This is a genomic window from Sporocytophaga sp. (genome assembly GCF_017745095.1).
Classification (GTDB): Bacteria; Bacteroidota; Bacteroidia; order Cytophagales; family Cytophagaceae; genus Sporocytophaga.
Genome location: NZ_JAGHZZ010000005.1, coordinates 57,672 through 115,342, shown reverse-complemented (window position 1 = coordinate 115,342; position 57,671 = coordinate 57,672). Strand labels below are relative to the sequence as shown.

Genomic DNA, 57,671 nt, shown 5'->3' with positions numbered 1-57,671 from the left:
TCATTACCCTATACCACAACAACTGATTTCAAACTAAACTCATTGACTGTAGCGGTTAAATTGTATAGTGCTTGTAGTGCGACCGATGAGTTTAGTTTTAAAGTAGCTGCTGGTGGTAGTTATTCTCAATGGTATTATGCTAAATGTTCCGAATTGAAACCAACAAGTGATAATACTATCTTCCTTGTAACAATTCCTGTGATGAAAACAGCCTCAGAACAAGGAATTACGGCAGGTGCAGGATCTGGAACAATAAGAGTAATTACAACGGATGGAACAGAAAAAACTGGAAGCAAACAAGTTAGCGGTTTTGAATGGTTTAATAATGCTGCGCCTATATCACCTACTTATACTATAGGAGGGACTACTACTTTAAATTATGGAACTGCAGCTAAGACTATATCTGGCCAAACGAATAAAGTACCAGGTATTTTTGATTTAAACATTACAACCCTTTGTCCTACAGAAACAGTTACAATTACTCCTAATTCAGCAGGTTGCTGTGTACCTGCCAATGTAAACCAACCCTCTGTCAAGAGTAGTACAGGTTCCAATATTGTTACTTCAATTCCACCCAATATTACATTGTCTACACCACTGCAGACTGGATTTTACTACAAATGGTATAAAGATGGCCTTCCTTTGGGAGCATCTTTTGAAGGCGCGGGAAAGAACTCCATAACAGTTTCAGCATTTGGGAAATATACTGTAGAGGTGGCAGAAAGCAGTACCCATATCTCCAAAACAAGTTGTATAAAAAGCGACCAAATGTGGATTCAAAAAAGAATATTATTTGCTGAGGCTGATAAAACCTCCCCTGTTTGTCTTGGCGAGACTGTAAACCTGCTTGCAAAGGGTGCTACAGGTCCAGTTAACTGGGGACCACCGGGAACTAATCTTAGCAGTACAACTTCTCCTACTCCTACATTCAGCCCTACCGCTACCGGAACTTACAAGATTCCTGTTGTAGGAGAGGTTCCGGTGGGAAACCAAATTATAAACGGTGATTTTGAATTGGGGAATGTTCAGGTAAATCCAAGCACTTATTACATATATAAAGATCCATCCGGAGCTACTTCAATTACAGTAAATTACGCTATCGGATACCCGGCACGAAAAGGTCTTACGATAGGCGTGGGAAACTACACGATAAATAATTACGTCTTTTGGCCAGGTTTTCAGGCATGGTTGCCAATTGAAGACCACACTACAGGTACAGGAAAGTTTTTGTATGTTGATTCCAAAGAAGGACCTATACCTGGCCAAAACAAATACCTTTGGAGTCAGGATGTGATAGTAGAACCAAACACAAACTATGAATTTGCTGCCTGGGTTACCAATTTTAATGCTGAAGGCGACATAAATTATGTTATTCCTCCTGGAGTAACAGGAATAAATAATAATGCAACCAATGTTGCAAATAATCCATTGCCTCAAATAATGCTATATATTAACGATGTTCCTGCATTTGCATCTACTCCTGTCTTAAGTGCAACTGTCGGTTTATGGCAAAAAATCAGTACTGTCTGGAATTCAGGACCTAACAGTGGAAGTGTCAAACTTAAACTTTCAGAAATATACCAGGGAAGTGCAACAGGAGGACATGATTTTGCTCTAGACGACATATCATTCGGGGCTCCAGGCACTCAGAAAGATACAATTACTATCACAATCAAGGACTGTTTTGATATATCTGCAACAGTAAGTGCTTGTAGCGGAGATTCGGTAACGTTAAATGCAACGACAAACGGAATATTCCAGTACTGGAGAAATACAACGTTGGGCACACCCGGAACTACTAATGCTATTAAGAGCCCAACAAATATTATCACAAAGGCAAAATCGGAAACTGCCAAAAGTACACAGTTTACAGCTTCTGCGAAATTCATTTTCAGCAACCAAATTGTAAATGGTGATTTTTCTCAGGGAAATACAGGTTTTTCAACAACCTATACTGCTGCCAATGCAACTTCAGCAATGAATCCGGGTAATTATGCTGTAGGACCAGTACCAACTACTTCTCCTGTATTTTACAAGAGCGTCAACGACCATACTACCGGTACAGCAACCCCGAATTATTTTATGGGTGATTCAAGGTATGATGCCACTAGAACAGTAGCATACAGAGCTTCTGTAAATGTAACAAATGGAACGGAATTTGGATTTTCAGGATGGTTCACTAATGCGTTAAATGAATTCACAAAGGCAAGCCCGGATACTTCAGCCAGTGCCATTTATCCTAATGGGGCAAAAACTACAAAACTTGCCTTATATATAAACAATCAATTCGTAAAATACATACAATTGCCTCTTGATAACAATTGGCATAATGTAACAGCTACATGGACTGCAAATACAACAGGACCTGTTAATCTCGAATTGAGAAGTGTAAACCAACCGGCCAATAACCTTCCTAATGCTTTTGCAATGGATGACCTAAGTTTTGGAGCTGTCTATTCTGTGACTAAGACAGTTGATGTGAACAGTGTAAACTGTGTGTTACCAGTGCAACTTCTGAACTTCAATGTGTCGGAGAACAAAGGAGTTGCAATATTAACATGGCAGACAATCTCAGAAAAAGATGCTTCATACTTTATTATTCAGACATCATCAGATGGTACAGACTTTGAAGATATAGGAAAAGTAAATGCAAGTGGAAATTCTTCTATCCTCCTTTCATATTCCTTTACTGATATCCAATCACCTTCAGGTATTGTATATTACAGGTTAAAACAAGTGGACTATAACGGGGATTTCTACTTCTCTCCTGTAAGAAGCATTAATCATCATTCTGATAATTCCCTTAAAATATATCCAAATCCAACTGATAACAGTTTCAATATCCAGTTCAATAATCCTTCCGACAACCGAGGTTTATTAAAGGTTTATTCTATCTCAGGATTATTAATTGAAGGTGGAATATCGATCTCCGGAAACGGTAAATTAACATTTGGAGAATCATTACCTAATGGTGTTTATATTCTGGAGCTAACTATAGGAGATATTATAGAACGATATAAATTAATTAAAAACAGATAAAAGTATCTTAAATAAAAAAACCGGTTTTAAAACCGGTTTTTTTATTATAAACCATATTAAAATTCAAGCTTAGAAAGCTTTATTTATATTCAACTCTGCAAGGATCTTTTTCATGACTATTGCTAGTATTTTTTATCACAAATCCTCCAAATTTATCCCTCTGAAGATGCATAATAGCAAGGCTTTCAAAGAATTTTAATCAATCCATCCTTCTTCCTTTCAATAACATTAGCTTCCGAATTTTATAATAATTCAATAACCAACAATTGACAATTCTTTTCCTAATTTCAAAATCCTTGATCATAATTTTGAGCATTACTTAATCCACTTAATCTCACATTATGAAAAAAACATTTATCGCACTCTCAATGGCACTTATGTTTACCAGCTTTGCCTCGAAAGCACAGGTAGCAACAAACATGGTACTTGATATTGAAAACGGGTCTACAGGATCATCTCCATCTTCTATTGTTAACATTAATGGAACAGTATATTTCATGGTGAACAACAATACTGAATTATGGAAAAGTAACGGAACTCCAAATGGGACCGTTATGTTAAAAAATGGATTTGCCCCAACTATTGATGCTCCTAAACTAGTGAACTTTAAGGGTACTTTGCTTTTCACTGCAGCTACAAGTGACAAAGGTATTGAGCTTTGGAAAAGTAACGGAACCAAAAACGGTACTGTTCTTTTGAAAGATATCAACGCAGGTGTTGCTTCCTCTGAACCAACAGACATAAAAGTAATAAACAACCTGGTTTATTTTTCTGCATACAAAAGCGCTATCAGCCGCGAATTATGGATTACAGATGGTACTACAAATGGCACTAAACTTTTGAAAGACATCAATGAAGGTTCAGGATCTTCAAGACCTACAGCATTTACACTAATAGGTGATAAAGTATATTTCAAAGCTACAACAAAAGACCAAGGAACTGAGCTTTGGAAAACAGACGGAACGAATGCAGGAACAATGCTGGTAAGCGATATCAATCCAGGTGCTGGATCTTCTAATCCTTCAGTTTTAAAGTTCTCATTTGGAGATTTATATTTTACTGCAAATGATGGAACTCACGGAACTGAGCTTTGGAAAATGGATGCTATTACTGAAGCTACATCCTTAGTAATAGATATTAATCCAGGTGGAGCCTCTTCAGATCCTGCATATTTCGTTAAACTTAACCAAGTAATGTACTTCCGAGCCAATGATGGTGTAAATGGATCTGAGCTTTGGAAAACAAATGGTAATGCTGCAGGAACATTATTAGTAAAAGACATCAATCCCGGAAATGCTTCATCAACACCTGATCAGATGAAAGTATGGGGTGATACAATTTACTTTAGAGCTACCACTTCAGATTTTGGAACAGAACTTTGGAAATCAAATGGTACAAATGCAGGAACGACTTTGCTAAAAGATATCAATCCTGGTACAGCTTCAAGCACTCCTTCTTTTTTAACTATCTTTAATGATGCATTATATTTCAGAGCCGAGACTGCAGCTCAAGGTGCTGAAATATGGATTACCAATGGAAATACAGAAGGTACTTCACTTCTTGAAGATATCAGTCAAGGTACAGGTTCATCAAACCCTCAAGATTTTGTTGTATCTAACGATGATCTATTCTTCTCTGCAACTAATCCAGATTTCGGAAGAGAGCTATGGAGTGTTAAAATATTATCTTCTGCAAGAACTTTAGCTAATACCACCACTCCTGTTGAAACAATGAACGCAGTGTTGGCTCCAAACATTTTAAATAATGGCAGTGAAGTTAATATTATCTTCAACGGAGATGCTTCTGCTGCTACAGTAGAAATTATGGACGTTACAGGTAATACGGTAAATTCATTCGAGGCAACATCTGGAACATTCCAGTTTACTGGTAACAATCTTAACAGTGGATTGTATGTTTATCAGATTAAAACTAATGGAAATATAATTGGAAAAGGTAAGCTTGTAATTGCACAATAAACCTTTCGGTAGTACTTAATTGTAACAGGGCACGTTCTGAAACAGGTGGTAAATGATACAAAAAAAGAGGATACTATAACCACTCCGATTCAGAAGTAATTTAACATTTACCTTCAGGACTACCTGTTACATTTATTAATTATCAAGAAATAATTAAGCTTTAAATTCCTTTACTTTTGAATTGAAATATTTTATTCCAAAAATTATAATCAATACAAAAAATAAGCCTGCTGCAATAGGCAAGCTATAACTTAAAATAATAATACTAACAAATGATATCAATAAAGCTATCCATGCAAACGTTGTAGATTTTGTTTTATTAAAATCATTATGAGTATAATTTAAATTAAATTCAACACACCTTCCTTCCATAGTTGCATGAGAATTACTTTCTCCTAAAGATCGTAGCCTTAAAAGGCTTAGACTGATTGCGAAATACATACTCACTGCTCCTAATACTGATAACTCAATAAGAAATGAAGTCTGACTTCCCCAAACTGCGATCAGACAAATACTATAGATTAATACGGTTGCTAAAAGACGCTTTTGTTTATCCGTTAATGAAGTTCTCTTAAAAAAGTGTTCCAGTTGTATGGTTGCTGCAAGCAATACACCTTGAAGAGAAGCAATCAAACCGAATAAGCCTATAAATGTAAAAACCTTTACTAGTCCTGAATTGGCCGGGAGTATCATTGAAAGCGACGCTGGCATGGGATGACTATCTTTACTTATTATAGACCATGCTTCATCAGACCAGCCTACTCCTGTCCCAGCCAGGAGAAGGATTAAAACTGCAAAAACAAGTAAGGTCCAGAAAGAAGCAAAATACCCCAATGAAATATGCTTCCTGAAATTATCTTTACGAACTTTACTTGTAAACAAAGAAAGGCCCTCTATCGCCAAAAACATCCATATAGCAAAGGGTAATGCCCTGCTCATAGAAAGTAGATCTGCACTTCCATAATTATTTTTTATCAGATTAGAAATATTAAAATACGGAACAACACCCACCTGATATATCATTAACTCAACTAAAGCAAGCATTGTAAGAATAATTGCAAAAAGCACACTGAGATTTAAATCAAAAAGATTTATTAAACAGAAGATTGTTAGGAAGCAGGTAGCGATGTAAGGGGAGTAATCAAGGTTATTATTCAAAAATCCTAAATACTCTCCTATTGAATTTGCAATTGCAGGAGTAGCGAATAAAAACTCTATAAGCAAGGCCAGTGAGATGAACTCTCCCCAGGATTTTCCAAAAGCATTTTTAACATATATATGTGGTCCAGCGGCCAGAGGATAAACGCAGGCAAATTCAACCAGACAATTTACCAAGGCATAATACATAAGGGCCGAAATAAAGAACGGAATAAAAAAGGTAAAAGGACCGGTATAACTCCATCCGATATTCCATCCAAATGATTCTCCTGATATTACTAGACTAACGCCAATTGCCCAAAGAGAAAAAGCTCCAATCTTACCATTTCCCAAAGATTCTTTATTGACAGCTCTCCCCATAATAACATTCAGTGATTATATTTATTTTTCAATCTGATTTTGCATTAATTATCAATGTTCAACAAACAACTTTTCAATAGAAGTATAGTTCAGTTGAATATTGGTAATGTATGCTATATACAACCCTGAAGGCCAATCAGAAGTTGCTATTGAAGATGAAGCCCCATAAAACATTTTCTTTCCAGAACTGTCAAAAACTGATATTTGGTACTTATTGTCTTCTAAAATCAGTAAATTATTGATCGGACCAGAGATTATATTTTTATTGTTTTTATTTGCTAATAAGCCAGTCAATAGGTCTGAAAGACTTATTTTAAAAAGACTTGCAGATAATACAGAAGAGGTTTCATTGCTTAAGTAATAATAATTTCCACTGTAGCATATCCCTTCAATCTGAATACCACTAGCATTATTAATGGTAATTCTCTGCAACAAGTCCGCGTTGCCGTTATCAAAATATACTTTGCACAAAAAGTCCTCTGAAAATGTATAACCTGCCAATATCAGATTTTTATCACTGGGGTTGAATGTTGCACAAGTAACAAGTCCGTTTACATTTATGCTATCTGTCTTAATAGCCTGGTAATTGCCGGGCAGAGAAGGTAGCTTGTAAATATTTGTTTTGAAATTTCCCCAATTTTTAGTGAATACATAAATATTACTTTCTGCAACAATAAATGATTCCGCATCAAAATTGGTTGAATAAAGCGAGGGTAAAAATGTCTTCTGATCATTATAAGAAAAACTGATTGTATCTGCAAGTAGGTTTTCTGAAGATAATAATTGTTCTCTGGAAACCCTGTAAATCCTTAAGTTTTTACGATCGCCCTTATTGTTTCCAAAATCACCAATGTAAATAAAGTTATCGTCTGAACTTAGATCTTCCCAATCAACATTAGAAGCATTAGCCACCACTATTTTTCTCTTCACAGCTCCTGAAGCTGTATCAAGTTCATATAACTCTGCTTTATTTCCGGAATCATTGTGCGTAAATATTCTTCCATTTATATACAAAAGCCCAGAAGTTTCTGAGACCCCTTGCCCTAGGGACGTTATCTTGGTTAATGAAATTGTTTGTGCTTTAAGATGGTTTACTGATAACGCAAACAATACAACTAATGCTAAATAAAAAATGCCGAAGTTTCTCATAATCCTAAGATAATGATTTCTCCGGCAAATAAATATATAAACTGAACAATTACAGGAAATCGGGATTCCTGGAAATTTTATAATACTTCTGCCCTTGACGTTCTTTATTTAATATAAAAAAGAGTTGGAAAAATGCAGGACAATTAACAAAAACCCATCATTGATTCTGATTCAATCTCACTTGATAAATCTATAGCTCAGTAGACTATGATTTTCTTTACATATACTGAGTTAGTTGTATAAAACCTTGCAAAGTATATTCCACTTTCAACACCCTCTATTGAAACCTCTGAAGGACTTGATGAATCGAGCATCTGAATTATTTTTCCAGTTGCATCTGATATTTCCATATGCTCGAAAGACTTTGATAAAAATCTCACAAAGAACTTACCATTATTAGGATTGGGAAATATCTGCCATTGAGGAACATTGTTTTCAATTTGAATAACAGAGCTGAACATAAACATACCATTGACATCAACCTGTTTAACTCTGTAATAATATGCATACTCATTAAGTTCAATATCTGAAAAATAATATTCACTTATTGAAGATGTATTACCGCTGCCTTTTACTACTCCTACAAGTTCAAACTCCCTGCCGTTGATGCTCCTCTCAATTATAAAACGATCGTTGTTTATTTCATTTAAGGTAGACCAGGAAAGAACGTTTCTTCCATTTTCATGTTGTCCCTCAAATGACAGGAAGGTAACTGGCAGTATACTGAAAGAGTAGCTTATCTCATAAATCTCCTGACAATTGCCGGAGGTTGCGTAATCACGAACAGCATAAAATTTAAGGCCTGCAGACGATGCATCAAAAATTTCTCCTGACTTTAATCTGTTATAAAACTCATCCCTTAAATCATAATCCGTAATATCTGCAGCATTCACACCCGCATTGATTAAGGCCAGTCTCAAATGTTTGATGACTTCTTCACTCATATATTCTGATGCATCAAACGGACCAAGTTTCTTAACCAGTGAATTACCAAGCTGCGTATCGAATATCAACACTTTGGTTTCTGAACCTATCCCACAGTCATTTGCATTGCTTTTGCTTTGCAATACACCAGAACTTATTGTTTTATAATCAATATAAGCTGTATTGGTGATAGACCTTTTACACTGTACATCCCATAGATTTAAATCCGAAGTATAGTCTTTAACACGTACCTTAAAGCTTATATCTATTGAGTCACCGGCTTTAATACTTTGGCTTACTGAAATCCTCAATCTATTATCTGCAGAAGACAATAAACTTATTCCAGCAGGGCTTGTTGCTACACCACTCACGTAAGACTTTGACAATAGAGATCCTGCAATAAAGTCAGTGGCTATATCAAGTGTATCATAAATAATGTCCCCACCTAAAGACTTATCATTACCTTCATTCTTGATTCGTAACAGGTAGGTGATATCAGTGCTCAAAGCTGTTGAATTTTTGTCGGCTGATTTAGCCATTGTGAGTTTTGGTTGCAAACGCTCAATTGCAATATAGGCAAGGAAAGGATTGGTACCTCCCTGGGGACCTGCATTGACTGTAAGAGTAGCCTGGGTGGCACCAGGGGCCACTGCTCCATCCGGAAGTTTGATATGATGAGCATCTAAACCTAATGTATTGGGGTTTGATGGCAATCTTATTATTTCATTTCCATTCTTCCCGTTCTTTTCACTGTAACTGCTGATATGAGAACTTGATATGCCATCATACACAGACGCCCAAGTAGCGTCAAACAACGGTTTATTACACCCATCTTTATTGTCAGAACCACTACTATTCGCCGGATATCCGTTATCAGTCCATAGTCTATACAATGGCTGATCTGTTTTATATGGGTTGATTTCAAAATTAGCGCCTCCATTGTTCGTCTTAAATCCCAATCCTTCCGGAGCCACCTTTCCAATCTGTGCTGCAAGATTTTCACCGTCGAGAACAGCAAATCCAACATAAGATTTAAAATTGTTTGTTGCAGGTGCTTGCAAGCCAGACAAAACAAAGTCCTGAGAATTGCCTTTGTCTACGCTTTGTAATCCATCCCATAATGATATTAATCTCGGTGGGCTTAATGGTGACCTGAAAACAACAGTCAACACCCATCCACTGCAAGAACCTCCTTCACTTTCATTCGGATAAGACTGAATGTTTCCCACCCAAAACTGTCCACTCCCCACACCCTGAACAAGATTGGTAACATCCGCTACACATAAGTATCTTTTCGCGTCTATTCTCACATTTGCTGCAGGAGCTGTAACATTTACGTAATTCCCTCCTGGCATTTTGAATTTAACTGTAGGATAAGCCGACGAGTTAGTGATAAATACATTTCCGGATCCGTTATAACTTTTAGTAGGAGTATATAGTGTTATATCATCATTAGTTCCTTTCAAACTGCCCGTCCAGTAAAGGTAAGCTGCTTCAATCTCTGAGCAAGGAGACATTTCTAGTTCGGCCATTGAAGAGCTAAAGGTGGTGAGATCATTATCGTAATCAGCATAAGTCATGCTCACAAACACGTCTGGTAATTTAGAAGGACTTCCATATCTCACAGAACATGAGGAATTGGGACTTTGAGTTGGCAATCCAACAGTACAAGGACTGTTTACATCAGGACATTGAGCAGCTTGCTTTGTAAGGTCAGATAACTTAACAAAGGGACTACCTCCTTTATATGCATTGTTAATATTCAACTCCTTACCGGACATAAGCATTGTCGAATGCTTTATAACACTGTCGGCCTTTAATTTGCTTAATGCTGCCTGAGTAGGATCCAGATATACAGGTTCCAGATTAGGAGCAGCTATCATTTTTATATCATATGGGCCATCCCAGGTTTTCCTTTGAATGAATGGAAACTGTGAATAGGCATTAAACTGAACAATGACACTTAATACCAAAGTCAGAGTCAAAGACAATAAAGAATTACCTGTCAAAATCCTTTTCATAAATATGCGGTTGTATTTAAAAGTTAGTCCTTTGTACATTCCATTATAAATCAACAGAATGCACTCTAACACTCAATAAATACAATCCTGATTTTTGCAGGTAACGAATTTTAAAAAAATAATCAGAAAAAATTAATTTGAATGAAGAGCATATGAGATTAACATATACTCTTCATTTAATTATCCAATATTATCCAAAATATCGATATCTTCCTTGGATAGTTTTATAGATACCGCTTTATAATTTTCTTCAAGGTGTTTGACTTTCGAAGTTCCCGGTATCAGCAATATGTTCTGAGAATGATGCAGCAACCAAGCCAGAGCTATCTGGTGAGCACTTGCACTATATTTAGCTCCAATTTTATTTAAGAGCTCTAAAGCATTGACATTACCGGCATTCAGCGGATACCAGGGGATAAAAGCAATGTTATTTTGTTCACAATATCTTAGTTCATCTTCCCACTTGCGATTGTCTACACTGTATTTGTTTTGAACTGAAACAACCTTTACGTGTTGCTGAGCTTTTTTTATTTCATCAATATTCACTTCAGACAAACCAATATACCTGATTAATCCTTCTTTCTGAGCATTCTTTAGAAAACTCAAACTATCTTCAAAAGGCACAGAGGGATCAATTCTGTGAAGCTGATATAAATCTATTCTATTAAGCTTTAACCGCTTCAAACTCCCTTCTAATGCTCTTTTCAGGTGATCCGGATGAGAATTAACCGGCCATTGATTAGGACCAGTTCTGGTTAAACCTCCTTTGGTACCTATAATTAAATCTTTGGGATAAGGGTGCAATGCTTCTGCAATTAACTCTTCAGATACATTTGGGCCATAACTATCTGCAGTATCTATAAAATTGATACCTAATTCAATAGATTTCTTCAAAACCTTTATTGCTTCATTTTTATCAGCTGGAGGTCCCCATATTCCCTCACCGGTAATCCTCATAGCACCGAAGCCCATCCTGTTAACAGTCAGATCTCCGCCTATGGTGAAAGTTGAATTTGAATTTGAAGTCATATTTTTATTTATTTCAATTAAGTTCTTTTATATGCAGTAACCTTATTCAATAAAGATTATTAAATTTTCAAACCAACAAAAAACTATCCATCAGGTTTGAAATTATTATAAAATAAAATGTGTGAAATATCTCCTGATAGCATTGCTGGTCTTAGTTTGGGAGTTGCTTTTAATTCCTGAGAATTTATCTGCACAGCAGCTATCGAAAGATTCCCTCAATAAACTTATAGATCAGGCCCCATCTTTCACAATTTATAAGGAGAATTATTTAATAAGTGGAGTACCGTTTAATGAAAAGCCATCCAAATATAATTCTGACATCAAGTTTCAAATAAGTTTTAAGCAGAGGCTTACCAAAACTATTCTTCCATTTAAATCCTATTTATTTCTTATTTACACTCAAAAGACATTCTGGGAGGTTTTTAGGAAATCAAGTCCTTTTGGGGACTCAAATTATAATCCAGGCTTCGGATTAGGAAAGTTTCTCTTTAAAGATAACATTCAATATGCTCTAGTATCAATCTCTGCAGAGCATGAATCCAATGGAAAAGACAGTATTTATTCAAGAAGCTGGAATTTCATTTCATTAAATTATATGATGTTCTTTAAAAACAAAAGACTATGGATTAGAACATGGTATCCATTTGGATACGGAGACAATGCAAGTCTTTTGGACTATATCGGTTATGGTGAACTAAGTTTCTACTGGAATTTAAAACAACAAAGATTAAAACTCAATATTATAGCAAGGAAAGGAGCCTCAACTGATTTAAAAAAAGGTAGTATTCAAATAGGCCTCTTTTATAGGCTATTTAAATTTTCCAACCAATATTTATACCTTCAGATATATGAAGGGTATGCGGAAAACCTTCTTTACTATAATGAACTAACCAGTAAAATCCGATTGGGATGGGCTATTACTCCATCTAAATTAATCATTGATTGATCGCTTTCATGTTATGAAAAAAACACTTACCAGCTTGTGTCTTTAAAAGGAGAACCTACTTTGTTACTACAAATGATTTATGATAAACTATTCCTTGAATTAATGCCTCTAGCCAATATACTCCTGCATTTAAAGATGATACATCAAAGGAAAATTTACCATCGTTATACCTGGTAAACAAAGCATCAATGTTATTTCCTAAAACATTTCTTAATTTGAAAATCGGAGCCTCTACATTTAACAACTCTGATTCAATCATAACATAAGAAGATGCAGGGTTGGGAAATACTATTAAATCCTTGATGGATGCTGGATTATTATTGTTCAATACCAATGGATCTGTAATTGTAATAGTAAATGAAAACTCAACATTTTCAGTACCATTTGAAGCTTTTACTTTTACTACATCTGATTTAGTGACAGTATAATCGTATGGATTCAGCACAAACAGCTTATTATTACTGATTCCAAAATTGGCATTATCCGTTATTGTAAAAGTAGCTCCGGGTAAACTAGTGCTTAACTCTCCTACCACCCCCACAGTATATCCTTCAATACTTGAATTGCTTAGAGATATTGAATATACCTCCTCCTGGACAGTAATAGCATTAAGAACTCCTACTGACAAAGAATCACCGGCATTTACTTTAATGTTAATTATTCCTGAAGCATCAGGAGCCACATTATTCCAGGTCAGGAATGAAGCTTTATCAGGTGAATAAAACTGACTTTTCAAATTATCCTGAACAGTAACATCAACCAAACAAGATGTACAATTGGCTAAATACTTTCCATTCGATAAAGTTTTAACCGTATATTTTTTAGATGTATTAAGTCCGGATAATTGAATGACTCCCGTCTCTGTTAGTTTAGAACTAAGAAAGTTCTTTAATACTATATCCGGTACAACTCCTGAATTATCACCTGTAACTTTTCCTTCCGCTGTTCCTGAACTGTAAGTAAACCCCTCCGTAGCGGATTTAAAAACGGTTATGTTTACTGGTGAAGTTGTTTTTCCGTCTTTGCAAATTAAAGGCTTGGAATTAGTGAATTTTGTAGCAGTTGAATTAGCAAACCTAAGAAGGTTGAACAAATTACCTTTAGTCGAATAAGTTTGTGTTAAACCTGTTGCTGTATGAACCAGATGTATCTGAACGATCTTATCATCATAAGGTGTTTCAGGAACGTCTGTAAAGCTGATAGTATATATTTCATCATAAAATCCAACAGAATTAGTTGCGCGTACAACAACCTTTATTTCTTTATTGATTTCATAATCATATGGGTTTACCAAAACCAGCAAACTATCATTCTGAATAATAAAGTTCTGATTATCCACGATTGAATAAGTTGCTTTTGGATAAGCATTATCCTCAAGCTTTCCGACAATACCAGTGGTATTCTCTTCAAACACAGTGTTACCTGTAAGAAGGATATTATTGGCAGTGCGGGGAATATTATTTTCAGGAATAAAGATACTTTTTAAGGGTGTCCAGCTCGATACTTCAGGAATGTTCTCATATCTCACCTGATAGTAATATTTATTGCCCGGAATCGCTTTTTTGTCTGTATAAGAAGTAATAGGTGCTCCAGAATATATATCAGTAAATTCACCACCTTCTCTTTTTCTTCTTATCCTAACAATCTTTTCATTGGTTGCAAAATCATTCCAGCTTAGATTAACATAAATACCTGCTAAAGAAACTTCAAAATTCATGGGCTCTGTAGGAGGTTGAGCAATGTCAGTTCTCCTTATCTGGTCCATGTAATTGTATATATTCCCTAACGGCGGAAAAGACGCTGGATCAGGATAAAGAGAATTGTTTGGAAAGTCTGGCTGTAAGGCCTGTTTAGTGCCTCCATTATAGACATAATTCCAGATATCATGATTTGAGCCTGAAAAAATAGTTACTCTAGTATCTGCATCTCTGCCTGGTTGATTGAGTGCTGAGCTATAATTAGAAGTAGCATTTCCCCTTGCATCATCATATCTTGTCATAGCCCAGAGAGCTGTTTTATTAAGCTCTCCCCAACTTGGACATACGCTTGAATTTACTCTCGGTGCTAATGCTATGATAGCTGCAACTGGCATCTTACCATCCACTTCCACTCTCATAGGCGCATCCGGAGCTCCATTAGAAATTCCTGTTGTGAATATTCTGCTTCTGTCTATTCTTGAATCACTGTAAATATTTTCATTTATCCATTTAAAGGTTTCGCCTCTCGTAACCGGATCCCAGCTATTCTTTGCTATTGGACAAACTATAATGTAATTAAATTCTTTTTTATTATTAACATCCTTCATTGGGCCAAAGGACCATATTTTTGATGAAGTTCCTGTTTCTCCAGCCATTTCACCAAGTCCACCAAACTGCACTATGACTGGCCATTTTAACTCCGGATTAGTATAATATTTTTCCGGATAATAAACTCCAATATAGATTAGATTGCTGGTACCATAGTTGATCACCTTTAGTCTTAGATTGGTTGTATCATTATACCCACTATATCCAACCCTTACTGGAATGGCTATAACAGAAATAGTGAATGTTTTCTGAAAGGTATTTGTTCCGTCATTTGCTTCAATGATAATACTATAACTCGACTTCCTTTTATATGTAAAAACCTCTCTACCAAAGAGCGAATCATTACGGATCATAAAGCTATTGTTATCCGTCCCTCCTGTTGCCAATGAGAAAGTATGTGTATCCTTTGAATCAGCATCAGTGGCTGCTAGTTTTCCAACAAAAACACCTGGAAAATTAAGTTCTGTAATACTAGTCGAGCTTAGTGTTATATTTGTTGGTGCAGCATTAATATCTTTAGAAAATATAATCCTCTCCTTACAACTGCCATTAAACCTAAAGCAGATTAAAAAGATAAAAGTCAAAATGAATTTTAAAATATTAACATAAGTATTCATAAACTTTAAAAGTTAAATTTTTGCAAACAATGAAATCAATTTGGAGGAATATAATAGTGCTTGGCACTCCTTTCTACAATAGACAGAAAAACATGAATTATAAGCAGCTCATATGTAAAATAATTCTGTAAGAAAATCTGTACGATACCAGATATCCTATAAAAATAATATTTATTCTAAAACCATTAAATTCTAATACTCTCAACAGTATCAGAACTAAAATCAGTTAAATAATTAAAGTTCTGACACTATACTATATTATAGCACTATATTCTTTCACTTAAAAACTTATTTCAGGACTCCACCTCTTCCCAGCAAATACCATTTACTATCTTTCAGAAACTTTGATTGACCGTCTTCCTTTTTAAATTCCTCGTATTCAGGCTTTACAAGTACTTTGCCTGTATTATCCAAAACTCCCCATTTGCTGCCCTTCCTGGCTGCCACCATATTGTTTCCGGCTAAAGCTAATTCATCATACTTATATTCAGGTTCATTTTTTAATGCAGTATTAAATAGTCCGAATGCTTTACCTGAATTCACTGCAAACAAAGTTCCTCCAAGTGGTAAAATTTTAGTTGCTTTTGCCGGAAGCAGCTCTTCTCCCTTTTCATTTATAAGACCGAACTTTTGTTTTTGGCCGAATATCGCTGGCCAGTCTGCCAATAAAGGCTCTTCTTTCCTATTACTCAGATAATCAAACACAGGCTCTGTTACAACTTCTCCGCTTGTTTTATATAAGCCATAGGATCCGTTCTTTTTCACCTTAAATAAAGGGGAAGCGTAAATAACAAAATCATAAACAGGCGCTAGAACTTCTTTGCCTGTCTGATCATACACACCTGTTAAACCATTCTGAGTAACTTTAAAAATGAGCCTTACAGAACAATAGTCGAACTCTACATTGTCAAATTTTGCAGGGACAATATTCTTACCTTTCGTATCAATAATTCCCCATTTACCATTTTGCTTAACTTTAAAGAAACCACGATACAGCTCACCCGCCTCTTCAAATTCACCTGGGAATGATTGAGATTTGGATGGAATATTAAAAAAAGAAACTTTGTCATCCTTATAAACTCTGGTAAATGAAACACTGTCAGCAACGCTTACCGAATCAAAACCAGTCTCAAGCATCCTTACTAATTGAGAAGTATATAAGAAGAATTTATCTTTTGGAGCAATTGCGAAATAATCGTATGATAAATTTCTTTGAACCTTTGCATATTGAGGCTTTTGAATAAACTTACCTGTAAAATCTATTATTCCATATAATCCACCTGACTTCACAACTGCCTTCCTGTTTTTAAATGGATATGCCTCTTCAAAAGCAGGCGCAATATATACTTTTCCTAATCTATTGGAATAGCCCCATTTTCCACCTGACTTTACTGGAATATATCCATCCCCCAATTCACCAATTTCTTCATAATGAAGTGGCAATACTTCTTTTCCAGTAATAGCAGTAAGTCCATATTTTCCTCCTTTTTTAACTACAAGCAAGTCTTCATCTAATGGATAGATGGTATCATATTCAGCCTGAAGGAGAATTTTACCTAATTCACTGAATAAGCCCCAATGATTGTTTTGTTTGTATAGAATTGTGTGCTGTGCAATCTTTTTAACTTTGGAAATTTGTGCAGGAATAAGATAGCCACAATTCACATGATTTATTACTCCAAACAATTCTGTTTGCTGCACCAGTGTGGCATTTTCTGAAAGCACTTGTGCAATTTTAAACTGAGGTTTACATATAGTATTACCTTTTTCCTCGCCTACGAGTCCCCAAAGGTTGTCCTTTTTTACCCAGCTCAAATCAGTGTCTGCAATGGGGTTAATTTCTGAATATTGAAATTCAATCAATACTTTTCCCCTTTCGTCAACAAGTCCCCACATACCATCTTTCTTAGCCCATGCTTTCCCGCTTCTGAAATTAGACATCATTTCATATTGTGGAGGTATCAATACATTGCCATCACAATCAATTACCCCATATACCAAGCCCTTCATTACAATTGCTTTATTGTCTCTGAATGGAGAAACCTTAGTATAAATAGGAGTTATTCTCCATTCGCCGAAAAGAGTAACAAAGCCATATTGTTTGTTTTCACTTTTCCTGGGAATAAGATCTTCAGGACAGTTGCTACCCTTTTGAGCCATAGCAGCATTGAAAGCTATAGAAACAAAAAGGATAAGGATTATTTTATTCAGCATTTTCATATCAATTTCATTTACCGGGCTTTGCTTGTGTAAGGATTATCCTTTATTCGAAAGCGCCAGGGTTTAAGTGCATCTTCTTTAGCATAAGCCACACCCACTCTTGGACTGGCGATTATATCATTCTTTTTAACAATCACCCCTCTATCCTCTACCCAGATTTCACTTCCAGATAAATCGGTTTCATTATGCTTGGCAGAAATTCCCAGAGCTACTGACAAAGCGCCTGGGCCAGCGGTGAGTTCTGGTTTCAGTTTGGATTTCTTCCTTCGTTCAAGCATTGTTTCAATACCTTCAGAAGGCTCTACCGCCCTTATAAGCACTGCATGAGGAATTTCAGTTTTATTCGTAATAATATTGAATAAGAAATGAATTCCGTAACACATATAGACATACGCAATGCCTCCTTCCTTATAAAACGGTTCTGTTCGTTTGGTTTTCCTGTTGCCATATGCATGAGAAGCCCTATCTTCAGCCCCCAGATATGCTTCTGTTTCCACAATCATACCTGAAGTCAGCTTTCCATTTATACAGGTTATCAGGTATTTCCCAAGCAATTCTTTACTGATAGCTATTACATCTTCCCTTGTATAAAAAGCTTTATCCAGCTTCATTATTTTACAGGGAAAAATAAATAAGCAACCGCAATAGCTGCTATAACCCCACATAGATCTGCAATCAAACCCGCAGGGATTGAATATCTCGTTTTCTTAATTCCAACGGATCCGAAATAAACTGCAACTATAAAGAAGGTTGTGTCTGCTGCTCCCTGAAAGATACATGCTAAACGTCCTGCAAAGGTATCGGCCTTCCCATTTGCCATAGCATCGATCATCATTGCTCTTGCTCCACTTCCGCTTAGTGGTTTCATCAAAGCAGTTGGTAATGCAGGCACCCAACTGGTATCCAGTCCTGTTAATCCAACGAGATAAGTTAATCCACCAACAAGATAATCCATGGCTCCACTAGCCCTGAATACAGCAATACCTACAAGAATACCCACCAAATATGGAATAATTCTTATCACTACATCAAACCCTTCTTTCGCACCTTCAACAAATGCTTCAAATACATTTATTTTTCGCCTGAAACCAAGAAAGATAAAAGAAGCGATTATTGCGAAAAGAATAAAATTACTGACAAGGGAAGATATGGGCCCTATTCTGTCAGGAGGTAATGTTGCAAAATACCAAACTACTCCTACAATAATAGCTATCAAACCACCTAGATAAGCCATGACAACTTTATCAAATAAATTGATTTTCTGATAAATGGCTACTGTAATCAAGCCAGCAAGTGTACTACAGAATGTAGCAATCAATATCGGAATAAATACATCTGAAGAATCCGCAGCCCCAGCCTGAAAACGGAAGGTCATAATGGAAACAGGTATCAGTGTAAGACCAGATGTATTAAGCACTAGAAACATTATCTGCGGATTAAATGCTGTATCCTTAGTCGGATTCAGTTCCTGCATAGACTCCATCGCCTTTAGACCAATGGGAGTAGCGGCATTATCAAGACCAAGCATGTTTGCGCTAAAGTTCATCATAATAAGGCCAACAGAAGGATGATCTTTGGGTAGATCAGGAAACAATTTATGAAAAAACGGACCAATTAATTTCGCGAGAATATTAATCATTCCAGACTTTTCCGCAATTTTCATTAACCCCATCCAAAGAGTAAGAATCCCTATTAATGCAAATGATATGTCCACAACTGAACTTTTAGCCATATCAAAGGCCGCTTTCATAATTTCAGGGAAAATTTCCAGACCTCCGTATTGAGGATACCCCAAATAATAAAGACCCAGCCTGACGATTGCGATCACAAATGAGATCAGAAAAAATGCTATCCAGATGTAGTTTAGAACCATTAATTTTAAAGTTTAATCAGCTTAAAGCACAAAGCTTAAAGCTTAAAGTAATTAGAATAGTTATTACTATTAGTTTTTAAAAATCTAAAATATAAAAAGGCTGGCAGATACTAAAAAACAAAAGCAAAAAGCTGAATAAAAACTTTCAACTTTTTGCTTCCATATACTGTTAACTTTAAGCTTTCTGCTTTAAGCTAATCTAATGCTTCTCGCACTTTCCCAGACTTCAAACTTATCGAGTTCATCTTTAAATCCATCCAACAACCAAAGGACTACTGCAATATCATCAACTGCTCCCAATACTGGTATTTTATCCGAGATAAAATCGATGTTGAAATAGAAATAAGAGAAAACCAAGCCTACCTGGATGAGCAGAAAAGGGGAAACATTTCTATATTCTCCCTTAAAAACAGCTTTTAACATTCTTTTCGCAAGGCCGGCTTCACGCCCAATCACCTCAAATTTAAACCTTTTGGCTTCCGGATCATAAAATTTCTCCACCACTTCTTTTAACGCATCTGCATGTGCACCTTTAGTAAAAGAAGTTCCAAAAGATATCAGTTTTTTTATCCATTCTGTCTTGATTTCATCAAGATCAATAGGTCCCTTACCTCCGTTGCTTTCAAATCCTTTCATACCCTGACTTTTTAATCAAAACATAAGTCCGGGTTTACTTAGTTCTGATTTAATACATGTACTCCCAGGCAGTTTTGTAAGCGCTTATTGATTCTGTATAGTCAAGAAAACCTCTGTAAAAGGGATGTCCTGAAAGTGTACCACTTTCCCCTATTACAACCAGTTTCTTTTTTGCTCTTGTCATAGCAACATTCATTCTACGGATATCATTTAAAAAGCCTATTTCACCTCTGGAGTTTGACCTTACCAGGCTTATATAAACGATATCCCTTTCCTGTCCCTGAAAACCATCTACCGTATTGATTGAGATCTGCTTTTTAAAACTATCTTCAAATTCAGTAGCTATAAGTAATTCTTTTAGAAAATTTACTTGAGCTTTATAAGGAGAAATCAAGGCTATTTTCAGTTTTTCATCCATCATTACCTGCTGACCGATTTTTTCCACAAGAGTAGTGAAATGTTTCAAAAGCAACTGAGCTTCTTCAGGATTTAAAGTACTGGAAGTTTCCGGTTCTAACTTTTCTTCAAATCCGCACCCTGCAGTATCAATAAATTCAACCGGGGCAGTAAAATCCGGATCACCATTCAAAAGTCTGTCTTTTACTGAAGCATGAGCTATCAGTTTATCATAATAAAACTGTACAGAAGAGAACTTCATAATTTTCTCATTCATTCTGTACTGAGTATCCAGCATTACATCAGCCTTTTGACGCTGGATACATTTTTCAAACAAAGTTACAGAAAGCCCCCCCTTTGCTGCTTCTATAGATTTGACTGTAGGTGGCAACTGGCAATGATCGCCTGCAAAAACTACCCTACCTGCCTTGGTAATCGGTATCCAGGAAGCTGGCTCCAAAGCCTGAGCTGCCTCATCAATAAAAACAGTTTCAAACTCTCTGTCTTTTAATAAATAAGATGCAGCCCCAACAAGTGTACAGGTAAATACACGTGCTCTGCTTAAAATATCCTGAGTGATATAATTCTCAATAGCTTCTGCCTCCTGCTGCAATTTCCTTGACTCATCGAGAATAATTCGCCTCTGGTTTCTTTCTTCCTTCCCAAAATTTCTTTTATACTTCAATGCCATATTGCGATACTCAATGGCACGTTTTTTTAATTCCTTTATCTGCTTAAAGTCCTTATGATTGGAAATCTGCACGTCGAGAGTATGTGCCAGCAAGCTTTCACTCACTCTTGAAGGATGGCCGAGTCTGACAACTTTAACACCTTTTTCATCCAGTTTCTCAGTAAGCAAATCAACAGCAGTATTGCTGGGAGCACAAACAAGCACCTGTTCCTCTTCAGCAAGTACCTGTTTTATGGCCTCTACAAGTGTTGTTGTTTTACCTGTCCCCGGAGGTCCATGTATGATTGCAACATCTTTTGCAAAAACAACATTTTCTATGGCCTTTCTTTGCGAATCATTCAATGAAGGCTCAAGACTCAGTGTTTTCTTCTCACGAAAACCTGCTTTTTCTTTTCCAAGTAATACTTCTCTTAACTGTGCAAGCCTGTTGTGTTTAGCTTTCATAACCCTTTGCAGGGTGTTTTCCATTTCTTTGTAACTCGTCTCATCAAACAACAAGTCAAGCCCCAGTTTGCCGCGGTCAAACCAGTCAGGAAGTTCATCAACAAAAAGAGTAAGTTTGATATTGTCTGGCCGAACAGAAGTTACAACTCCAGCAAGTTTACTTTCAGGTTCTTCATCCTGATTATTGGTAAATACAGCAGCTACCCGGCCTGACTGAAACTGGTGTGAAATTTCTTTAAAGGAAGGTCTTTCAATCTCCAGAATAAGTCTGTCCCCTACGCCATAATAAGATTCTTTTACTACTATCGGATACCAGGTTAATCCTTGAGCCCTTCTCTCTGGTATGGATGCATTCAGCATCTTTGACTCATAAAGTTTCCTATCCTCTTCCTGCTCAACCTTCAATATCTCCAGAAGCTCCTGAAGCTCTTCTCTGGAATCTTTTTCTGACATTAATTTATTCTGATAAATAAGTGATTACAATAGGCTTATAACTTAAGACAAATAAAATTGCTATAAGTTCAATTAATAATTCTGATATCTTTTGCTGAATTTAGGACAAGGAATCGTTCTTCCTCTTTTTTTAATTTTCCTTTTATCATAAGGAATTTCCCATTCATAGATAAGTGAGATTTCATGGGCACCATAACTATTCCCCAGGGAAAGCTTTGAAATAGGAAGGTCAAAGCTGTAAGCGAAGCTTATTCCGTTAAAGTGAATTCCGGCCATAAGAATAAATGACTCGTTATTGAGCAGACCTGAAGCATAGTTTTTTACAGGAATTCCTCTATACCACAGTCCGAACATTACAGGGTCATAGGTCAGATAAGCGCCAAGGTCAAGTTGGTCAAATGCTCCCTGAGACTTGTAATTAAAAGTTGGAGTAAAACTCCTTTCAGGCATATTTCTGGTTCCATTCCAGCTTTTTAAAAAAAACTTATACCCTGAATGAAGAGAAAATTTTATTGGAAGTTTAACATCAGGTAATCCGTCCACCGACTGATTAGGCCTGTTGAGATGAAATCCAGCTATTCCTAACCAGAAATGATCATCATAAAACAAACCGCCAGCAGATGCATCCAGAAAATTCAGTCTGGAACCGGTGAAAGCGTCAGCTGTAGCACCTCCGGTCAATCCGCTATTGTCCAACTGATCCCCGAAGACAAAGCTTGCATAGTCAATAGTCCTGTTGGTATACCCAAGTTCAATCCCTGGTCTGAAGGTCCAACGGTTGCTCAGCCAAACTTCGTAGGAATAAAACAGATTAATATCAGTAGAAACTAGTGCACCATTACTTCCTTGCTTATCCCTTTTAACTAAGAGGCCCACTCCACTTCTGTAAGATTCGATATTATGATCCAGAGAGGCTGCATAAGTAATAAATGAAGCACCGGTTCCGGGCCATTGATTTCTATAGTTTAGTATAGCTCTGGAATTTTCTGCTGTACCGGCAAAAGCAGGATTTAAATATAAAGGAGCATTATAATACTGGGAAAACTGAGGATCCTGAGCAAAAGCGGAATTTGTAATAATCAAACTCCCAAGTATTAGAAAAAAGTAAAAGCTTTTAAACATAGAAGTACTGCAAAAGTATAAAAATTAACGAAACCTGCGCAGTAACTAATATTAGAATTCTATATTTAAAAGCTTTTTTTATTTAGGTAGTCAATATTAATGATGGTGCCCACCTGGACCATGCACGTGCCCATGATCAAGTTCTTCAGCAGTAGCCTCTCTTACTTCCACTACTTTTCCTTGGAATTCAAGATTTAGGCCAGCAAGTGGGTGATTAAAATCTATAGTAAGCTCATTTTGATTTACGGCTAAAACTTTGCCTCTCAGAAAATTACCATCAGCATCAGACATCGGCACAAAAGTACCAACCTGAAATTTAGATTCGTCAAATTCTCCATCGATTTTAAATATTTCCTTGGAAAGGTTAACAACCGCTTCTTCTTCAAAATCTCCATAGGCTTCCTCTGAAGTGATAACAAATTTAAATTCAGAACCACTTGAAAGACCATCCAAACCTTCTTCAAACTTTTCGGGTAAGCCACTGCTGCCGAAAAGAAACACCATTGGTTCCTGAGCATTTACTTTTTCAGAAACTTCCACATTACCTTCCCGGTCTTTTGCCTGAAGATCGTAGGCTACAGCCACTACTTTGTTTTTTTCAATTTTCATTATTTTGACTTTCTATAAATATCTGAAGCAATAATTACAAATTCTGAAACACCGCTTTAATTAATTATGTATATAAAGAGAAATATGCGGTGTAAGGTTTAAGAATAGTTGTGAATAAATTTATTCATTCCTCTGCAGATTAAATAAATTTCATGACAAAAAAGAATTATGTTTGATATATTTTAAAAGAAGGCCAAGTGACAAACTGGGAAATTGAAGAAAAACATTTGATACTCAAATACAACTGGAAAATCTCCAGAAGCGAATCTGTTACCAAGAACAATTTTTTTCTGAAGATTTCGGATGGTACAAATTCGGGATTGGGGGAAGTGGCTCCTAATATAAGATATGGAGAAACACCCCAACTGGTTAAAGATCAATTTGATTTTTTCTTAAAAAATGGAGCATCAGGGATTAAAAGTTTGGATGATTTACAAAATTTACTAAATTTCACACAAATTTGTAATTCTTTGAGATTTGGGATTGAATCAGCTTACATTCACTATCTCAGTAAAATACAAAATTTACCTGTTTATTCATTTCTCGGGTTGGACGAACCTAAGAATATTTTTACAGCATACACGCTTCCGATAATGCAAATTGGTGAAATTCAATCATTTTACGAAAAACATCAATTAGAGAGATTTAAATATCTTAAGTTAAAGATAAACTCAGAAAACGGATTCGACCTATTGAAAGAGGTACGTAAGCTTTCTAGCCAATCGATCATGATTGACGCAAACGAGAGCTGGCAGAATGTTGAAGAACTTATAAAATTTCTTGAAAAAATAAAAAAAGATAATATTGTCTTTGTTGAACAACCTCTTCCATATAACTTTGAAGAGGAGTATAAATATCTTAAGCAAAATTGCACTTTTGATATTTTTGCTGACGAATCAATAACTGACAAAGCCGATTTCAAAAAATTAACTGAACAATTTCATGGGATAAACATGAAGTTGATGAAATCCGGCGGCTATTTGAATGGCATTAGACTTTTGAAAGATGCAAAAAAACATGGACTAAAAACCATGATTGGTTGTATGGTGGAAACAAGTTTGGGTATTTCTTCCGCCATGAACCTTTGCAGCCTTACAGATTACAACGATCTTGATGGTTTTTTTGTAATTGATAATGAACCATTTAATCTAATAACAGAAAAAAAAGGACAGCTTTTTTATAGTAAAACTTAAATTTTTAGGTAGGTATGGCCAAGACCAAATCAAAAGAGACAAAAAAAAGCAGTAAACCTGCAGCTAAAAAATCTAAAGAAACAACTCAAAAGGCGGCTAAAAAGTCGGCTGTAAAAAAAGTGGTTTCTAAGAAAGCAGCAGTTAAAAAGACTGTAGCCAAAAAAGCTGCGGTAAAAAAGACTGTTGTGAAAGCGGTTGCTAAAAAAACAGTAGCTAAAAAAGCAGTTGTGAAAGCAGTTGCCAAAAAAGCAGTTATAACTAAAAAAGCAGCTGGTAAAAAGACTTTACCTCCAAAAGCTGCAGCTAAAAAAACTGCAGACAAGAAGGTTGAAGTTAAAAAAACTGCGACTAAACCGGCAACCAAAGCTGCCGTGGTTTCAAAAAACATAGCGCCTAAACCTAATAAAGAAGTTAAAGTTACTAAACAAGAAGTTAAAGCTTCCAAATCTGCAGAAAAGAAAGTGAGTAAGACTGCAGTGCCGGTAAAAAAAGCAGAACCGGCTCCTAAAACTACTCCTAAAAAAACCGAAGTCAAAGCTTCTGCTCCGACAGAGCCAGTGAAAGCTGCCCCTAAGCCGGAAATCAAAAAAGAACCTTTGATTCCAAGAAAACCAGACATTTACATACCTCATTTGGAAGACAATTTCGATACTTCCAATAGGGCAATACCAGATATAGATTTGAATACCGACAAAAAAATAGAACTCAAAAAAGAGTTGCTTAACAAGTGCATTGAAATGCAAAGCAACATCGTGCAGACTGCCAAAAAAGCTATGGATGATGCACAGGAAAGTGCCAATGAAGAAGAAGGTGCTTCGGGAGAGGAGAGATTTGAAGGCTTTAGAGAGACAATGCAGATCACAAGAGATATGTATGCCAGACAGCTACAGGAAGGCATCAACAGCCTTTCTTTACTAAAAAGAATTTTCCTGAATCCACAGGAAAGCATTGGGCTTGGATCGGTTGTTTACACTGAACTCCAAAATTATTTCATAAGTGTAAGTCTTGGGGAAACAAAGCTAGCAGAAAAAAATAGTTTCATCGCAATCTCAACCATGACTCCCCTATACCACGCTATGGCTGGTAAAAAGAAAGGCGATAAATTTGTATTCAGAGATAAAGAGTATACTATTCTTGAAACGTTTTAATGAGCAAAAAGCTGAAAGCGCAAAGCCTAAAGTATATAAAAAAAGTCCCTCAATGAGGGACTTTTTTGCTTTAAGCGCTTTATGCCTTCATCTTTTTCACTTCGTTGCCGAAGCATTCTGTTCAAAAGCGTTTTTAATATCATCAAACCCAACCTGTGCCTCAAACTTGGTAATCATCTCTAATTTTTCATCAAATAAATATAAAGATGGATACCCGATGGCATCAAATTGACGGTAAAAATCGTCCTTTGAATCGTGAAGTACTGTTATCTGAGGAAACTGAGCTAGCTTATACAGATTATGAAATTGTTTTACCTGTTCAAGACTATTGGGACTTATCATTAAAATTTCAACATTCTGAAAATAATTAATGTTGTTCAAAATCTCAGTTGTTTCCTCCTGGCATAAATCACACAAAGGGTTAAAATAGACGATCATTATTTTCTTGTTTTGCGGAATATCTTTGTTCGTATATTTTTTCCCATCAAGCCTTACATAATTAATTTCCGGTATTTTATCTCCTCCTGTATTTTCTCTTACTATCAATTCTGCTTTGGTTACTATGTCATTTCCCATACTAAAGCTTGTCAGGCCAACCAACAAAAAGCAGATTATACATTTAAATTTCACTCCCATATCATTTATCAAGTTACCCGAAAATATAACATGACCATTTCAATGGTTGTTATCATCCCCTTTAGACTTCAACAAAGACAAGGGTTTTGAGGTTGAATAGATAAAACAAAAGATGAAGAGGCAAAAAATCACAATATTTTTACTGATCATTTTTTCCTTGATAACAACCTCCGGATACTTGGTTGGATGCAATGAAAGTAAAAATCCTGTATACCCTGGAAGAAAATTACTTGGCAAAACTTCTCTGTCTCTTGATACAACTGTTATTACAACACCAGGAATAGGTTATACCAAAGGTGACGTCTATAAGTTTTTCTTCGGAGAGCATTACAGAAAAATCTGGGCCACTCCTGTAGAAGTTCCTATTATAGATCTTGAAAATACCCATGGAGGTCTTGCTTTTTCCAAAACAGGTGGGAACATGCAGACTATTAGTATTCGCTTAAAAAGCGCTGAAGGCAAAAGATTTGTTTTGAGAGGAATAGACAAAGACCCTACCAAAATTTTACCTACAATATTGAAGATCCATCCAATAAAAGGTTTATTACAGGATCAGATATCTGCGATGAACCCTTATGGTCCACTTGCCATTCCGGGTCTTGCCAATGCCGCCGGTATCTTTCACACAAACCCTATACTGGTATATGTTCCGGACGAGAAAGATACTGAAGAATTTCTCGATGGATTAAAAGGCAAGCTTGCCATGCTCGAAGAATTCCCTGATGAGGAATGGGCCAATACTAAGCTATTTGGATTTGCGTCCGATATCATTTCCACAGAGGACATGCTGAGTGAAAGATTTAAAAATCAAAATTCAAAAATAGATCCCAAAGCTTATGCAAGATGCCGACTGTTTGACCTGCTGGTCGGAGACTGGGACAGACACTCCGATCAATGGAAATGGGCAGTTTTTGAAGATAGCATAGGAAAAGTTTTTAAACCTATCCCAAGAGATAGAGACATGGTCTTTTTTCAGTTTAATGACGGATTGGTATTAAAACTGGCAGTTGCAATTAATTCGAAACTACAATCATACGATTACGATATTCAAAGTATCAAAGGCATGGGAAAAAACAGCAAATATATTGACAGGCTTGTTCTCCCTGAGCTTACTGAGGAGGATTGGAAAATACTAATCAAAGATCTTCAGACGAATATAACAGACTCTGTAATTGAAAAGTCTATCAGAACCTGGCCTCTGCCTGTATTCAACCAAATTGGCCCCTCAACAATTGATAAACTCAAATACAGGAGAGATCATCTTTCTAAAACAGGAATTGAATTTTATAAAATGATCCAACAAGAACCAATTATTGCAGGAACAGACAAGGATGACCTCTTTAAAATAATAAGGCAAAAAAATACAACTGAAGTTACAGTGTATGACAATGACGAAAAAAATATATTATATAAAAAAATATTTGACAATCATCTTACTAATAAAATAACACTGTATGGTCTGAGAGGAGAAGATGAATTCATTATAGAGGGGAAAGCAAGGAAAGGTATACTAATAAATGTATACGGAGGAGAAGCCTATGATAAAATAATAGATCACTCTGAATTGAAAGGCATTTTAAAGAAAACCAGGGTGTATGAATATGGCGTTAATCGTTATGAAGGTACTACACAAATAGAAGTATTCGGAACTGACCCCTTGCATCATTATTTTGAAAGGACTGGGAGACGTGAATAGAAGAGAGAGAGCCTTTAATACAAAATTTTCAGATAATTTGGCCATCCAGATTAAGAAAGAAGTCAGATCTCTACCTTCCCTCAATCAACTCTTTTATAAACACTTATTACACTTTCGGGTAGTAATTAAATTATCCAGATACATTAACAGAAAAGCTAATGAACGCCTATAAATACTTGAGAAAAATATAGGGTGTAAGTATCATAATATTCGAACAATATTTCATTTGACCAACTAAAGCTATGTTCAAAGTAAAATCAAAACACAAAGTCACTTTCAATGAAATGAAAAGACTTGGGGATATTATAAATGGCACTGAAGCAAAAGCTGAAGAGGTACTTTACACAAACCCTGAAAAACTAAAAGGAAGAGAAGGGTACAATCCGGACTTCCTTGAAGATTGGACGATAGACCTACCCAAGGCAACTGGAATAAAGGCCAATGATATGTTAAAATTAAAAGATATTGATGATGTAGAATTGAAATATACTCACTTCTCCATTATCATGTCTCGTTCCCGCAAAATGTCAATGATTACCGGTGTTAATATTGATGGTAATCAATCTCAAAAAATAGGACGATCGGACAAATGGTATCTGGACAGCAGAATTGAAACAGATCAGCAATTGGGAAATGAGCTTTATCAAAACAACAGGTTTGACAGAGGTCACATGGTAAGAAGAGAAGACCCTGTATGGGGGGATGATGCAGCTACTGCAAACCTGGATACTTTTCACTATACCAATGCTTGTCCTCAGATTGATGTGTTTAACCAACATACCTGGCTGGGATTGGAAAACTACATTCTTCAAAATGCCAGAGTATATCAGATGAAAGTATCCGTTTTCACGGGTCCATTTTTCACAAACAATGATATTACATACAAGGACGCAAGAATACCAGGGGCTTATTGGAAGGTAATAGCTTTTCTTAAGGAAGATGGCACACCTTCTGCTACAGCCTATAAGATAAGTCAGGAAAAAGAACTATCTGATATGGAATTTATTTATGGCCCTTATAAAACCTATCAAGTCAGTATCAGAGAAGTGATGATGGATACCAATTTAGATTTTGAAGCATTGGAACAATATGACGGATTTTCTCATCATGAAATCACATCATCTATAAGTAATTTTAAGAGAGAGATAAGAAATTTCAATGATATTATGTTGTAAACATAAAGTTGAAAGCTTAAAGTCATTATTGCTGCTATAAACAAAAAAGGAGGATGTAACTGCCTCCTTTTTTGTTTGTAGTTTCCTGGTCCAAACCTTAAACCTGGATTAAGCGATTAAAAAATATCAGTTATAATCAACCTAATAGAAGTTATAATAAACTTTTCAAAGCACCTATACTCGTTCAAAACGTCATAGGTTGGCCCTACCATTAATCAAGTGTCCGCTTGACTATAAGATCTGTTTATTAATAAGCATCTCTGCCGAAAATTCTCTTTTATCTTTGTTTACTTTAAACTTTCACTCTGAGTGTCACTAAGAAATTTCTACCCGGAGCATTAATACCTGAAGCAAAAATTCTATAATTCCTATCAAGTAAATTCTCTACAGAAACCTGTAACTGAAGATACCTATTCACTTCAATAGCAGTTCTGAGGTTAAGTGTATACCAGGAAGGCATACCATCTGCAGTGGCCTGAGCAATATTGTCTTCGCCTACCAAATTGTAGTTCTTTATCCTTTTCCATCCGTTATACAAAACAAAGAACTCTCCTCTGAACCTCTTTAGTTTAACATTAACCGAACTTCTTCCAAATACAGGAGGAATATGATCGAGAGGATAATCTGAAGAGTCTGTTTTAACTCTTCCATATGTATAATTAAAAGTATTAGACAATCCTACATTTTTAATGATCTCAGCATAAAGCGTAATATTGCCGCCGTAAACATATGCTTTTCCTGCATTAACGCTTGTTTGCACTCTGCTCATTTTGCCATCATATAGAATAGAGTCCTGTCCATTGAACCTACCAAATTTTGTTGTTATAGCATTGGTATACCAAGTATAATAGGCTGTCCCTTCCAAATGAATTCTATTGAATAATGATTTTGCTATGCTCAACTCCGCGTTATATGTGTATTCTGGCTTTAAGCTTGGATTGGGCACAATGACATTACCTGGCACAGATTCAAATACCTTACTAAGATCATCTACATTCGGGGAACGAAAGCCGGTTGAGCCATATGCTGATAATTTCCAAGATTTTTCAGGAAGAAAAACTAGTCCAATATTTCCATTTAAAGCTCCATTCGTTTGTTTGATGTCGGAATATGGAAACGGAAAAAAGGTCTTTTCTCCAAAGTTAGCTTTCAATTCTACATTACTATACCTTACACCTTCAGACAAGATAAGTTTTTTATTAAGCTCCATGCTATGTGTGAGATATCCTGCAACTGTTCTCATGGAAGAACCTCCATTTGGGTATCTTGTATCAAGAGAATTTCTTTCACCTGTTATTACACTCTCACCATATGCTGAAGACCCTACTTTATTATAATTTACTTCCAAGCCATAACGGAATTCATTCTTCTTCAACGCCTTTTCCAGATCAACATTTAATGAATAGATGTTCAGCTTTTCTATCCTGCTATTTCTAAATTCCCTATTAAATCTTCTGTCATAACGGCTTTCTTCAATATTCTGATAAGCAAGTATAACTCTGGCTTTGTCATAAAAAGCTGTCTTCTCATTCAAGTCCAGGTGATACGATCCCAACAATCTCTTCTGCGGGCCATAAAACCATTCAGCATAAGCAGGTTTATCGTTAAACTGTGCCAGCCTATCATAGCGTGGAATATCTGAACTAGTTGAATACTGAAAATTTAATGTATGAGTCACTCGAGAAGAAGGTGAGAACAATATCTTTTGTAAAAAGTCATACTGCTTGTATCCCGACTGCTTTTGAATATTAGGATTACTATTATTCAAAACAGAGTCTTTACCTCCTATCCTTTCTACATAAAAATCCCTTTTACCAAAATCCTTATATGCTGCTCTTCTGCTTCCTCCCTGCCTCAAATCATCAAAATCGGAATATGTAAAACTTGTAAATGAAGCAATTTTATTAAATCCTATATTTAAATCTATATGTCCTGTTTTTTCAGAATTTGCAGTTGAATATCTGGTATAGGCATTAGCGCTGGCGAAGGTTTTTCCTTTGGCACCTGACAAAACAGGTCTTTTGGTATAAAAACTCATAACGCCACCTAATGCATCACTCCCATAAATAACAGATCCCGGACCAAACAATAACTCTGTTCTTTCAAGAACACTGTTATCAAGGGTTATCACATTTTGCAAATGCCCTCCCCTGTACACAGCGTTATTCATCCTGATACCATCAACAACCATTAATACTTTATTTGCTTCAAACCCTCTCATGATAGGACTTCCTCCCCCCATCTGGCTTCTTTGTACAAATACATTTCCAGTATTCTGAAGAACATCTGCTGTAGTCTCTTGACTGGCGAACTGCATTTCACCGGAATTTATAACTTGTATCTGCCTTGGAATATCCTTTCTACTTTCTTCAAACTTACTACCAGAAACCACGATTCCATCCATCAGTCCTGTTTCTTCAGATAAAAATACTTTAAAGTCTGAGGCATTCAGATCCTTAAAACTGGTAATATAAACTTTATATCCCACTAATTGGAACAGAATACTATCCGAATGTTCAAACTGAGAGATATCTGCCTGACCTTTTGAATTGGAGGTAGTATAAACCTGTTTTTGATGATCACTTATAAAAACACCTTCTAGTGGTGTTTGACTAATACGATCATTAATAGTTACTTTCTGCGCATTTAATCCAGAACAAATCAAGAAAAAATATACAACAAAACTTAACCCTCTATAGGTATTTCTTTTAACAAAGATCATTGCTTTGATATTTAGAAGATTTTAAATAGATAAAAAAATGAAAATCTGTCTTTTGTAATACTACCAATCCCTCAATTGGCGTACTATCAGATAAATCTATAAAATCATAGGCACTCTAAAAATAATTTTAGAAGTGCCTATAATTAAATTATACTAAAGGAGTTATTTCTTAATAACCTTTACAGATTCAGAACTTCCATCCTTATATTTAACAGTAACTGCATAAACTCCAGCAGAGAACTCTTTTCCAAATTCAACAGCTTTACCTTTCTCTACTTCACTTTGAGTGAAAGTGATATGGCCGGCAATATCAGTAACAATTATTTGTGCCACTGCTCTACCAGGCTTCAGAGTAAACACCTCTTCAGAAGGGTTTGGTGAGATCACCAAAGTTCCAGTTTCTTCTGCATATTCATCAACTCTAAGCGTAGAGCAAACAGTTATATTTTTGCAATACTGCTTATAGTAAGGAGCTCCGCTGTAATTAACACCAACACAGAACTGTCCACCAGTAAAGCTAGAGCCATAAAGGACATTTACTTTATATGGTTGACCGCTTACAGGTGTTATACTCTGAACAGAAGTATTGGCATACCAGTTATAAGCTGTCGCTCCGGTTGTATTAGCAGAATTAAGTTCAAGTTGTGCTGAACCATTAACAGTACCGCAATCCGGACCAATAATATCAGCTGTGCTAGTTCCGCTTACAGTTATATTGATAAGTGCCGAAGTCGTGCTAGCGCTTGAATTATCGTAAGCAATCGCTTTAAGAGTATAAGTTCCGGCAGCAACACTCGTCCAGCTGTAGCTATATGGAGATGTCAAATCTTCACCAAGTTTCGTAGTACCTTGATAAAACTCCACTTTTGAAATACTACCGTCACTATCTGAAGCACTGGCATCGATAGTTACACTTGCAGGTGCTGTAAATGTAGCATTATTCAATGGCGCTGTAATACTTACAGTTGGTGCGACATTCCCACCAGAAACAGTAATATTGATCAAAGAAGACGTTGTACTTGCTGAAGCATTATCATAAGCTATCGCTTTAAGTGTATAAGTTCCAGCTGCAACACTCGCCCAGCTATAGCTATATGGAGATGTTAAATCTTCACCCAGCTTTGTAGTTCCCTGATAGAATTCAACCTTTGCAATACTTCCGTCACTGTCTACAGCATTTGCATTGATAGTTACCGAAGCAGGAGCTGTAAACGTTGCATTGTTCAATGGAGAAGTAATACTCACTGTCGGTGCAACATTTCCTGAAGAAACTGTAATATTGATCAACGATGAAGTCGTACTTGCAGAAGCATTATCATAAGCGATTGCTTTAAGCGTATAACTTCCGGCTGCAACACTCGTCCAGCTGTAGCTATATGGAGATGTCAAATCTTCACCAAGTTTTGTAGTACCTTGATAAAACTCCACTTTTGAAATACTACCGTCACTATCTGAAGCAATGGCATCGATAGTTACACTTGCTGGGGCTGTAAATGTAGCATTATTCAATGGGGCTGTAATACTTACAGTTGGCGCTACATTTCCTCCAGAAACAGTAATATTGATCAACGAAGATGTAGTGCTTAAAGAAGAATTATCATAAGCAATAGCTTTAAGTGTATAAGAACCTGCTGCTACATTTGTCCAGCTATAGCTATATGGAGATGTTAAATCTTCACCCAGCTTTGTAGTTCCCTGATAGAATTCAACCTTTGCAATACTTCCGTCACTGTCTGCAGCATTTGCATTGATAGTTACCGAAGCAGGAGCTGTAAACGTAGCATTATTCAATGGAGCTGTAATGCTTACTGTCGGAGGAACTCCCGGCACTACTCTGAACAGACTGGCTGCAGGGATAAGCTGTCTGGCAATTCCTACACTTTCATAGTAAACATTTAATGATTCACCACCTCCAAGCTCAAAATAGTTTACTGTAATTGCATGTTTACCAGCCTTCAGGCCAATCATTCCTGTTGCAGGGTTACCAGCACCATGTAATCCGTCATTATCAACAACGAGTTCATTTCCTATATATAACCTGCTTCCATCATCTGAGTCAGTATAAAATACGTAAACTCCATCTGTAGGAACACTTATATAGCCTTTAAAGCTAAATCCGAAATTATCATCAATATTTCTCGGACTAAGGTCATAGTTTGCTATAGTTCCTGTTTCAACCGCGGTCATCGAGCTGAAATCAGGGAGACTTCCCCATCCGCCTTCATAATAGTAATAATCCAAACCTGACTGAGTACTTGCGGGATTTTCAGGATTTCTAAGAGAAAGATCAACCACTTGAACAGCGGATGCCTGAGACGCTCCTATTACTCCAAGATTATCAGTTGCTGCTGCAACAATGTGAAAACTGCTTTGGGCAACATTGGAAAGCGTAATTGTATACGGACTTGTAAGGTCTTCTCCAATCTTCACTCCATTTTTATAAAACTCAACTTTTGCAATAGAGCCGTCAGGATCTGTGGCAGTCGCAGTAAAAGTTATGTTGGATCCTGTCACGAAGATCGCCTTAGGACCGGGAGTCATTGTTACCACAGGAATTTTATTGGTAAAATCCATTGGAGAAAGCCTGCTTGCAGGAATTGGTCTTTCAAATTCCCCGGTCGGCAATTGCCAGCCATAAGATAAATTATCGTCTACAGTACTTTCTTTTAGCAAGGCCTCAATATAATATTTCTGGCCAGCCACAAGATTAATAGTGGCAGATTCCTGAGTCGGGTATCTAAACCAATCTCTTAGTCCTGTTGATTTTTCGGCATAAGCAATTCTTACTTTAGTTGCCGGACTTTCGCTAGAGCTTAACCATAGTTCAGTGCTTTCATCGCCTCCAATCCAGAATTTATATGCACCGGTATAAGGAGCACAGATATAACCTCTTTGACGTACACCAAAATTGTTATCCTGATTTACAACCTCTTCTATTGAAGTCACATTGGTTTGCGATGTAGGAGTTGTAGCTACGGGGATCTGATCTACCGATTGACCTTCAACTGATGCCCAGAATTCTCTTGTTATTGAACCAGTTCCTGTACAGGCAACGGCATCCGGATTTCTGAAAAGCTCAGTTGCTGGTATCACTTGTTTGGTGACTCCAGGGCCGGAATAACTGATTGATAGACCAATTGAAGGCTGATTATTGAAGTAATAAACAGTGATAGCATGTTTACCAGCTTTTAATCCAAGACTTCCTGATTTCTCTGTAGCTGCATGTTCTCCATCGTTGTTCACAATAAGCGTCTTTCCTATAAACAACTGGCTTCCGTCATCAGATGAAGTATAGAATGTATATTGACCATCTGTTGGAACATTCACGTAACCTGTATACACAAAACCGATCTGACCGTCTTTGTTTCTTGGAGTAAGATCAAAGTTAGTCACAGAACCAGTTTTTACAGTTGCAAGAGAATTGAAGTTAGGCATAAAACTCCATGTACCTTCATAGTATTTATAAGAAAGTCCATTTACAGATAAAGACGGATTTTCCGGTTCTCTTAATACAGGTGCTTTTCCATATAAAGAAGACCTCCAAACGCCTCTGCCTCTAAATGCAACGTATATCTCAGAATTCTGAGTACCATCATTAAACATCATAAAATCATTAATATCTGCAATAGTCGGAAGACCCGCAGAATAGTTTAACCACGATGACATGCCTGAATTTCTATAGTAGACAGCTTTAGCTGTTCCTATATAAACTGACTCATCGGTGCTGAAAGCATCATGATGAATTTTATAAATATTTACCAATGGCAATGAACCTGTTATCTCCGTCCAGCTGGCAGCTCTGTCTGCAGATCTGAAAACACGGCTTCCGCAGCTCATATACACGATATTAGTATTGCTTTTTATAACTGCAACACTTGCCATTACATTTACAGGTGCGGGTGTATTATAAGTAACAAAAGTTGGTGAAGCTGCCTGTGCATTGTCGCTTCTTCTTATTTTACCATCTGCGGTTACCACATACAACACATTCGCATCTGTCGGAGACAGTGCTAATGCTTTAACACTTCCAAAAGTTGTTGAATTAATTTTTGTCCAGCTTGGTGAAGACCCCAGTGTTGTTGTCCTGTAAACGTCATTCTGTGCGATGAAAGCAAGATTTGGGTTTAATGCCGTAAATTCCATTTCAACGTCATTTCCGCTTTGATTTGAAGAGAACGGAAAATCAAGAGATGAAGAATTCCCTGTTGAAAGTGTTTTCCTTGAGCCATTTCCGTTATGGGAATAGACTTCATCCCAACTGTAATAACCGAAAGAAAAACGATCTCCATTATCTCCACCACCAATAGTTACCCATTGTTTACCGTTAAATGTAGCTTCCCCATTATCCTGAGTTCCTACATCAAGGATTGCTCTTTTAATCGGACTGGCAGCAGCATGGTATATTTCAAACCCTGCAAGACCATCACTTTTTTGTGTCCAGCCCCAACCGCCATCTGTGCTTACCCAAATTCCACCGTCATTGGCATTATACAGCTTGGTAGCATCAAATGGAGAAAACACAATATGGTGCATATCAGTGTGTACTTTATTGGCCCACTCACTCTTCTGTACCCATGTTACACCTCCATCTGTTGACTTCCATACGCAATGTCCCACAACATAAAGGGTATTGCTATTCAGGGGATCTACTGTAATATCATAGTTATAATTGCGCTGTCCTCCACTGTTTGGACCATACCCATTCAGGTTTGGAGGACCTGCTGGTTTGATTACAGAAAAAGATGAACCGCTGTTAGTTGATTTTAAAATAGGGGTTTCTTCCTGTAAATACGGAACGTCATTCGTTTCCAAGTGTTCCCCTACAAAGGTTAGATAGACTATATTCGGGTTAGATGGGCTCACCCCTATCCTTCCTCCATTAATAATACCGGTAGTTGTAGGTAATGAAACCTGAGTCCAAGAGTCTCCCATATTGGTGGAAATCCAAAACTCATTGTTTGTTACAGCATAAATGGTTGTAGAACCTGTCCCTGGTTTAAAAATCATGTCCTTAAACTCACCACCACTTTTCTTAACAGTCCAAGAAGCACCTGCATTGGTGGACTTGTAGATTCCACTATTTGTAGCAGCAATCAGAACATTGTTATCAGATGGAGACATTAATATCTCTACCGCCAAGTTAGTGCCAAGACCACTGGTACTGCTAGTCCATGTCTGTCCACCGTCTATACTTTTATAAATTCCAAGACTTGTGCCATAATAGTTTGGATCACCTGTACCAATATACATGGTTCTTGGATTCGTATAGTCTATGCACACACTTGCGACTTGACTAAAAGGTAAATTGTCCGTGCCCGTTGGTGACCAATTAGCCCCTTCATCTTTGCTTATAAAGAGTCCTCCATTAGCAGTGACGCCATATAGAATCTTCGGATCCGTAGGGTGAAATTTTAATTGAGTAGTCCTTTCAATTCCGTTGATCTGCCCCATTCTGTTCAGTGGGAATTCATAACCAACAGGTTCCCATTTCTGGGCCCTTATAGTAAAGGGATAAGCGCTTAACAGTAAAATTATTAATGCAAATCGTATTAATGGTTTCATTATTGTCTTTTTAAATTTTGGGAATAAAGAAATAAGAATTAAGGCCTCTGATTTTTGTAAATATCAAGTCTTTGAGCTTGAGTAAGGATGCTGCCATCAGGCTGTACATAGGGAAGTACATCTTTTTTCCATGTTTTGAATTTTTTATATTCAATCATGTATTGGGAGCTTTCTGCAACGTCCTTCTCTTCAGAATGGAATAGCCTTCCAACAAGACTTCTCTTGTTTTCCTCTTCTTCCTCCTCTTCTTCTTTACCTTCTTTTTCGTTTTGTTTTCTCTCAAACTCCTCTTCTGGATTCGGCTCTGGCCGTTTTTTCCAGAATTGGTCATACGCCAGCAAAATATCATAATAGTTCGCTGAAGAGTCGTTCATCATTGAAATCCAGTGTGGATCTTTTCTGTAGGCGCGCAATGTTGCTTTAGATACCTTTCGGGAACTTCCATAGGCTCCCTGAGTCTGGACACTACAGGAGCTTACAGAAATGACCAAAATGAACAAAGCAGGAATTGTCCGCCAGTTTTTTTCTTTCATAGGCATTTTTGTTTTAAAATTTTAGTAAAAAAAAATCAACCACTTTGGCTGCAGGTTAAAAATATGTTTCACTCCAGCAAAACTTTGTAACCTTTGTTACATTATGATATTTACTAAAGACATTATATTGATCCTTAATACCTTAAAAAATAAAAAAATATTCCTCAAAAGGATATTCAGCATTGTTTTAATTAAACTCTGTCAGACTTGCCAATAATGAACCCATAAATGATCTCCTGTCACAAAAAGAAAAGCCTCCGAGCATGAAACTGCGGAGGCTAAAAAATATACTATTGCATTTATTAAAAAAATACTATCTACTTACTCATTATCTTTTTACCACTTTGATAGTTTTTACACTTGTCTGGTCATTCAGTTTTATAAAGTAAATGCCAGGAGCATATGATTCTCCCAATGTGAAAGAATCATTTGCAGATGTACTTTCTACTAGATTCCCGGAAGCATTTAACACTTCAACTTTTACTTCTTGTTTTGAAGCAGGAATTAAAACTGTTGCATTTTCAACAAATGGATTAGGGAACACTAGATAATCTTCTGCTGGTACTACGTTTAGGTCTGGTATTCCTTGTCTTGCAGGTATATTGGTAAAGATAACGGCGTAATCACCGGTCTTTCTCACAAGCACAAGATCATTTCCTGAGAAGTTCACCCAATAACTTCCCTGAAGTCCCGCAAAGCCTATAGTAGAATTGATAGTGATTTCAGGATTAGCATTCGCAAATTGGTAAGTTGCATAATCAATAATATTAGTATAATAACGTGGATTACCATTATTCGTCTCTAAACTAAACTGATACAATGCATTGGGATTACCTGAATTACCCCACCAGTTAATTACAGAATTAAATACATTGTTTAATAAGGGACCATTAGTACCTACGCTATAGACTCTACTGTATTGCTTAAATCCAGTTGGAAGTCCTGTCGTACGAGGTACCTGATATTGGCTGAACAAACCACTTACAGTTGGAACAGTAACTTGGACATTGCTGTATTTAACTATGAAATTTTTCTGATCATTTTTATCTGGGTCATGACCTGCTGTGCAAAGCCCAATATATACTTGCTGATTCATAGGAATTGTAATCTCGCCCATAAACACCCATGTATATGCATTTCTGCTACAATACGCAGTGAATTTATTACCTTCTCTCTTTAACTTTAAGTACTTATATAATCTGTATCTATGAAGATCTTCGATATTAGAAGGATTGCTTTCTGATCCGCCATTAGTTTCAGTTCTGTATTGAAGATTAACATATTTTAAAGGCGTCTGAACCAACATAACATGCTTTGAACTTGCTCCTGTTGTTTCCCTAATCATTACCCCTGCTTTACTCCACTCATGAATACCTTTCATCTCTGAAACTTCAACAACGATTTCTCCATTACCATTAAGTGTTTGATAGATAAAGTGGAATTGATCTGCTCCCCAATAGATATCATCGCTGTTTGTATTGACACTGAATTGATTGCCTCTTTGAGCTGAAAAACTCATATTGGTACCACCAATATCCGCAGCAGACCAAGGCGCAGTGATCGGATCGACAGCAGGATTTTTAACAAAAGTTGCATTGATGGTATGATATATTCCGGAGTTGAATGTGTATTGAGAAACTTGTCCTACCGAAACACCATCAACCAATACATTCTGAATTGAATATCCGAAATCCGGAACTATTGAGAATGATACTGGCTGACTTCCATTATGTCTGATAAGACCATTTGGGAATATATTTCCACCTGCCTGAGGATTAACCTGGGCAATAATTGAATTAGGTTGTGCCTCGACTGTAAAAGTCATTTTATAACCAGGTGCACTGATATTTTTAATCTTGATTCCAATTTCACTTCCGTTCTTCCATCTTATAGGATGAGTAGCAGAAGAGAATACAGAAGTAAGATTATCAAACATATCCCACGCATCACCTGCTCTGTCCGGACTATCTTCATCATGCATTTCATCCAGTCCATCTGCCTGAACTAATTTCACCTGATATTTAGGAGTAATCCCTTCTTCCAGGCCATACTCTTCATTAACATACCATATAGCAAGACCTTGTTCCGGTGAATAGATGCTTTGAAAAAGCCCACTAAAAGAATAGTTTGTTATCAATAGATATTCTTTGCTATTATATGGGTTGGTATACTTGTAAACAGTATCATAATCAATAGCGCTTAGAGAATAGTTGCCTCCAACTGCAGGATTTAACTCGATAACAGTATTGAACCAGTTGTTTCTATATCTGTATCCCGGATTCAAAGGTCCCGGATCTACTTTACCAGCTCCTTCCATCAGGCAGAAGAAGCCCATGTTGCTGTATGCCTGATCAAGATCATCAAAATCAAAAACTCCGTGACCTATTTCATGTGCTAAAGTCGGTACGCTATGCCATCTTTCATCCTGAGCAGTTTGTCTGTTAACTCTGTCTACCCTTATTGGCAAGTTGTTACTCTTGATATAAAGGCCATCCTGAACTCCCCCTGACACAGCAGTACCGGCCCCAACAACTGCTTTGTCTATAATCGTAAATCCCCACAATGTACCATTTGAAGGACGAGGTGTAAGATTGGTAAATCCGTTTGGGTATTTAACATTGATAGCATCTACAATATCACTCATAAACTGCTCTCCATGCCCATTCTCCAAATGATAATAAGTAGAAGTCTGAGGTATTGACACTCTGATAACTTGAGTATTTAACTCAACCTTGCCATTTGATTGCAAAAGGTAATAATCACGAATAGACAATGTTTGTCCTTGACCAGAAAATCCAGGCTGATTGAATAAATTGTAAATGTACTGTTCTGTCTCGTCAATAGACTTGTCTTGATAATCGACAATGACAGCCAGACCATTGATTTGCTGAGTCTGGGCGTAAGTCAAAGAACTCCCCAGACACATCAATCCTAGGATGATGCGTTTTACTACTTTCATGTTTCCTAAAAAATTATTTATTTGGTTATTAAGCAATTGCGGTAAGGCTAAATTACGGGGAGGAAAACTTGAAAAATTATCAGCTTTATGAAGTTATAATAGCAATGAATGAACCGTATTCTGGAATTAATAAACGTATAAAAATATAGTTAATTTATCATTTTAGTCAGTTCGCCAAACTCACTAAAATAGGTGTATAATGAGCACATAAACGAAGAAAGCATACTCTCTGAGTATGCTTTCTTTACTTTATATCCCTTTTATCTGAATATTAAGATACACTGCTTACAGCAGTTTTGCTCAGCATATGCTGATAATGACTTGCAATGTAGCTATTGATTGTATCATAGAACGCTTCAAGCTCCATTTCATCCAGATCTATAATAACCTCTTCATTGTTTAATTTTAGCAATTGAATCTTTTTAATGACTCCATGATCATCTTTGACTAAGTTGAAATTAAGAACATCTTTCAGCTTAATGAGACCCACCTTCTTGTTATTTCTGAATTCTATAGAATCATTGGCAAGCTTAAGGAAATCATTATAGTTGTTGATACCCGAAGCAAGTTTCTCTACCACCGGAGCGATGATACAAACTGCAGCCCACAGAAAAAATCGGATGTGATTTATTTCGTATTCAAAATATATAAAGCCGAATATTGCAGGAATGAATAAATAGATAAACACTTGAGTTTTTAATTTATTCCTTCTGTTTCTGAAAACAATCTCGTTATTTACTTCTTTGATTTTTATAGGAAACAAAAATTCTTCCCAGATAATCAGCACCATAATAATCACAGCAACTCCAACGAGAATCATTCCCGGATAAACATTACTATTTCTAATCTCTAGAAATGGTACGTCAAATATCTGATGCGACAAAAAGGTAGAGAAAATAAATATAAGTAACAGAAAACCTATGCTGAATTCTTTCGGATATGTGGGACGGATTAACTTTCGCATAATGATTACAATTTAAACTTTAATGAACTTCCATTATCATTAATAAAATCAGGTAATTAAGTTCTTATCTTTCAAAAATAAGACTTTCTCCCCTCAAATACATGCAGAAGAGCTTTTTTCTCCTTTCTGCCTTGATTCTGCCTGACATTAAAGCTCTTAGCAAAACCATTATTAATCTCGCGAAAACAAAAACTGAAATTGAGTTTGGTTATATCCTCTTATACAGCTTTTAAAAAGAAGCGGACATATCAATTTTAACTGAAGGAAAAACAGGGAAAACCCGTAGAAACTACTCGCATGGCAACTCAGGATTTTAATACCAATCAACCTTTCCTATAAAGCTTTTCCCTTAATCGTGTAAATACCCATTTTGGCTAACCAGTTAAAGTAGCTTAAAAGATTTAAGATTGAGGCCTTTGCAAAAGGAGACGCCAACATGCCGTCTCTACGTGGATTTTTCCTCAATTGTATATTTTTAACAGCATGTATCCGATATTTGCGTATATAGCCCCAAATTTATTCTATTAAAATATGTTTAAACTTTTCGCATTAACACTTCTTGGAATCCTCAGCTATCACGATTATCAAACAGATAAAAATCAACACATAAAAGCCAAAATAACTAATTCAATTATACTTGTTGTTTTTACTCTTATGTATTCTGAATCATTCAGGTATATTCTGTGGATGACAAGAAATTTCGATAAAGCAAGAGCTAGATGGGCGGTTCCAATTGGATTTATTTCTGGTGAATTACATTTTATGATAAACTTAATTCAGTCAATAACAGCCACCTTATTGATGTATTTTTTATTTACTACTATCAAAAGAAAAGAATCGGGACGTATATGGGCGATGCGATTAATTCCTGTACTTGCTTTTACAGAAACGATTGCCTTTTACAGAGGATGGATAAGTGAGGGTAATGATTCATTCACTGATCGATTTTTAGCCATTACAATTGGATGCGGGATTTTTGGAAGTTTAAGCATTGCAATTATCAACATCTATAAAAGTATATATATGGATGACTTTTTCAACCGCAGGAATTTAAAACAGGAAGAAGGAAAAACAGATTATAACAACCAGTAATGTTATTTTATAAATTTTTAAAAGATATGCACTTCTACCTTAACCCTGGAAAGGATCTGATAGTCAAAAAATATGTGTAATTTCAATCTCCATAACAAAAGAGGATCATCAAATTCTTGACTATTGCTTTTCAGAAGTAGGACAGCAATTGATAATATAACCCATTTGCCTAAGACATAACAGATAACTTGAGTGAAGAAAAATAAATCAAGTGTAAAAAATAAAAGTTTGACTTGCCCTGGCTGTAAAGGAGATGTTTACGACTCAAATCTTAAAAGGACTCTGGGGAGAAAGGTCTGGCTTTGGGGAACTGTTTCCTCTCTTAAGAAAGAGGATTTAATACATGGAAACTTTCAATGGGCCTGTGATAGCTGTTTTGAATCTGGCAAGGCCTTAATGGGAAATCCTGATGTTCAATTATACTGTGACTTTGATCCTAACCTAGCCTATATTGACCTTGAGAAGACATGCGAGAAATGTCGTGAGGTGTATGTCTTCAAAAAAGAAGAACAGAAGTATTGGTATGAGACCCTACGTTTTTGGATACAATCAAAACCGAAGCATTGTCTAAAATGCAGACAAGAAGTTAGAGAGGAAAAACAATTAAATAATGAATTATCAATATTACTGAAAGAAAAAGAAAAATTAACGATTCAGGACATGGAGCGCCTCTCCGAGATCTATCAGGAAATAAACAAACCAGACAAATCAAAATACTATAAAAACCTTGTAGAAAAAGCTAAGCGTAAAAATTCCTGAAAATAAATCATCAATCTATATGAATCTTAATATGAAGTTTCTATTTACCTTTCTTGCACTGCTACATTTACTGATCAATACATCATTTGCTCAGAAACAGGATGACTGTCTAAAGGCAGACCTTATACCAATTCTGGTAAAAGGTAAATTTGGCTTTTGTGATAAAGAGGGACGTATTGTAATTGCTCCAAAATTTGATGACGCGGAACCATTCGTAATCAATATGCTTTATTATATTTTCAATAAAGACAAGATCTATGGAAAAGCTGATTTTGCAACAGTAAAATTGAAAGATAAATACTATAGAATTGATAAATCAGGAAAACCTGTCTTTAAGTTTAACCCAGATGAGATAGAACAAGTGAGAGAGTATAAAGAACCTGTATATAAAGAATTTGAAGAAGGAGATAAAAAGGGGATAAAGCTTGACTCTACTGTTATTATCAATTGCCTCTACGATGAAATCTACCATCCGGATTTTTATTACAAAGAATTCCCTTTCAGAGTAAAAAAAGACAATAAATATGGAATAATTGATGCCAATGGCAAATTATTGATACCCGTTATCTATGATGATATTTATTATAACTACAGAGACTACATATCTGCAGGATTGCTTAAGGTAAGGCAAGAAAACAAGGTCTTTTATATAGATTACTGCGGAAATCAATATGTAAAGTAATGTCCCCTTTGATACACCATACCATTCTTCGCAAGCTCATAAGGAGGAAAAATAATATCCTATCCCTATGAACTTGTAAAGTATTAAAGTTACCCTTACAGAATGAGATAGCTTCTGGACATCATTCGATGATAAACTTCTGCGAGAATTTCTTACTGCCACCAACGCCTTCAATAAAGTAAGCACCAGACTGAAATTGTCTTAAATCCAATTGTATCTCGCTAGCGTCTGTGATAAAGCTTCTGACCTTATTGCCCATGCCGTCAAAAACCTGAATAAAATAAGATTCTTTTTCCGGAATTCGAATGGTGATACTCTCTTTAGAAGGGTTTGGGAACAACTGAATCTTCATTTGAGTAGCCGGAGATAAAGTACTTGCCACAACTTAACCGCCACATAAAATGAATCATGATAAGGAATCCAAACGGAATCATTAGGAGTTATAGTTTGAGATTTAATACTATCGATTTGGAACTCGTCATGAGATAAAATTGTAACCCCTGAACTCCATCCATGCTGTTCTTTCCATCCATTTCCAGAATCAAAAGACAATATAAGAAGAGGAGTAAAATGATAGTAATTCACAATCGCAAGATCAAATTCCAGATATGGATTTTCAGCTTCTGAGAAATTGAATTCAGGTGACTCGGCGGAGTTTTCTGATATTATATACCGATAATCGTTATATCTAAGAACTCCGCTATTGCCGAGCCCGCCAACAGGTTGCGTTTTCCATAATTGGAACACACCATTAGGATTCGTATTGATCGTCCATGTAATCGCAGATGCATTATTAAAATCTTCCGTAACAGGAAGAAGCTGCTGCGCTATAGAGATCCTGGAAATAAAAAAAAATAACAATAAAAATGTGAATACTGAGTAACGTTTGAACATTTGGATATTGGTTTTGATGACATTAATAAAAAATTTTGAATCTGCTTGATGCTAAAAATTAATCTTAAAAAAAAATGATTAATCCTGCAAAAAACATTTAAAAGCCTAAAAATAAAAACTAATAAAGTCTTATACAAGACTTTGCCGTTGATAGGAGAAAGTTTAACTGGTTGAACAATAATGATACGTGCTTTTAGATAATTTTCAAATTCACCAATACCTCGTTCGTATGTTATCGTGTACTTTTAAAGTTACCAACCTTATACTTACATAGACCTTCACCTCATTACTCCTTTCCGCAAACATCACTTCTGTCTTATCTCCAACAAGATAATAAATAAACCTTCCTTGATAATCATAAATTGACCTTCACCAGAAAAGCTGTCGTCTTCAGGAAAGAGATGTAATATTTACTTTTACATAAAAAAAATTCATTTACTGGGTTTGCATATTTTTAGACTTTTAAAACCTTATTTATGAAATTAAAAAATTTATTCCTGATTGTCATTCTACAGCTTGCTGTACCGACCATGATTTTTGCACAGATAAGCGATAAGATCAATGCGGGAAAAGAGGATTACCCGGCTATTATTCCACGAACATTGCTGGTGGAACTTATTGAAGAAGATCCAGAAGAAATGGCTGATCTGCAAAAGAAAATTGACAAAGCAAAGAAACAAGAAAAAAAGGATGAAGCTATTAAAGAAAAAGATGATTATTTAGCCTATATAAAAAGTTACAATGCTCTCATTAAACCTACTGTCGAGAAATACTGGAAATTCAACAAAAATATAGAGTTCAAAAAAACATCTGAAATTAAGGCCATCAGTCCGCTTGAGCGTGGCAAATATGTAGTGCTGTTTATTAGAGTTCAGGGAGACAATGGAATCCACGGATTACGTACATCACTTAGTGTTCCTTTTCTATATTACGATCGTATGGAAAGATCTCTTTTTGCCAATAAAACCACTAGCCTTGCTGATTACAAAATATATCTTCCTTCCTCAGGGCCTAATTCTGAATATACTGCAGGTGATATAATTTTTGCTATCAGAGCAATGCAAGCCAATATGGAATACAATAGCAAAAACGAAAAGAAGAAAAACTTTGAGAGCTTTGCTAAAGTAATGGCAAAGCAGAATTGCGGAAGGATCAAGAGTAAAACCCTACTCATTGATAATAATATCAAACATGATAATCTTGATGAGGAGAAGGTTAAAAATGCCTGCAATTCTAACGTAAAGTTTGTTACTGCTGAAGAAGTAAGTAAAGCTGCTAGCGCTGAGGATGAAAAATATGCGATTGTATTGTCTATTCCATTTGGAATTGTTAAAGCGGGCTCTGCAGTACAGGTATCAAGACTTGCTTATGTAAAAACAATAATGGATGCAAAAACAGGAGATATCCTCGGCTTTATGGAACCTGGCATGGGACAGTTTTATGACTTCCCACTTCGTCCTAGCAACCTAAACGAACTTTGCGGATGCGATAAATAAATAACAGTTTGTACTTCGTCAAATAATAGAGGCTTTCTAATGAAAGCCTTTGTTGTTTTATATATAGCTAGAGCTTTCTCTACAACTGATCTCATCTACAAGTAGAACGTTTGAGACGCCATGCATGGCGTCTCAAACGTTCAATTTCAATAAGCTTATCCTTTTCTGTATTCGAACATCAGGCCTACTTTTTTCAATTTAGTTGTTTAAAAACAAACCGGATTAGTTATATAGTTTACATATCAAAGGTAATACACCTCATCCCTACCCTTCTCCTGAAGGACATGGCCGTCAACTTAATATTAATTAGTAAACCACAATCAGCTACTTTGTCATCCTGAGCCCTGCGAAGGATCTGATAATTACAAAAAAAGTTGTTATTTAAACTACCATTCTGCTAGATAGCTTATTTCTATTCATTTTGAAAGCTCAGATGCTTCACAAGTTCAGCATGACAAAGCAAAGGTTATTTATGTCTTTTATAATTCTACTTAATTCTCCATTATCTTAGACAAGATTTAAATACCAAATCCCAAAAACAAAAGAATACAGCCCTTTCTTCAAAAAGAGACGCCAGCATGGCGTCTCTACGAGATAGCGTTCTGCTTCCATTTTATATAATTTACTGCCCTCTGAATGATATCTTCCAGATCCTCTGCCAGCCAGGGCTTGTCATGAAAGTCAAAGATCTCCCCCTCCCTCCTTGCCTCTCTCAGTTTGCTGTTATCCTTATGAGCGGTGATGACTATCCTTACCGGTTCGTAATGCAATTTTATGTTATACAAAAAATCAAAGCCTGTAATATCAGGTGTGAACTGATCCAGTATGATGATGTCGTATTGATTTCCCTTCTCTAAAAGGTCCAGTACTTCCCTGTTTGTGGAGCAGAGCTGAACTTCATATCGGGTGCGAAAGTTCGCATAAAAAGATCTTCTATTGTACTCTTCGTCATCGAGGTACAGGATTCTTATTTTCATAGCTAAAAGTTGGTTCAATCAGTCACGCTTACCAAGGTTCTCCACTCTTATCAGGAGCTCAATGGTGGACATGCCTTTTCTTGTAAAAAAAAGCACTACAAAATCATAGATATAAAAAAACGGAAACAATAGTTTTAAAATGATCTTCCTCATGTTGCCAGTATTTGCGGTATAAAAACCAGTATAGGAGCGGATATTGGTGCCAGATCTCTTACTTCACAGCACTTTTTCCTTTCTTTAAAGTAAGCTATTCCTTTTGAAATGTATAATACCGTGACAAGTCCGTATCTGGGTGATATAGCACGGCTTCCTGGGACAATGTTGGGTTCGATGCGGAGCTCACCTTTAAGTCTGTGCCCGGGGGCAAAAGTGTAGCACAGATACTCGTATTGTACAGGATAGACATGTTCATCTATCAGTACACTTATTCCATTGGCCTGGACAATGCCAATGTGTTCGGTAGCCGATTTCTGTAGTTTCATAGTTGGCTGTTTTTAAGACAAAACATTCATTTGTAATTAACTAACATCTAATTAATTACAATGGCATTGTACTAATATCAGGTACCTGATACTTATAACGAGGGCCTGATTTTAGTCGTTCCTATTTTTCGATGATGACAGTATTTTCTGGCACCATCACCATAAAAAAGCACTCGATGTTTTTGTATGGTAAAGATAAAGCCCTAATTTTAAAGGATTAAACTACCTATGAAACCAACAGATTGTTTTATAACAACTTAAAGTGGTTTCGCATTCTTGAAAAGCTATGACAACACTTGGAACCAAGATCAGAAAACTCAGAGAGCTGAAGAATTTTAAGCAGGATCATATGGCTGAGCTACTCGGCATCAGCACCAATGCTTATGGAAAAATCGAAAGAGATGAAACAGATGTGAGTCATGACAGACTTGAACAGATTGCTAAGGCGCTGGATCTAACAGTGACGGATATTCTGAATTTTGATGAGAAGAAGATTTTCAACATCATGAATAATAGAGATGTTTATAATGGCCCTAACCACGGTCCGTTTCACAATAGCTTTCCTGATGATATGAAGAAGCTTTATGAAGATAAGATAAAGTTGTTGGAGGATAAGATTGAATATTTGCAGAGAGAGAATGAGAGGTTAAGAGAAGGAAAGTAAGTATTATTCTTTTGAGATATTTAAAATAAAGCCGGGTCGAGAGAGTCGGCTTTTTTGTTTAAATTAGTTATTATTAAGGGATATTTTAAATCAGATTTTTAAATGGAAAATTCAATCTCTGCAAACAGAATTTATTATAACCACCAAAGTCAAGAAGATAAACATTATTTGGGAGGCTACTTTAATCTTGCCAAAAATAATATTGATCAGGCTATTGAGGCTTTGAAAATTAAATATCAACCATCAAAGGAGAATAATACTTCCTTAATTCTGAAGAATGTTTTTAAGCTGGATATCGCATATGCACAATGGGAAGCACAGGTAAATTTTTTAAAACTTTATTTCCCAGTTGTCCATTACCTGGATTTACCAGTAACTCATAATAGATTTTCCAATTTTAATGATTCAGAAAAGGAAGATTCAAAAAGAAAATATTTTTTGGAAATGCTTCTGTGCTTACTTAAGACCATTGAAGATTTAAGAAATTATTACACACATTATTATCATTCTCCACTAAGCATAGACCCCAAAATATATCCTTTCCTTGATGAAGTATTTTTGAATACATGCCTCACTGTTCGAAAGAAAAGGATGAAAAGTGACAAAACCCGTGAGTTGCTAAAAAAAGAATTGACGAAAGAAGTTAATATTCTAATCAAATTAAAGCTGGCTGATTTAAAGAGAAGAAAGGCAGAGGGAGAAAAAGTCAGTTTAAATCCTGATGATATTTATAGTTCCGTTTTGAATGAATCATTTAATTATCTTTTATACAAAGAAAATAAAGTTTATAAAGTAAAGGATATTCATATTTCCCAATGCAATACTCCTTCAGTGAATGGCCAAAATTTATCCAGAAGTGGTCTCGTATTTCTTATATCTATGTTCTTGACCAAAAAACAGGGGGAAGATTTTAGATCTAGAATACATGGCTATAAAGAGAAAATAAGAAAGAAGGAAGAAATTGAAATCTCCCCCATGAACAATAGCTTAAGATTCATGGCAACTCATTGGGTATATTCAAACTTGTCCTATAAAGGTTTAAAGACAAAACTTAACACCACGTTTTCTAAAGAAGCATTACAAAATAACGGAGTAGAACATAAGTTAAATAAGTCATTCACTAAGGAAGCATTGCTGATCCAAATTGCAGATGAGCTAAGTAAAGTTCCAGATGAAGTATATCAGGTTTTATCTGAAGAAAGAAGAAAAGAATTTCTGGAAGACGTCAATGGCTACATTACTGAAAGAAAAGAAATTGAGTCGTTAAATGACTCAATTGTTGTACATCCTGTTATCAGAAAAAGGTATGATAACAAATTTGCATACTTAGCTCTACGTTACCTCGATGAATTTGCCAATTTTAAATCTTTGCGTTTCCAAATTCATTTTGGCAATTATGTGCACGATAGCAGAACTAAAGATATAGAAGGGACAAAACTAAAGACAGATAGACAAATTAAGGAAAGGATTAATGTATTCGGAAAGCTATCAGAAGTCACCAGACTTAAAACAGAGTTTTTTGTTTCAACTGAAGTCGATAGAAACTCATGGAAAATATTCCCTAATCCTTCCTATTGCATTATTGACAATAATATTCCAATAACATTTTTAATAAAAGGAAAAGCCAATAAAATTTCCAGTAGGATTGCGCAAATTAAAGAGAAGAGAAATGATCTAGAAAAACGTAAGATCCGGTCTAACGGAAAACCTAACAAAGAAGAAATCCTTAAAATTATTAGTGAAGGCTCTAATAGCGAAATAAAGACAGGAGAACCGATGGCCCTTCTTAGCATTAATGAACTACCTGCCCTATTATATGAGCTATTACACAATGGTAAATCAACTGATGATATAGAAAAAGTTATAATTGAAAAATATGTTGAGCAATTTGAAACAATAGACAGGTTCCAGCCAAAATCAGAAGAAGTAAATTCCAGAATTCCGCAAAAACTTAAGGGTGCCATTGATATAGATCAATTAGATTATGAGAAATTATTAAAAACAATAGATAAGGATCTTAAAGAAACAGATGAGAAGAGAGAACTAATTAAAGATTGTCTGGCTGAGGCCCAAAAGAAACAATGTCCTGTATTTTCACTTAAAATTCAGGGACAAGAAGCCATATGGCTTGCTGATGATATCATTAGATTTATGCCGACTAAATCCAGAGAAAATTGGAAAGGGAGACATCAAAGCCATTTACAATATACCCTAGCTTTTTATGATTTGAGAAAAGAAGAGGCATTTTCATTATTAGAAAGTTTCTGGAAAATGAATGAAGGGCCATATTGGGGACAATCCATTAAAGATTTATTTAATCAAAGTAAATTTGAAGATTTCTACTGGGCATATCTAAATATGCGGAATGAAGTTTTATCAGGGCTTCATAACTCAATTAGTAATTTTAAAGGACAGCCTTCAGTGATGAAAAAAGTCCACAAAGAAGTTGATATTTTATTTAATAAAAGACAATATATCATCAGATCAATTGACAAACAAAAGACATTATTATTATCTAAACCTGTTGCTTTCCCAAGAGGAATATTTGATCCAAAACCTACTTTCATTAAGGATAAAAAAGTTGAAGATAGTCCAAATGATTTTGCCGATTGGTATAGATATTCTTATAAAGGTACGCATCAATTCCAAAGTTTCTATTCTCTAGAAAGAAGTTACATTGACCTTTCAAAAAGAGAATTAGATAATGACCCTGATTTTAAGAAAAACAAAAAAGGATTAACAGAAGAGGCTCAATTGAATCTACTGAAAATGAAGCAGGATCTTAAGATTAAGAAAGTAAAAACCCAAGATCTGTTTCTTAAATTAATAGCAGACAAACTCTTTCAAGATATATTTGACAACAATGCAAATCTTACATTAAAAGACTTTTATCAAACACAAAAGGAACGGAAAGAGATTAGAAGTAAAGCTTTGCTGCAAAGTCAAAGGAACAATGGGGATAAGTCAGATAATATTGTGAATGAAAATTTTATCTGGAATAAGACTGTACCATACTCCGAAGGCCAATTGTATGAACCTAGTGTAAAGCTCAAAGAAATAGGGAAGTTTAAAAGGTTTCTTAATGATGAACGAGTAAAAAAGCTTTTCAGCTATGCCCCTGAAAGAGTTTGGAACAAACAGGAACTTGAAGATGAAATGGAATTAAAATCATCATCTTATGAGGTAATTAGAAGAGAAAAGTTATTAAAAGAAATCCAAAATCTTGAAAAGCATATATTGGATCAGGAAGGCTTTGATGGGCAAAATCATCCTACAAACTTTGAGGAAAAAAATTGTCCAAACTTTAAGAAATACATTATCAATGGAATCATTAAGAAACAACAACTTGCACCTGCAGATGAAATTGATTGGTTTTTGAATGAAAAGTTTGAAGGTATAAAAGCTGATGCCATAAAAGGTAAGTCTTCAAATTTAGTAAAGGCGTATATACTGATTCTTATCAGAAATAAATTCGCACACAATCAATTCCCTGACAAGGAAAGTTTGAATCTAATGCTTGACTTATGTTCCAAATCGACGGTTCAAAGTTACAGTGAATATTTCTTAAAGGTGACTCAAAATATAATAGATGAATTTGGAATAATCAGGAATTAAAAAATGGAGTAAATTTTATCTTAAACAGTGAAAAATGTTGGATTTTAGATTAACAAAAACAGACATAAAATTCTATAATTTAACCAAATGTCTAAGATAGGTTGTTAAGGCTCTTAAGTTGAAGGGTAAAAACAACAAGAACATTGAGACCGTGTTGTAATTCAAAGTTGTTAAGGCTCTTAAGTTGAGGGGTGAAAACAACACACTACTTTGTTAGATTCTTTCAACCTCTGTTGTTAAGTCTTTTAATTTGAAGGGTAATAACAACCTCATTTAGGTTTTCTCCTATCTCTATCAGTTGTTAAGGCTCTTAATTTGATGGGTAAAAACAACTATATTCTCTTACATCATCAATAAAATACTGTTGCTAAGGTCTTTAATTTGAATGGTAAGAACAACACCTAAGTATTGAGATTCACAACCTGGATGGTTGTTTAAGCCCCTTAATTTGAAGGGTGAGAACAACCTTTATTTTCCATTGGGTAAAAGTTTTTCTTGTTGTTAAGGCTCTTAATTTGAAGGGTAAAAACAACTTCCTCAAACAATACTCTGTTAGATTCTTTGTTGTTAAGACTTTTAATTTCCCGTGGTGTCAGGTCTTTTCCCGTGGTGTCAGGTCTTTCGACCTGACACTCTATCAACCCAGATTAAGAATTTCGGATTATAGAAATTATTTCTAATCAATCGATAATTTAAAATGTGTCGGGTCGAAAGACCCGACAACACAGAAATATAAATAAAAAGGTATGCTTATAACATCAGGTTGTGGCCATGGCGGGGTGATGATGAAGATTTCGAGGGCAGAGCTTTAAACACCGCACTTTTTTATTTATTCTTATATGGCGTGTTAGGGCAGCAACGGTGGATAGTGAAGCGCTTTAAAACCCGCCACGTCAACACCCCATACGTTATGTGCCACTTAAATGATTACTCTGATTAATGAAGAAATTCAATATTTGGATTTTTATAGTTTCAACAATAATATTTGGATTTCTTACAATTCTAAGTTTTCTAGCTTCCCGTGGTGTCAGGTCTTTCGACCTGACACTCCATCAACCCAGATTAAGAATTTCGGATTATAGAAATTATTTTTAATCAATCAATAATTTAAAATGTGTCGGGTCGAAAGACCCGACACCACAGAAAAGAAAAAAACTATACTATACCCAATTGTCCTCGTTTATTCAACGAGGATTTCCGAGATTAGCGATTGTATCACTATTCATTAACTTAAGAATAATGGTGTTGCCCGACCAGGTCTCATACCTGGACTTTTCCCTACCCCCAAAAAACAAAACCACCAAGACTCAAAGCACCCTGGTGGTTCGGATCAATTCAAACAAACAAAAGCTCCCCTACACCTCAATCTGTCTGGTGACAGTGATGTTGATGGTGTTGGAAAATTCGCCAACCTGACAGTCTTCTGCTTGTAAATTCCATTGTAAGACCTCTGAGCCTGTGACAAAGGATAATTGTCTATCAAAGTAATCCTCGTTTTCAAAAAAAATTATGAAGAAAAGTCGATTGTCTGCCATTTCCCTCTCTCAGAATTTCCTATTCCTAGTTTGTAATTTCCATTTTCAGACTTGTAATTTCATTTTCCAAGATTGTAATTTCAGTTTGCAGACTTGTATTTCGGTTTTGCAAGCTTGTGATTTCAGTTTGCAGATTTGTAAATTCAAATTACTTGCTTGTAATTTCAATTTGCAAGCTTGTAATTCCATTTTACAAGTAATAATTTCTTTTTTTACTTACCGAATGAATAAAATTTATACTTATTTTTTAGAATTCAAGTCGAATGAAAGAGCTATTTTTTTTGATTTATTTTAATTTTTCTTTATTGATTCTATAATTAACTTCGATTTCGAAATTTATTGATATGGCTTTACTGCATTTGGTCAATTGGAATGTAAATGGCATCCGTTCCATTATGAAGAAGGATTTTGTAAGAGACATTAACACCTTGAATCCTGATATACTGTGCTTGCAGGAAACGAAAGCCGGAGTTCATGATGTGGAAACATTGTGTGCCATGCTGCCTAATTATAAGGTTTATGGAAATGCATCAAAGGCAAGAAAGGGTTATTCCGGCACTGCAATTCTTACCAAATTTATTCCAATAAGCGTGACTTATGATATGAATATTGAAGAACACGATCAGGAAGGAAGGGTTATCACAGCAGAGTATGATAATTTTTTCCTTGTAACAGTCTATGTGCCAAACTCAGGAGAAGGATTAAAACGTCTTGATTACCGCGAAAAGTGGGATGCTGATTTTTTAAAGTACGTTCTGCACCTAAACTCTAAAAAACCTGTGATCATTGCTGGAGACCTCAATGTAGCACATACGGAAAAGGATATAGCCAATGCGAAAAAGAACTATAATAAGTCTGCAGGATATACTCAAAGAGAGATAGACGGATTTAACAGATTGCTTAATTCCGGTTTTTCAGACACCTTCAGGATGCTTCATCCGGATGAAATCAAATACACCTACTGGAGTAACTTTTTCAATTCCCGGGCAAAAAATGTTGGCTGGAGAATAGATTATTTCGTGGTAAGCAATTCATTGATCAATCAGGTAAAAGAGGCAATAGTAAGCAATGAATTCATGGGGTCAGACCATTGCCCGGTTGAGTTGAAGATAGAGTTTTAAAGCGGAAAGCGGAAAGCAATAGGATGATCTTAAATATTAAATGACATTGGAAATTAAATTGACCATTATTAACAATAAAAATATTCACAACTATGATTGCAACTATTGTACATGTGTTTGTAAAGCCTGAGTTTGTAGAAGCTTTTATTGCCGCTACAAAAAAGAATCACGAGGGTTCCGTTAAAGAGGCAGGTAATCTTAGATTTGATATATTACAGGATGCTTCGGATCCCTCAAAATTTGTATTTTATGAAGCCTATGCCAGCGAAGCGGCTGCGGCTGCACATAAAGAAACCAGCCATTACCTCACCTGGCGTGATACTGTAGCTTCATTTATGGCTAAACCAAGAGAAGGGGTAAAACATCAAATATTATTTCCACAAAATTCATGATTGCACCATTTGTATTTGCACGCAACCCTGCCATTCAATTCGGATCAGGAAAAATATCCGTTCTTCCTAAAGCTGTAAAAGCCTACGGTAAACATGTCCTTATTATAACAGGTGCTGCTTCTTTTATTAATAGTAAAACCTGGGCGAAATTACAGGATGATTTCTCTAACAATGGCATTACCTGGGATCATTTCACAATTGATAAAGAACCCTCTCCTTCACTTGTGGATGAATGTGTTAAAAATTTTCAGGAGAAAAATATAGAGGTAGTTGTAGCTATTGGTGGTGGAAGTGTTCTGGATGCAGGTAAAGCTATATCTGCCATGCTGAGGGAAAAAGCATCTGTTCAATTATTTCTTGAAGGTGTCGGCACTCGGACTCATTCCGGGAATAAGGTACCCTTTATTGCTGTCCCTACAACTTCAGGTACAGGAAGTGAAGCAACGAAAAACGCCGTATTGTCTGAGGTAGGAGAACAAGGATTTAAAAAATCTTTGCGACATGATAATTTTGTTCCTGATCTGGCAATTGTAGATCCTGATCTGACTTTATCCTGCCCCAAGCACATAACAGCGTATACTGGCATGGATGCATTTACTCAATTGCTGGAATCATTTCTATCTACCAACGCCAATCCGATGACTGATTCTCTTGCCTTAGAAGGATTAAAAAGAATTTCAGCCTCATTAGTTAATTGCTATGAAAATGGAAAGACGGATATTGGAGCCCGCACAGATATGGCTTACGCTTCATTGATCTCAGGTATTACCCTTGCTAATGCAGGTTTAGGTACAGTGCATGGTTTTGCTTCCACCATCGGTGGATACTTTGATATCCCTCATGGTGTAATTTGCAGTGCATTAATGGGACCTGTCAACAATATAACAGTGAAAAGCCTTCAGCAAAAAGATCCTGATAACATTGCTTTGCAAAAATATGCTGAAGTAGGAAAGTTATTTTCAAAGGATAAAAATAAGTCTGATGCCTATTATATCGAGTTTATTTTAACCCAGATCGATGAGCTAACAAAGAGATTGGAAATACCAAAACTGTCTGCATTTAACTTAACAGGTAAAGACATTGACCGGATAGTAACAGGATCTGACAATAAAAATAATCCTGTAAAGCTGAGTCCTGAACAAATGGCGAAAGCATTGGAAATGGCATTGTAATTTTCCAGGTAACAGTTTGAGCAACAGCAAGGCATTTCTGAAATATTTTATTGCTGTTGCTCAAACTGTTGCTCTTTTCTTCAATAGCCCCTTTGAATCAACGAGGATACCCTAGAATAGCAATTGTATCCCTTCCTGAACACTAAGAATATTTCACCCAAACAAAGCAAAATTTAAAATCTTAGGTTATTGATTAAAATGTATCATTTTACTTAATTAAACGTAGTAAAAAA

40 protein-coding genes (1 of these 40 only partly in view) are annotated in these 57,671 nt (G+C 36.0%); 16 read left to right on the top strand and 24 right to left on the bottom strand.

All coding sequences use genetic code 11. The features are described 5' to 3' along the window. Positions 1-3,039, top strand: the 3' portion of a protein-coding gene (locus J7604_RS09340) for a T9SS type A sorting domain-containing protein (protein ID WP_293894581.1). 357 nt of this gene lie to the left of the window's left edge; only the last 3,039 of its 3,396 coding nucleotides appear in the window; its start codon lies beyond the left edge, outside the window; its stop codon occupies positions 3,037-3,039. 341 nt (positions 3,040-3,380) lie between these two features. After that, the gene (locus J7604_RS09335; protein ID WP_293894578.1) at positions 3,381-5,015 is read left to right on the top strand and encodes an ELWxxDGT repeat protein; all 1,635 of its coding nucleotides are present in this window, start codon (positions 3,381-3,383) and stop codon (positions 5,013-5,015) included. Between the two features lie 153 nt (positions 5,016-5,168). Here J7604_RS09335 and J7604_RS09330 read toward each other — a convergent pair whose 3' ends face one another. The 4 genes from J7604_RS09330 to J7604_RS09315 all read right to left on the bottom strand — a co-directional run bounded on the left by J7604_RS09330 (position 5,169) and on the right by J7604_RS09315 (position 11,656). Next, entirely contained in the window at positions 5,169-6,533 is a 1,365-nt protein-coding gene (locus J7604_RS09330; protein WP_293894575.1) for an amino acid permease, read from the bottom strand. Between the two features lie 51 nt (positions 6,534-6,584). Beyond that, a complete protein-coding gene (locus J7604_RS09325) occupies positions 6,585-7,682 on the bottom strand; it encodes a hypothetical protein (protein ID WP_293894572.1) in 1,098 nt (365 codons plus the stop codon). 197 nt (positions 7,683-7,879) lie between these two features. Then, the gene (locus J7604_RS09320; RefSeq protein WP_293894569.1) at positions 7,880-10,627 is read right to left on the bottom strand and encodes a T9SS type A sorting domain-containing protein; all 2,748 of its coding nucleotides are present in this window, start codon (positions 10,625-10,627) and stop codon (positions 7,880-7,882) included. A gap of 180 nt (positions 10,628-10,807) precedes the next feature. Beyond that, positions 10,808-11,656: an aldo/keto reductase gene (locus tag J7604_RS09315; protein ID WP_293894566.1), complete on the bottom strand. Its 849-nt coding sequence runs from the start codon at positions 11,654-11,656 to the stop codon at positions 10,808-10,810. Between the two features lie 121 nt (positions 11,657-11,777). Here J7604_RS09315 and J7604_RS09310 point away from each other — a divergent pair, with 121 nt between their 5' ends. Then, positions 11,778-12,602: a phospholipase A gene (locus J7604_RS09310; RefSeq protein ID WP_293894563.1), complete on the top strand. Its 825-nt coding sequence runs from the start codon at positions 11,778-11,780 to the stop codon at positions 12,600-12,602. Positions 12,603-12,657: 55 nt separating this feature from the next. Here the strand turns inward: J7604_RS09310 and J7604_RS09305 are convergent, their stop codons facing one another. The 8 genes from J7604_RS09305 to J7604_RS09270 form a co-directional block, all read right to left on the bottom strand. Then, on the bottom strand, positions 12,658-15,525 hold the full coding sequence (locus J7604_RS09305) for a T9SS type A sorting domain-containing protein (protein ID WP_293894560.1): 2,868 nt from the start codon (positions 15,523-15,525) through the stop codon (positions 12,658-12,660). A 288-nt stretch (positions 15,526-15,813) separates the two neighbouring features. Then, entirely contained in the window at positions 15,814-17,739 is a 1,926-nt protein-coding gene (locus tag J7604_RS09300) for a WG repeat-containing protein (RefSeq protein WP_293894557.1), read from the bottom strand. Positions 17,740-17,756: 17 nt separating this feature from the next. Then, entirely contained in the window at positions 17,757-18,356 is a 600-nt protein-coding gene (locus J7604_RS09295; protein WP_293894554.1) for a DNA-3-methyladenine glycosylase, read from the bottom strand. Continuing rightward, the gene (locus tag J7604_RS09290; RefSeq protein ID WP_293894552.1) at positions 18,356-19,618 is read right to left on the bottom strand and encodes a nucleoside recognition domain-containing protein; all 1,263 of its coding nucleotides are present in this window, start codon (positions 19,616-19,618) and stop codon (positions 18,356-18,358) included. Before J7604_RS09290 ends, J7604_RS09295 begins: the two co-directional genes overlap by 1 nt. 189 nt (positions 19,619-19,807) lie before the next feature. After that, a complete protein-coding gene (locus J7604_RS09285; RefSeq protein WP_293894549.1) occupies positions 19,808-20,254 on the bottom strand; it encodes a DUF1232 domain-containing protein in 447 nt (148 codons plus the stop codon). Positions 20,255-20,303: 49 nt separating this feature from the next. Continuing rightward, positions 20,304-22,238: an AAA domain-containing protein gene (locus tag J7604_RS09280; RefSeq protein ID WP_293894546.1), complete on the bottom strand. Its 1,935-nt coding sequence runs from the start codon at positions 22,236-22,238 to the stop codon at positions 20,304-20,306. A 72-nt stretch (positions 22,239-22,310) separates the two neighbouring features. After that, entirely contained in the window at positions 22,311-23,360 is a 1,050-nt protein-coding gene (locus J7604_RS09275; protein ID WP_293894543.1) for a type IX secretion system membrane protein PorP/SprF, read from the bottom strand. A 96-nt stretch (positions 23,361-23,456) separates the two neighbouring features. Next, positions 23,457-23,969, bottom strand: coding sequence for an FKBP-type peptidyl-prolyl cis-trans isomerase (locus tag J7604_RS09270; protein ID WP_293894540.1), 513 nt, complete (start codon positions 23,967-23,969; stop codon positions 23,457-23,459). A 329-nt stretch (positions 23,970-24,298) separates the two neighbouring features. Between J7604_RS09270 and J7604_RS09265 the strand changes: the two genes are divergently transcribed. Both J7604_RS09265 and J7604_RS09260 read left to right on the top strand, forming a co-directional pair. After that, positions 24,299-25,162, top strand: a complete 864-nt coding sequence (locus J7604_RS09265) for an enolase C-terminal domain-like protein (protein ID WP_293894535.1) — start codon at positions 24,299-24,301, stop codon at positions 25,160-25,162. A 14-nt stretch (positions 25,163-25,176) separates the two neighbouring features. After that, on the top strand, positions 25,177-26,310 hold the full coding sequence (locus J7604_RS09260) for a hypothetical protein (protein ID WP_293894532.1): 1,134 nt from the start codon (positions 25,177-25,179) through the stop codon (positions 26,308-26,310). Between the two features lie 96 nt (positions 26,311-26,406). On the opposite strand, the gene J7604_RS09255 is transcribed toward J7604_RS09260, so the two are convergent. Then, positions 26,407-26,886: a peroxiredoxin gene (locus J7604_RS09255; RefSeq protein WP_293894529.1), complete on the bottom strand. Its 480-nt coding sequence runs from the start codon at positions 26,884-26,886 to the stop codon at positions 26,407-26,409. Positions 26,887-27,058: 172 nt separating this feature from the next. Between J7604_RS09255 and J7604_RS09250 the strand changes: the two genes are divergently transcribed. Next, the gene (locus J7604_RS09250; RefSeq protein WP_293894526.1) at positions 27,059-28,642 is read left to right on the top strand and encodes a hypothetical protein; all 1,584 of its coding nucleotides are present in this window, start codon (positions 27,059-27,061) and stop codon (positions 28,640-28,642) included. Positions 28,643-28,884: 242 nt separating this feature from the next. After that, positions 28,885-29,817 carry a DNA/RNA non-specific endonuclease gene (locus tag J7604_RS09245; RefSeq protein ID WP_293894523.1) on the top strand — a complete coding sequence of 311 codons (933 nt, stop codon included), beginning with the start codon at positions 28,885-28,887 and terminating at the stop codon, positions 29,815-29,817. Positions 29,818-30,109: 292 nt separating this feature from the next. Here J7604_RS09245 and J7604_RS09240 read toward each other — a convergent pair whose 3' ends face one another. From J7604_RS09240 to J7604_RS09220, 5 genes are all read right to left on the bottom strand, one after another. Further along, on the bottom strand, positions 30,110-32,539 hold the full coding sequence (locus J7604_RS09240) for a TonB-dependent siderophore receptor (protein WP_293894520.1): 2,430 nt from the start codon (positions 32,537-32,539) through the stop codon (positions 30,110-30,112). Between the two features lie 162 nt (positions 32,540-32,701). Beyond that, entirely contained in the window at positions 32,702-38,101 is a 5,400-nt protein-coding gene (locus J7604_RS09235) for an Ig-like domain-containing protein (RefSeq protein WP_293894517.1), read from the bottom strand. Positions 38,102-38,139: 38 nt separating this feature from the next. Next, entirely contained in the window at positions 38,140-38,634 is a 495-nt protein-coding gene (locus J7604_RS09230; protein ID WP_293894514.1) for a hypothetical protein, read from the bottom strand. 328 nt (positions 38,635-38,962) lie between these two features. Continuing rightward, entirely contained in the window at positions 38,963-41,593 is a 2,631-nt protein-coding gene (locus tag J7604_RS09225) for a T9SS type A sorting domain-containing protein (RefSeq protein WP_293894511.1), read from the bottom strand. Positions 41,594-41,864: 271 nt separating this feature from the next. After that, complete coding sequence (locus tag J7604_RS09220; RefSeq protein ID WP_293894508.1) at positions 41,865-42,557, bottom strand: heavy metal transporter; 693 nt, start codon at positions 42,555-42,557, stop codon at positions 41,865-41,867. A 531-nt stretch (positions 42,558-43,088) separates the two neighbouring features. Here J7604_RS09220 and J7604_RS09215 point away from each other — a divergent pair. The 3 genes from J7604_RS09215 to J7604_RS09205 all read left to right on the top strand — a co-directional run bounded on the left by J7604_RS09215 (position 43,089) and on the right by J7604_RS09205 (position 45,090). After that, positions 43,089-43,649, top strand: a complete 561-nt coding sequence (locus J7604_RS09215) for a hypothetical protein (RefSeq protein ID WP_293894505.1) — start codon at positions 43,089-43,091, stop codon at positions 43,647-43,649. Between the two features lie 192 nt (positions 43,650-43,841). Then, positions 43,842-44,408 carry a zinc-ribbon domain containing protein gene (locus tag J7604_RS09210; protein WP_293894502.1) on the top strand — a complete coding sequence of 189 codons (567 nt, stop codon included), beginning with the start codon at positions 43,842-43,844 and terminating at the stop codon, positions 44,406-44,408. Between the two features lie 31 nt (positions 44,409-44,439). Continuing rightward, a complete protein-coding gene (locus J7604_RS09205) occupies positions 44,440-45,090 on the top strand; it encodes a WG repeat-containing protein (RefSeq protein ID WP_293894499.1) in 651 nt (216 codons plus the stop codon). A gap of 121 nt (positions 45,091-45,211) precedes the next feature. On the opposite strand, the gene J7604_RS09200 is transcribed toward J7604_RS09205, so the two are convergent. Both J7604_RS09200 and J7604_RS09195 read right to left on the bottom strand, forming a co-directional pair. Continuing rightward, entirely contained in the window at positions 45,212-45,442 is a 231-nt protein-coding gene (locus J7604_RS09200) for a T9SS type A sorting domain-containing protein (RefSeq protein WP_293894496.1), read from the bottom strand. After that, complete coding sequence (locus J7604_RS09195; protein WP_293894493.1) at positions 45,439-45,984, bottom strand: hypothetical protein; 546 nt, start codon at positions 45,982-45,984, stop codon at positions 45,439-45,441. The genes J7604_RS09200 and J7604_RS09195 overlap by 4 nt, the downstream gene beginning before the upstream one ends. A gap of 476 nt (positions 45,985-46,460) precedes the next feature. On the opposite strand from J7604_RS09195, the gene J7604_RS09190 reads away from it, so the two are divergent. Continuing rightward, positions 46,461-47,480 carry a hypothetical protein gene (locus J7604_RS09190; protein WP_293894490.1) on the top strand — a complete coding sequence of 340 codons (1,020 nt, stop codon included), beginning with the start codon at positions 46,461-46,463 and terminating at the stop codon, positions 47,478-47,480. A gap of 587 nt (positions 47,481-48,067) precedes the next feature. On the opposite strand, the gene J7604_RS09185 is transcribed toward J7604_RS09190, so the two are convergent. Together J7604_RS09185 and J7604_RS09180 are read right to left on the bottom strand one after the other, a co-directional pair. Next, positions 48,068-48,457, bottom strand: coding sequence for a response regulator (locus J7604_RS09185; protein WP_293894487.1), 390 nt, complete (start codon positions 48,455-48,457; stop codon positions 48,068-48,070). Positions 48,458-48,606: 149 nt separating this feature from the next. Then, positions 48,607-48,939, bottom strand: coding sequence for a hypothetical protein (locus J7604_RS09180; RefSeq protein WP_293894484.1), 333 nt, complete (start codon positions 48,937-48,939; stop codon positions 48,607-48,609). A 286-nt stretch (positions 48,940-49,225) separates the two neighbouring features. Here J7604_RS09180 and J7604_RS09175 point away from each other — a divergent pair, with 286 nt between their 5' ends. Next, the gene (locus J7604_RS09175) at positions 49,226-49,603 is read left to right on the top strand and encodes a helix-turn-helix transcriptional regulator (RefSeq protein ID WP_293894481.1); all 378 of its coding nucleotides are present in this window, start codon (positions 49,226-49,228) and stop codon (positions 49,601-49,603) included. Positions 49,604-49,705: 102 nt separating this feature from the next. Continuing rightward, on the top strand, positions 49,706-53,218 hold the full coding sequence (cas13b, locus tag J7604_RS09170) for a type VI-B CRISPR-associated RNA-guided ribonuclease Cas13b (RefSeq protein WP_293894478.1): 3,513 nt from the start codon (positions 49,706-49,708) through the stop codon (positions 53,216-53,218). 443 nt (positions 53,219-53,661) lie between these two features. On the opposite strand, the gene J7604_RS09165 is transcribed toward cas13b, so the two are convergent. Both J7604_RS09165 and J7604_RS09160 read right to left on the bottom strand, forming a co-directional pair. Then, the gene (locus J7604_RS09165) at positions 53,662-53,859 is read right to left on the bottom strand and encodes a hypothetical protein (protein ID WP_293894475.1); all 198 of its coding nucleotides are present in this window, start codon (positions 53,857-53,859) and stop codon (positions 53,662-53,664) included. Positions 53,860-54,573: 714 nt separating this feature from the next. Continuing rightward, positions 54,574-54,753, bottom strand: coding sequence for a hypothetical protein (locus tag J7604_RS09160; protein ID WP_293894472.1), 180 nt, complete (start codon positions 54,751-54,753; stop codon positions 54,574-54,576). Between the two features lie 344 nt (positions 54,754-55,097). Here J7604_RS09160 and J7604_RS09155 point away from each other — a divergent pair, with 344 nt between their 5' ends. The 3 genes from J7604_RS09155 (at position 55,098) to J7604_RS09145 (ending at position 57,438) form a co-directional block, all read left to right on the top strand. Beyond that, entirely contained in the window at positions 55,098-55,874 is a 777-nt protein-coding gene (locus J7604_RS09155) for an exodeoxyribonuclease III (protein ID WP_293894469.1), read from the top strand. A 92-nt stretch (positions 55,875-55,966) separates the two neighbouring features. Further along, positions 55,967-56,266 (top strand): antibiotic biosynthesis monooxygenase, encoded by a 300-nt coding sequence (locus J7604_RS09150; RefSeq protein ID WP_293894466.1) that lies wholly within the window; start codon positions 55,967-55,969, stop codon positions 56,264-56,266. After that, positions 56,263-57,438, top strand: a complete 1,176-nt coding sequence (locus tag J7604_RS09145; RefSeq protein WP_293894463.1) for an iron-containing alcohol dehydrogenase — start codon at positions 56,263-56,265, stop codon at positions 57,436-57,438. The genes J7604_RS09150 and J7604_RS09145 overlap by 4 nt, the downstream gene beginning before the upstream one ends. Positions 57,439-57,671: the final 233 nt, after the last annotated feature.

Bases quoted from the DNA above. Each gene is read 5' to 3' on its own strand.
- J7604_RS09335 (WP_293894578.1), top strand. From the start codon at position 3,381: ATGAAAAAAACATTTATCGCACTCTCAATGGCACTTATGTTTACCAGC.
- J7604_RS09330 (WP_293894575.1), bottom strand. From the start codon at position 6,533: ATGGGGAGAGCTGTCAATAAAGAATCTTTGGGAAATGGTAAGATTGGA.
- J7604_RS09325 (WP_293894572.1), bottom strand. From the start codon at position 7,682: ATGAGAAACTTCGGCATTTTTTATTTAGCATTAGTTGTATTGTTTGCG.
- J7604_RS09320 (WP_293894569.1), bottom strand. From the start codon at position 10,627: ATGAAAAGGATTTTGACAGGTAATTCTTTATTGTCTTTGACTCTGACT.
- J7604_RS09315 (WP_293894566.1), bottom strand. From the start codon at position 11,656: ATGACTTCAAATTCAAATTCAACTTTCACCATAGGCGGAGATCTGACT.
- J7604_RS09305 (WP_293894560.1), bottom strand. From the start codon at position 15,525: ATGAATACTTATGTTAATATTTTAAAATTCATTTTGACTTTTATCTTT.
- J7604_RS09300 (WP_293894557.1), bottom strand. From the start codon at position 17,739: ATGCTGAATAAAATAATCCTTATCCTTTTTGTTTCTATAGCTTTCAAT.
- J7604_RS09295 (WP_293894554.1), bottom strand. From the start codon at position 18,356: ATGAAGCTGGATAAAGCTTTTTATACAAGGGAAGATGTAATAGCTATC.
- J7604_RS09290 (WP_293894552.1), bottom strand. From the start codon at position 19,618: ATGGTTCTAAACTACATCTGGATAGCATTTTTTCTGATCTCATTTGTG.
- J7604_RS09285 (WP_293894549.1), bottom strand. From the start codon at position 20,254: ATGAAAGGATTTGAAAGCAACGGAGGTAAGGGACCTATTGATCTTGAT.
- J7604_RS09280 (WP_293894546.1), bottom strand. From the start codon at position 22,238: ATGTCAGAAAAAGATTCCAGAGAAGAGCTTCAGGAGCTTCTGGAGATA.
- J7604_RS09275 (WP_293894543.1), bottom strand. From the start codon at position 23,360: ATGTTTAAAAGCTTTTACTTTTTTCTAATACTTGGGAGTTTGATTATT.
- J7604_RS09270 (WP_293894540.1), bottom strand. From the start codon at position 23,969: ATGAAAATTGAAAAAAACAAAGTAGTGGCTGTAGCCTACGATCTTCAG.
- J7604_RS09260 (WP_293894532.1), top strand. From the start codon at position 25,177: ATGGCCAAGACCAAATCAAAAGAGACAAAAAAAAGCAGTAAACCTGCA.
- J7604_RS09255 (WP_293894529.1), bottom strand. From the start codon at position 26,886: ATGGGAAATGACATAGTAACCAAAGCAGAATTGATAGTAAGAGAAAAT.
- J7604_RS09250 (WP_293894526.1), top strand. From the start codon at position 27,059: ATGAAGAGGCAAAAAATCACAATATTTTTACTGATCATTTTTTCCTTG.
- J7604_RS09245 (WP_293894523.1), top strand. From the start codon at position 28,885: ATGTTCAAAGTAAAATCAAAACACAAAGTCACTTTCAATGAAATGAAA.
- J7604_RS09240 (WP_293894520.1), bottom strand. From the start codon at position 32,539: ATGATCTTTGTTAAAAGAAATACCTATAGAGGGTTAAGTTTTGTTGTA.
- J7604_RS09235 (WP_293894517.1), bottom strand. From the start codon at position 38,101: ATGAAACCATTAATACGATTTGCATTAATAATTTTACTGTTAAGCGCT.
- J7604_RS09230 (WP_293894514.1), bottom strand. From the start codon at position 38,634: ATGAAAGAAAAAAACTGGCGGACAATTCCTGCTTTGTTCATTTTGGTC.
- J7604_RS09225 (WP_293894511.1), bottom strand. From the start codon at position 41,593: ATGAAAGTAGTAAAACGCATCATCCTAGGATTGATGTGTCTGGGGAGT.
- J7604_RS09220 (WP_293894508.1), bottom strand. From the start codon at position 42,557: ATGCGAAAGTTAATCCGTCCCACATATCCGAAAGAATTCAGCATAGGT.
- J7604_RS09215 (WP_293894505.1), top strand. From the start codon at position 43,089: ATGTTTAAACTTTTCGCATTAACACTTCTTGGAATCCTCAGCTATCAC.
- J7604_RS09205 (WP_293894499.1), top strand. From the start codon at position 44,440: ATGAAGTTTCTATTTACCTTTCTTGCACTGCTACATTTACTGATCAAT.
- J7604_RS09200 (WP_293894496.1), bottom strand. From the start codon at position 45,442: ATGAAGATTCAGTTGTTCCCAAACCCTTCTAAAGAGAGTATCACCATT.
- J7604_RS09195 (WP_293894493.1), bottom strand. From the start codon at position 45,984: ATGTTCAAACGTTACTCAGTATTCACATTTTTATTGTTATTTTTTTTT.
- J7604_RS09190 (WP_293894490.1), top strand. From the start codon at position 46,461: ATGAAATTAAAAAATTTATTCCTGATTGTCATTCTACAGCTTGCTGTA.
- J7604_RS09185 (WP_293894487.1), bottom strand. From the start codon at position 48,457: ATGAAAATAAGAATCCTGTACCTCGATGACGAAGAGTACAATAGAAGA.
- J7604_RS09180 (WP_293894484.1), bottom strand. From the start codon at position 48,939: ATGAAACTACAGAAATCGGCTACCGAACACATTGGCATTGTCCAGGCC.
- J7604_RS09175 (WP_293894481.1), top strand. From the start codon at position 49,226: ATGACAACACTTGGAACCAAGATCAGAAAACTCAGAGAGCTGAAGAAT.
- cas13b (WP_293894478.1), top strand. From the start codon at position 49,706: ATGGAAAATTCAATCTCTGCAAACAGAATTTATTATAACCACCAAAGT.
- J7604_RS09160 (WP_293894472.1), bottom strand. From the start codon at position 54,753: ATGGCAGACAATCGACTTTTCTTCATAATTTTTTTTGAAAACGAGGAT.
- J7604_RS09155 (WP_293894469.1), top strand. From the start codon at position 55,098: ATGGCTTTACTGCATTTGGTCAATTGGAATGTAAATGGCATCCGTTCC.
- J7604_RS09150 (WP_293894466.1), top strand. From the start codon at position 55,967: ATGATTGCAACTATTGTACATGTGTTTGTAAAGCCTGAGTTTGTAGAA.
- J7604_RS09145 (WP_293894463.1), top strand. From the start codon at position 56,263: ATGATTGCACCATTTGTATTTGCACGCAACCCTGCCATTCAATTCGGA.